Below are 57671 nucleotides of genomic sequence, written 5' to 3'. Positions count from 1 at the left end.
CCAGGTAGAAGTCGGTCAGGCCGAAGTCGCGCAGTACCTTGAGCACGAAGGTGAGCAGGTTGGTCAGCTCGTCCTTCATCTGTTCGCGGGTGCAGTAGATGTGGGAATCATCCTGAGTCAAACCACGAACACGGGTCAAACCATGAACCTCACCGGACTTCTCGTAACGGTACACAGTGCCGAACTCGAACAGTCGCAGCGGCAGCTCACGGTAGGAGCGCTGGCGGGACTTGAAGATCAGGTTGTGCATCGGGCAGTTCATCGGCTTCAGGTAGTAGTCAGCGCCCGGCTTGGTGATGTTGCCTTCTGCGTCCTTTTCCTCATCGAGGTGCATGGGCGGGTACATGCCGTCCTTGTACCAGTGCAGGTGGCCGGAAGTCTCATACAGACCGCCCTTGGTGATGTGCGGGGTCTGCACGAAGCTGTAATGGTACTTGCGGTGCATCTCGCGGGAGTAGTCCTCCATCGCGTTGATCACAGCGGCACCCTTCGGGTGGAACACAGCCAGACCAGGGCCGATCTCATCCGGGAAGGAGAACAAATCCATTTCAGCACCGAGCTTACGGTGATCGCGCTTGGCGGCTTCCTCGAGACGGGTCTGGTATGCCTTCAGATCTTCCTTGGTAGCCCAAGCGGTGCCGTAGATGCGCTGCATGGTCGGGTTCTTTTCGGAGCCACGCCAGTAGGCGGCTGCAGAACGCTCAATCTTGAATGCCTTGATGTAACGGGTGTTCGGCAGGTGAGGTCCGCGGCACAGATCCTTCCACACCACGTTGCCGTCACGGTCGACGTTGTCGTAGAAGCTCAGTTCCTTTTCGGAGATTTCAGTGGCGGCAGCCGGGTCAAGATGAGCTTCCTTGTCTTCGATGAGCTCAATCTTGAATGGCTGGTCAGCCTCTTCCTTCAGGGCTTCCTCTTCGCTTACAGCGCGACGGCGGAAGGACTGGGAGGACTTGATAATGCGCTGCATGCGCTTTTCGATTTCCTTCAGATCTTCCGGAGTGAAGGGCTTATCAACCTGGAAATCGTAGTAGAAGCCATCCTTGATAACCGGACCAACGCCGAGCTTGGCGTTCGGATAGATTTCCTGCACGGCCTGGGCCATGACGTGGGTGGCGGAGTGACGCATGATTGCCAGACCGTCTTCGGAATCAAGGGCGATAGGCATCACGGAGTCGCCGTCTGCAAGCGGCGTGTAGAGATCACGGTTTTCGCCATTGATCTTGACTGCGATGATGTTCTTGTCTTCCGCGAACAGCTCAACGCCAGTGGTGGTTGCTTCCACCTCCTTCGCTTCGCCGTTGACTGTAATGGAGATGGAGCTTAACGCCATGATGTGTCCTTTGCTATCGGGGCCCGCGGTACTATGTGCAGGCCTGGACTGTTAATCAACATGCGACACGATAGGAATGAGTGCCGACATTCTTCATGGCGGTGCTGCAATTCGCATTGATAAGGTCAGCACCGCCTGTATTGTCTTCCATTTAAGCCATGAGTCCGAAGGCTTCAGGAACGAGCACTCCGGCAATAGCGCCAAGAGTAGGCCCAACAAATGGCACCCACGCATAACTCCATTCGGAGCTACCTTTGCCAGCGATTGGCAGCAGTCTGTGCACAAGCCTTGGGCAGAAGTCACGTGCGGGATTAAGTGCCGCTCCGGATACACCACCCAATGCCATAACCAGCACAGTAATAACCAATGCGGTAGCAAGCGGACCGACTTGTGTGGGAGTGCCACCATTGACCATAATCCACGTGACCAGTATCGCCGTGCCGATTGCCTCGCTGACGACATTCCAAACAGGCGAGGCAATCGATGGCTTGGTGCAGAACACGGTCAGCACAGCATCCGGATCGGCGGTTCCGTCAAAGTGCCGGCGCATCGCCACAAATCCTAAAAGAGCACCAATGAATGCACCAAGAAATTGCGCGGTGATATAGATTGCTACGTTGCCGGCTGTTACCGCGATGCCGCCGTTCGTCAGTGAGGCTCCATTAAGAGTCGTATCGCTGTTGAAACAGTGCTGAACAACGCGAGCCAGCGTGACCACTGGATTCAGGTGGCCGCCAGTTGGCCATGCCACGTACACACCAATGAATACTGCCAGTCCCCATCCGAGTGAGACATTGATCCAATCATTACGGTGTGCTCCGGTATTTGGCAGCAATCGGCTGCCGCATACCATCGTGCCTATAGCAATCATCATCATCGTTCCAAGGAATTCAGAACCGAACATCTGCATGATGCTCATCAATGATGCTCCTTATGCTTGTGAATTCTGCTTGTGAATTCTGTCTGATTATGCGCGAGCTGCGTATGCAGCGAGTACGGCTTCACGCAGTCGGCGGCCTTGCGGGCCCATGAACGATGTGATGCTGTTCAGTGGGGCCGCATCGAAGAAGATGCGATTGACTGGGTCATCTGGGAAGACGCGAATGCCTTCCGCTTCCAGCTTTGCAGCCTGACGCATGAAGATGTCATGACCGATTGGGTCGGCCAGCCATTCGCTCATCGTGGCCATATCTCCTAGTGGCATTGCTTTGCCATCGCCGTCAATGGTTACGGTTGTCTCGGTTTGGACGTCACGTGACGAGAAACCGAGTTCGATAGCGTATGCTCCCGCTTCGGCATGCCAGTCATGGTGCCGTTCGGACCAATACGAGAAGTCGCGTTCGGTCAGATTGAAATGAACCGTCTTCGTTTCACCTGGCTCCAACTTGATTTTGGAGAATGCGCGCAACTCATGTGCAGGACGCGCTGCGGCAGATTCATGACGAGGCGCAACATACAGTTGCACAACTTGGGAGCCCGCGCGGTTTCCAGTATTAGTGACGTTCACTTGTACCGTTGCCGATGCGGGGCCAGTAACGTGCGCGGTAACGTCACTGAGCTCGAACGTTGTGTAGCTCAGACCATGACCGAACGGATAGGCGACAGGAATGTTCTGCGTGTCGTAATACCGGTAGCCGACGAATACACCTTCGCCGTAATCGACGTTGCCTTCTCCTCCAGGGAAGTTAATTGTCGACGGATCATCAGCGAGTCGCAACGGAATCGTCTGTGACAGTCTTCCAGTCGCATCCACGTCACCGTAGAGCACATCGGCGGCGGCCGCTCCCCCTGCCTGCCCGAGCAACCATGCCTCGACCAGTACTGCAGCGTCGTCTTGCCAATCAGCGACACCCACGGTTGACCCATTCGAGGCACGACTACAGTGTTCGGGTTCATCGCGCGCACGGCATGCAGCACCTCGATTTGCTTGGCTGGAAGATCGATATCGCTGCGATCATATCCTTCTGATTCAGCCTCATCTGGCAGACCAAGGAACAGCACAACTTTATCGGCATTGGAGGCCACTGCTTGGGCTTCCTTGGTGAGCGCAGCATCCTGCTCGGAGCCGTCAAGGGTGAATCCAGGGGCGAATTCTGCATCAATGCCGCGAGTCTGCAATGCGTCAAGGAATGAAGTGAGATGCGTGGGCGTGATATGCGACGATCCGCCGCCCTGATATCGCGGCGTGCGGGCGAATTCACCGATAACCGCAATATGTTCGTCTGCGGATAATGGCAGAACGTTATTCTCATTTTTGAGCAGCACGATCGATTCGCGTGCAGCACGGCGGGCAAGTTCATCATGCGCAGCGGCATCGTATGTGTAATCGTTACGATTCATGGCCGGTTTGACTTGGTCCAGCAGCTTAAGCATGCCGGCAGCCATGCGATCGAGTTGCGTTTCGTCAAGATGACCATCACGCACGGCAATCACCACATCTCGATCGGTATCAGACGGAGGCATTTCCAAATTCAATCCGGCTGCAATCGATGCGACACGATTGTGCACAGCACCCCAATCACTCATCACGAGGCCTTGATATCCCCATTCGCCGCGCAACACATCGGTGAGCAGCCACTTGTTTTCGGCAGAATATGTGCCGTTGATGCGATTGTACGAGCACATAATCGTCCATGGATTGGCATGCTTGATGACATATTCGAATGCGGCAAGGTAGATTTCACGCAATGCACGTTCGCTGACGCGTACGGAGACACGCATGCGATCGGTTTCCTGATTGTTGGCAGCGAAATGCTTTAACGACGTTCCAATGCCCTGTGATTGGACGCCTTCCACCAGCGCTGCGGCCTGATGCGCAGTTAAGCATGGGTCTTCGCTCCAATATTCAAAGCAACGGCCGCCGAGTGGATTGCGCTTGATGTTAACGCCAGGGCCGAGCAGTACGGCGACCTTCTCTTGCACGCATTCCTCACCCATTGCAGCACCGACTTCCTGCACGAGTTCTGGATTCCATGAGTTGGCGAATCCAGCTGCAGGCGGGAAGCAGGTAGCTGGTACGGTGTCGTACAATCCGGTTGCGTGACGCATTTTGCGCAGACCGTGAGGTCCGTCGGTGATCATGTAGCTGGGAATACCTTGGGATTCAAGGCCTTGAAGATGCCATGCGTCCAATCCGGAGGTGATTGCAGCTTTCTCTTCGAGAGTGAGGTCATTGATGGTGGTCATGATGATGTTCCTTAGACTGTTGCAATTGTCGAATATGTTGAAGAGGGTTTATTGCAGTGTTGAATCACAGCTTTGTTGGGCTGTTACTTGGCTTTTCGAATAAGGCCGATGCACACGCAGGAGCAGACAAGCACAATCGCGCCGATGATGAAGGCGAGACGGTAGCTGCCGAATGCGATCACAATTGCTGATGTGGCAATAGGTCCGATCATCTGGCCAACTGTGTTCGACAGATTGAGAATGCCGAGATCTTTGCCGGCTTCAGCTGGGTCAGGCAATACATCGACGTTGAGCGCTTGATCGCATGCGTTGTACACGCCGCAGCCGAATCCGTGAAGTGCCGCCCACACGTACATGCCCCACACGCTCGGGAAGAATGCCGGAACGAGGAAGCCAGTTGCGATAATCAGTGCACATGCGATGACCAACGGCTTGCGTCGGTGCAGGAAGTCAGACAATGGTCCAGCTATGGCGGAGGCAAGCAACGATGCAATCATGATGATGACGGCGGCGGTTGACAGGGCTGCGGACGCACCAGCCGTATTCAGTCCGATATATTCGCGGAAAATGTACAGCTGGTAGTTGGCAATCATGTAGATGGAAATAGTGATAAACAGGCGGCCGAATAGTGCGAGGTAAAAGTCTCGGCAACTCTTCGTCGGCGGCGTGAACGAGCGAATGATTGAAGCGGCACCATCGCCATGATCCGGTGCAGGCAAGTTTGCCGCAGATGGTTCCTTCGGCCAGATGACCACGACGATGAGACCACATACGCCAAGGCAGATGCCGGAGCACAGGATGCCGAAACCAACATTGGTGAGCAAGGCCGCACTCATTATCTGTCCGACGGACTGGCCAATAGCAACACCGAGGCCATAGGCGGCGGACATACTGGCACGGTTGTTTTCAGGCACACGGTCGGACAGCACAGCGAAGAACGGTGCCAATAACATGTTGAGGAACAGCTGGGCACCACACCAGCACAGAATAATAAGCGGTGCGCTTCCAACCACTGAGGTCAACCACAGAAACAGTCCAGCCAGAGCTGCACCGATAATAATGAATGGACTGCGGCGGCCGAATTTTGAACGCGATCTATCGGATAAGGTGCCCCACAGCAGGTTTGCAAACAGAGCTACGAACGCACCAATGGAGTTGAGCTGTGCCACAAGTGCGGTTGGGTCGGCTACTCCATCGTCAAGGAATCGCTGCGGCAATAGGATGCCGATAACTGCTGCGAATGGCGCATACCACAGTATGCCGCACAGCATGAAGCCCACCAGGAATCGGGCTCGCTGCTTGAATGGCATGGTGATTGTCGATATCGTCGCTGTTTGCTCAGCGGCAAGTTCTTTGGGTTGATTGATTTTCTCTGATTCCGTAGTCATCACGTGTCCTCCTTTGCGGCACGGCGTCGATAGTATTTTACCGTTCGGTAAAACTGACCGATAGGTAAAATATATACCGACCGGTAAAATTCTGCAATGATGAAACGGCGTGTTGCTCAAAATTTTTTACCGAAAGGTCAAAAGGGTTGATAAGGTGGATGAAAACCTACCCATTTGCCACGCCAGATGGGAACGAAAACCGGGAATACCACAAGGAATGGGAGCCTGACTATGGCCAAACGCAACGAGAAAATCGAAACCATACTGGACGCGGCCACTGAGCTTATGGGAACGTATGGCTACTATGGCACTTCTCTTGAACGCATTGGCGAAGCAACGGGCATGAGCAAACAAAATCTCTTGTACTACATCAAAAACAAGCAGACGCTGATGAGCATGCTTATCGAGCAACGCTATGATCATCCGCAGGAATTGCGCGACTATCAGGAACAACTGATGGCCATGTCTGCGGAAGAGCGCGCCAAGCAACCTCCCCTACTTCCTGATTATTATCGACGCAATGTGGCGATTAATGAGCACCGCCCTGACCACGTGCGCATGTTCTCGATGCTATCGGTGGAAAGTCTCAATCCAGACCATCCAGCCCACGACTATTTCAATCGACGCGAAGCTACGATTACGGCAGGTGAGGCAAGTGTGGATTGGTTGTTACCGGCAGGGGTGAATGTAATCGAAACGATTCACACTTGCCATGCGGCAATGGATGGCATACAGCTGCGCTGGTTGCGTGAGCCCGGGTCAAGCCTGGCTGAGCTTTGGCTGGAATGCGAACGCACACTGTTCCCTGAGCCATTGTGGAATGGCTACAAGTGATGCAACAGGTAGGACCGCCGGCGCACGAGCGTTGCCGATAAGCACAGCGCCGGCAGTAGATACGAAAAAACCTCGCCGAAGCGAGGTTTTAATGGAGCGGACAACGGGACTCGAACCCGCGGTCTCAACCTTGGCAAGGTTGCGCTTTACCAACTAAGCTATGTCCGCAAAGAATCTTGCCGTGAGAAGCAAGATTCAGTGGGCGATGTAGGAATCGAACCTACGACCCCTTCGGTGTGAACGAAGTGCGCTAGCCGCTGCGCCAATCGCCCGAAATCATTCGGTATTCAATTATCACGATGAATTACTTCATCTGTGGTGGGCGATACAAGATTCGAACTTGTGACCCCTTCCGTGTCAGGGAAGTGCGCTACCACTGCGCCAACCGCCCGGGCCTGCATGTTCAACAATAAATTTCTTTACTGTCTTCCGAGGTGGGTACGAGAGTCGAACTCGTCTATACGGCTTTGCAGGCCGCTGCCTAACCGCTTGGCTAACCCACCGTAAGGTCTGTCAACTCATCGGACCTAGAGCGGACAACGGGACTCGAACCCGCGGTCTCAACCTTGGCAAGGTTGCGCTTTACCAACTAAGCTATGTCCGCAATGCTCTCTGCAAGTTTCCCTTGCCGAAGCACGAGTGATTACTATACTCACATGCATGTAGTTCGTCCAGTCGCGGCGTGTCGCCTGGAATTCCGTGCATATACGCCTTAGCCGCCTTGCTCGCTTATGGCTAAAGCGCAACCTAGTCGCTACCCGCGCACGTTACTCTAGACAGTATGAGTGGAGAAGCGCATATGCCTCAATCAGTTCTGATTGCAGCGTTCGAAGGATGGAATGACGCCTGCCAAGCGGCCACCAACGTCATTCGATATCTTGTTGGACGGTATGAATCCCGCGAGATTCGGCACATCAGCTGTGACGGCTACTACGACTATCAAGTGGCACGACCGATGATGTGCCATGCCGCAGGTTACGCCAATCTGATTTGGCCTCAAACCACGTTTTATGACATTACTTTGGCTCCTGATCGCCATCTTTATGCGCAAATCGCCCCAGAACCTAATTATCGTTGGCGCAACTATTGCAGTGAAAACCTTGCCATAGCCGAAGAACTCGATGTGAACCAGATTATTACGTTAGGGTCTATGTTCTCGGACTGTCCGCACACTCGCCCGCTACCACTTTCAGTAAGCGATGGGGCTTGTCAATGTGAAGGCGACCGCGAATACAACGGACCGGTAGGCATTCCCACTGTGTTGGACGTGGCTGCCGCCGATCAAGGCTTCGCTCATGCATCGATGTGGGTGTCCATTCCCCAGTACCTTGGCAGTGATGAATGTGCAGCCGGAACCATGCGACTGTTACAGGCGCTGGGCAATCGTATTGGATACTCCTTTGATACAGGCGATTTGCAATCCAAAATCGAGCATTGGAAGGCGCAGGCTTCTATTTTGGTCAGATGCAATGATCAGCTCAGCGATTACGTCAGCCATCTGGAACATGAGTACGATCTGAAACAGAAAGCAGACGAGGAAGCTTCCTTAGGTGCGCCGCAAGCCGAGCAGCTGGTGAAGGAAGCAGAGGATTTCCTACGGAAAATGGGCGAATAAACCAGCGGAATACTATCGAACATATAGAAAAAGGTGCTTACCTTCTTAGCTGAAGAAGGTAAGCACCTTTAGTGTTTCACGAGTGAATCGTTACGCCGCCGCAGCCACCGAAGGATCAATAGCCGGCAGAATGCCCATCAGCAGCAACAGTGCAACCACTACGGCGAGACCGATGCGGTAGATGGCGAATGCCTTGTAGGAGAAGGTGGATACGAACTTCAGGAAGCCGATGATAACGATGTAGCCCAGAATGAAGCATACAATCGTAGCAACGATGGTGGGGCCCCAACCGGGGAACATCGCATCGGTTTTGTAGTTCTTTACAGCCTTGACAGCTTCAAGCAGACCGGAGCCGAACACAGCGGGGATGGCCATCAGGAAGCTCAGACGAACGGCTGCCTCACGCTCATAGCCAAGTGCACGGCCAACGGTGATAGTACCGCCGGAACGCGAAACACCCGGGATGAGCGCCAGCGATTGGCCCAAGCCGAAGAGGAATGCGTCGCGATACGTCATATCGGCCATGGTCTTGGACTGACGGGCTCGAGCATCCACCAGCCACAGCAGAATACCGAAGATGAACAGCACGGTGACGGTAATCCACAGGTTGCGCAGGGTCGTTTCGATAATGTTCTGCAGCGTGAAGCCGAGAATAACAATCGGAATAGATCCAACGATCACATTCCAGCCCATGGTGGCGTAATAATCACCACGGCCCATACGGGACTTCAAATCCTTGCCGTTCTTACCAAACAGGCAGGCGAACCAATGGGTCAGGATGTTGATGATGTCGTGGCGGAAATACAGGATAACGGCAAGCTCAGTGCCGATCTGAATAATAGCGGTGAATGCGGCACCAGGGTCGGAGCCGAGCATCAAATCACCGAAGATACGAATATGGGCGCTGGAGGAAACCGGCAGATACTCGGTCAGCGCCTGAATGATGCCAAGAACAATGGCTTGGAAGAAATTCATAACCCCTCTTAGTTTCCTTAATTCACGTAGTTATGACGATGAACACACTACCGAAGGGGGTGTAGAACAACACTAAGAATTGATGACAACCACGGCTTCTACAATGCATGGTGGAAACAGAACAAGCGAAGGGAACCGTGATGGCAACATATCGCAAAAGTAGGGCTTTCGCGCCGCAAGGATTTTTTGAGTGCGAGGGACGAGGATTGGAATGGCTCGGTGCAGCTCATGCTCAGGGCGGCCCACGCGTGGTTGAGGTATATGGATGGGGCAAGGATTACCTCGATATTGAGCGCGTAAGCAGTTCATCTCCTACTGCTAAGGCTGCGTTTGATTTTGGCGCGGCACTCGCTCATATGCATGACGCTGGCGCTGAATACTTTGGTTCTGCCCCGGATGGCTACGATGGTACATGCTATTTCGGTCCGCTTCAGGACCCGGTGAAAATGGATACCGGCACGTGGAGCGATCCCATCAGCTACTTTGCCGACGGTCGCTTGCGTCCGATGGTTGAGCTCGGTGTGAAGCGTGGAGAGTTGGATAAGCGCGATGTCGATTTGACTGAACATGTGATTGAAGCGCTTCCGGAGCTGATGGGCCGCGCAGCTAACGATAAGCCAGCCCGTATCCATGGTGATTTGTGGAGCGGCAACGTGATGTGGACGGCAGACTCCGGCCATAGTGAGGCTGTGCTTATCGATCCGGCTGCACATGGCGGTCATCGTGAAGAAGATCTTGCCATGCTGCATTTGTTTGGTATGAGCTATCTATCGCAAATCACCGAGGGATATCAGTCAGTTCATCCGTTAAAGGCTGGATGGCAGGAACGTTTGACACTGTGGCAGCTCTACCCCATTGCTGGCCATTGCGTTTTCTTCGGCGGTGGTTACGTAAGCGAGTATCGTTCTATGTGCCGTTCACTGCTCGGCTGATTGGCGGGGTGCGGCAGACACGTCGGCTACGCGCTGGCATTCGATGGAGATTCCCTCTATCATTTCAACGATCCAAAGAACCCTAAGGACGATGAGGAGGCTAAGCAAATGGCCATTGAATGCCTTATCGCCGGCAAGCCGCGCCCATGGGACGAGATTCCCGAAGGCTTAGTCATCTAGAGGCCATAACCATTTTTCTTTTTATAACTCCACCCGCATGGGTGTTTTTATGCCCGAAATGGGCCCCAAACCATAAGGAAAACACCCATGTTCAACATGGAACCAGCCCTGGCATCCATGCCATGAGGACTGCATGCGCCTCATCGTCGTGGGCACTAGGTGCCGCAAGCGGTCAGTGAAGCCGATATGCCATGGTGCAGCCAAACAACTTCGCTGAGACAAGTCAGTGAAGGCATCATGCCAGTTCGTGGCACAATCACTTCACTGAGATGATCTCAGCGAAGTCGACCGGGCAGGAGAGGCATAATCATTTCGCTCATGCCTCCCCATGAAGTCACACAGGCAAGGGCTGGCCGGCTCGCTTCGCTTGAAGACAGGACTGAATGCTCGTCGTTAACATCGACGAAGGGGTTTCTTGTTATTCGACCATATAGTTCGAATCGGTGACTATGTAAGAGTATTCGGATTCTCCCCCGGTTCCGGAGAACAGGTCTCCGACGTCACGGAACGCGAGGGCGACCATCTTCGCATCCAATGGAACCTGGAACGGGTAGGTGACGGTGCTTGTCAGACCTGGTTGGAGTTGAGCGTTGCACTCGGGGTTGCCTTCGATCTTGTAGAGGTCCTTGATGGGTGTGTATTTCTGGTTTTTCGAGTTCAACGCTGCAATTTCGTAGGGGTAGCTGCAGGTGATGTCCATCGGACTGCTGGTGTTGTTCGTGACCTCGACCTTGACTACCCAGTATTTGGTGTTTGCGTCCGGCGCTTGCGGCGCGTAGGAGCCGTTGCTGCACCCGTCGCCGCACGTGTCGAAGCTGATGGTAGGTTGTTCGCCGGCTTCGAGGAGTTTCATTTCGACTCCACCGCTAACCGCGGTAGCTCCGATTCCCGAAGCATTGGTGTTGGAATCAGTATTGTCCGAATCCTCTTCCTGCGGGTTGAGCTGTTCGTTCGCGTCGGCCAGTTGCGCTTTGATGGAATCTAGTGACGTGTTGAGGTCCTGGATAGTTGTTTTCTGCCCGTTAATGATGGGTGTGGTGTACAGGTACATGCCGATGCCACCACCGAGGAGCCCGACGATCAGACTGATGGCGGCCGCGATGGCCGTGACGGCCGCCGCAGAGAGTTTTTTCTTCGCCAGTGGCGGTGCGGCTGCCGGCATGGGCATACCTGGGAGTGGCTGTTGTGGGGCCGGCTGCATGGGTGTGGGTGTCGGCACAGTCATCGGGGTTTCTCCTTCTTCTAGTTGGCTGGACTGTCGTGCAGCCAGTTTTTGTAGTCGTGGATGATTTGGACGTTGAGGCCGAGTTCGCAGGCGATGAGGTACGGGTCTCTCATAGACGTGTTCTGCCGTCGCGTATTTGACCGGGTTCATGAGCCATAACGCAGTTTGAATACGAATCCGGCGTTCGGCTTTCGAATCGTATGGGCTGCATCTTTGGTCACGGTTGTACGTGTGGACGAGCTCGTGGCATAGATGGCAACGTTTCTGAGTGTACAGGAAGATGATGAAATTGTCTGGCTCGTAGTAGAGCCCAAACAGTCCGGCTTCTACGCGAAACGTGACGAACGGCAGAAAAGCTTCGGTGTGAGCCACATGGACGTGCTGCGTCTGTGTGCGTCGGTTGAAGGCCGTATGGATGATGCGCGTGATTTCGATTTGACGCCCATTTGGGAGGACACGGACGTGCGCACCATCAATCAGGCCGTGGACGCGTTGGGCAAGGCCGCGCAGGTGCGGTTGACGATAACCGCTGACAGTCAGGCGAGACGGTTATGGGATTCCACGTTGAATCTCAATGACCTGCGATCCAGTCAGCCGATATGGAAGAACGCGATGCTGGACTTGCTGCAGACCTGGTGGCGGATAAGCGCCGACACCGCTGGCGGCCTACCTGCCGCGTTTCCGTAAGGCGGAGACCGGTGATGAATCGTTCGAAGTGGCCATGCCGCGGTTCGACCGTCGTAATGCCGCCAGTCGGATTGATTGGCTGGGTGCGACGAACGTGCTTTTGTATGGCTCGAATATTCCAGGTAAGACCGAATTTCCGAAAGAATGGGATAGAAACAGGATCCTTGACGCGATTCGGCAGGTCATGGAGTCCCCTCAATGGAAGATGCATCCCGACAACGACCGCGCTTTGCATAGGTTCGGCGGGACCATCAACGGAGTCCAAATCGAAGTCAGGGCGTATCTGACCAACGGTCAATATGTCATCGATCACGCCTATCCGGTCGGCGGCGAAGGCGTAACCAAAAACACGGATACCGGTAAGATTAACGTCAAACCCAGTAAGGCTAAACGGTGGAGGGCATCATCATGACGATGGAGGAACTAATGAAGCTAGCCGAACGTTGCATCTCCATCGTCAGCGGGTTTGACGAAGATCTTGAAGACTGTGCACAGGACGCGCTTACGGCCGGCGAGCCAGCGTCGGCGATCGCCGACGCATTGGATATCGCGTACTCTCATCCGGAACTATATGCAAAGTTCCCGGATGAAGTGTATGAACTGGCCAAAAATCCAGATTCCAGCGGCATGCACGCATTCCTTCCCCAACTGGAAGCAAGCCGAAAATAACAATCGCCGCACTCCATTAATTCAACCCGTCATGAGGTTCATGACGGGTTTTCTTATGCCCGCAGGACGGTGTTTCTGCGTATGCCGTATGGAAGTCAGGCGTGGTCCCTGACCATTGAGACCACATCATGATTAATCCTGCGAATGGTCTCATCGGACAGCATCTCATCGCAGGTCATCCAACGGCAATCCTTGGAATCCACGTGAAAATGCTCGCTCTTCCAAGCGTCGGGCATGTGTTTTATATCCGCCTTGTACAGCGTGTAATCGTATACACGGTTCTCTTCATGTTCGGTCGAATACTTCTCATGCGTCTCATTGGTGACTCGAATGAGCGTGAAATCGTCTTTCGGAATGTCGAAACCAGTTGAAAGATAATCCGAGAGCAGTCGAACATTCTCGGTTTCGTTGTCGGCGGTGGCACGGTTGGGGAAGAAATCACATCCCCACTGCTGGTCATGGTAGAGGAGGTAGCGGTTGCCGTCATTAATGGCGATGATGCTGCTATGCTTCTCCGTCCTGTCCATATCCTTCAACTCCTGATACAATTCCTTGGCGTTGTAGCCTTTTCTCCAAGTAATGATAAGCCCGACAAACGAATACAGGGTCACCATAACGGCAACGAAGCCCAGCGACATGGCAAGCCACGACGGCAATCCAGCCGTAAACGCGGAAAGAATCAGGAAGAATCCCTCCACGAGGGCCACCCCATGAGTAGCCTTCGATCCGAAGCCTATGAATTCCCGACGTTCCTGCAGTTTGGTCTGCAGACGGTCGGAATCGATTCTCAACATCATGTTCGGCAATGGTACGCGGAGCATGGAATATCAGCCGCAATACATTGTTTCCAACCCTTTTTTAGGTACATCCTAGGCATGTCTTTCCAGAAAAACTAGATAAACAAAATAGCCGCTCAGCCTTACTCTCATAAGGCAAAGCGGCTATTTTCCGGCCATCACTCAGCTCAACGCGTCCTTCAGCTTCGAGAAGAAGCCACCCTTCTTCTGGCCGGTCTGCGGGCGTGATGCTTGAGCAACATGCGTGGCATCCGAATCATGCGAATTGGCGAATTGCTCGATAAGACTACGTTCGCTCTCGCTGAGCTTGGTGGGAATCAACACGTTGACGTGTGCGATCAAATCACCGCGCTCGTCATTATTGCGGATATTGGTAACACCCAGTCCTGGAAGCGTCACAGTATCTTCCGGCTGGCAACCGGCCGGAATCGAAACAGTCTGCTTGCCATCAAACGTGTCGATGTCAAGATCATGGCCGAGCACAGCCCAGCTCATTGGCACCTGAATCCAGCAATGCAGGTTATCGCCATCGCGCGTGAACTGCTTATCAGCGCGAATACGGATATCGATGTACAGATCACCGGCAGCACCGCCGCCTTCACCCACCTCACCTTGATTGGCCAGGCGCAGACGAGCATTGTCATTAATACCTGCAGGCACGCTGACACCGACATTGCGTGTAGTGCGCACGCGACCATGACCCATGCAGCTGGGGCACGGGTTCTTGATGATGGTGCCATGGCCTTCGCAACGCTCGCATGGCGCGGATGTCATCATCTGACCAAGCATGGTGCGTACGACCTTCTGCATGAAACCTTGGCCATGGCAATCCGGGCAGGTAACCGGCTGTGCGCCACCCTGCGAACCAGAGCCGCCGCACTCCTGGCACAGCGCAAACGTATTGATTTTCACATGCGCAGTGCCACCAAACACAGCAGTCTTCAAATCAATGGATGCCGAGGCAAGAGCATCGCGACCAGGCTGGGTACGCGGAACCGGACCTTGAGAACCGCCGCCGAATGCAGAACCAAAGAACGAGGAGAACACATCGTTCATATCACCGAAGCCACCGGAGAAACCGCCAGCGCCGCCGTTAGGATCATTGGGATCCACGCCAGAATCATACATACGGCGCTTATCCGGATTGGACAGCACTTCGTATGCATTATTCACCTCCTTGAACTTGTCTTCAAATTCAGGGCCGGCGATGTCAGGATGGTATTTACGGCTCAGCTTGCGGTAAGCCTTCTTAATATCGGCATCGCTGGCGTTACGGTCAACGCCCAGGGTCTCGTAATAATCTGCCACTGAATAATCCTTTGTGTTCGAATAATCTGCCGGTTATTGTGCCACAGCCCGCGGTCAGCGGTATATGCTTCTTGAACCATGCCAATATAAGCTGCACTGTGTTCGATGCATGACGGTCATTGGTCTTCGGTTCCGCTTTCTGAAATATAAGCCGTGAGATATCGGGCCACCGCCCGGACCGCCGCCATAGTGACCGCGTAATCCATATGCGTTGGGCCAATGGAACCGACGAACGCCAATGGTTCACCGTTATTCGAACTCACAGCAGCATCAGTGTGATGCTCAGTATCGCTGGACGTTGTACTGCGACCATATCCGCTGGAAACCACCGAAGCATGCAATAATCCAGGCGTATGGCTTTCGGAACCGATGGCCACGCCCACTCCGGATGCGTTGGATTCTTCGCTGAGGTTGCTCATCAACTTCATAAGCACTACTTGTTCTTCAAGCGCATCGAACAATGGTGCCAAATCAGCCAGCGAGCGAGAATGCGCAAGATGCGAGGCCCCGGACATATACAATTCGTTGGCGCGCTCATCCAACGCCATGGATTCGAAGGCGTCAGCTAAGGCTTGGGCGACTTCTCGCACCTCTTCAAATCCAGCACTCTCGGCAATCGAACGCACCTTCTCCCCCGCCTTCGCCAATGACAAGCCGCCACACTGTTCATTGACTGTTGAGGAAAGCCTATTGACGTCGTCTGCGGCCGGCATGGTAGGCACGGAAAGCCCATGTTGTGCCACGCGGCCGGTATCAGTAATGACCACAGCCAGCAATGTATTCATGGCCACAGGAACCATTTCTACGTGGCGCAATGTGGCCTTTGCCAACGATGGCGAAGCCACTACAGCGACCTGGCCAGTAATCTCCGAAAGTAATCGTGCTGCGCGCTGCAGTGCGTCTTTCAGGCTGACAGAGCCGGACAAAAAACTATTAATGCCCCTGCGCTGTGCCTCACTCAGTGGCACCACCGTGGCCAGTCGGTCGACAAAGTACCGATAGCCTTTTTCTGTGGGCACACGACCAGCTGAAGTATGGGGTTGAATAAGGTACCCTTCGTCTTCAAGCGCTGCCATATCGTTACGAATCGTGGCGGAACTGACGCCAAGATCATGTTGCTTGGTGAGCGACGTGGATCCTACAGGCTCCTGAGAGCGGATGTAATCCTCGACCACGGCGCGCAGCACCAACATGCGTCTGGATTGCGTCATGCGCGCCTCCTTTTATATATGTACCTACTGTTCACGCAGAGTGTTATCTGCGTTCCTTTTGCGTACTCCTTGGCGACACGCTGAACAGGCATGATTACAATGCTCGGCGTGTCTTCTCGCTGTGAGGCGAGACAAAGATTACACAAAAAGCCCAATGTATATTGTATTAGCACTCATTGGTTTCGAGTGCTAATACGTTCGTTGGTAGCGAATGAATGGTAATTGTGAACGCTAACAGAACACAACTTACCAAAACACGCCAAATATGCACCACAAACGTCTTCTTCCGACGTTAACATGGGAAACGCAATGTGAGGGCGTCAAGCGCCCGGCACAAGCCGGATACGCGGCCCGACCAATTGGAAGGAAAGTAAATCCATGACCGAATTCAAGGAGACCGAGCTCGACGAGCGCGCCATCGCAATGGCAAAGGTCCTTTCGGCTGACGCGGTTGAGAAGGCTGGTTCCGGCCACCCCGGTTCCCCTATCTCCCTGGCGCCTGTCGCCTACACCCTGTACCAGCACTTCATCAAGCACGATCCTAACGATCCCAACTGGGAAGGCCGCGATCGCTTCATTCTTTCCGGCGGCCACGCTTCCCTCACCCAGTACGTTCAGCTGTACTTCTCCGGCTACGGCGTGACTCTGGACGATCTCAAGAACTTCCGTGGCGGCGCTGACACCCGCACCCCGGGCCACCCTGAGTACGGTCTGACCCCGGGCATCGAAATGACCACCGGTCCTCTGGGCCAGGGCTTCGCTTCCGCCATCGGCTTTGCTTACGGCGAGCGTTTCCAGCGTGGCCTGCTCGATCCGGAGACCCCGAAGGAAGATTCCCCGTTCTACCACAAGATCTGGGCCATCTGCGGCGAAGGCGATATCGAGGAAGGCATCTCCGGCGAGGCTGCTGCTCTGGCTGCTAACCAGAAGCTCGGCAACCTGACCGTGATCTTCGACGCCAACCGCATCCAGATCGAAGGCGACACCAACCTGGTTCTGGCTGAGGACGTGCTGAAGCGCTTCCAGGCCTACGGCTGGTACACCGATGAGTTCAGCTTCATCCAGCCTGATGGCTCCTACAAGGAGGACATCGAAGGCCTGGCTGACGTGATCGCAAAGGCTGAGGCTGCCGCTCCGGATCAGCCGAAGCTCATCAAGGTTCACTCCCTGATCGCTTGGCCGACCCCGGGCAAGACCAACGATCCGTCTTCTCACGGCTCCAAGCTCGGTGCCGAGGCCGTTGCCGGCCTGAAGAAGGTTCTCGGTTACGATCCGGAAGAGTCCTTCCACATCGACGAAGAAGCCCTGGCTCACGCTCGCAAGGTCGCCGATCGCGGTCTCGAAGCACACAAGGCTTGGGATGAGAAGTTCGACGCTTGGCGCAAGGCCAACCCGGACAAGGCTGCCCTGTACGACCGTCTGAAGGCCGGCGAACTGCCGGAAGGCTTCGACAAGGCCATTGATGACCTTGAGGCCACCTTCGAAGTCGGCAAGGGTGTTGCCACCCGTGGCGCTTCCGGCTCCGTGCTGAACGCCATCGCTGCTGTTATGCCGGAACTCTGGGGCGGCTCCGCCGACCTCGGTGGCTCCAACAAGACCGACCTCAAGGGTGCTGCTACCTTCGCTCCGGCTGAGTGCGCTACCGTTCAGTGGCCGAACTGCAACGAGTTCGGTCGTCAGCTGCACTTCGGCGTGCGCGAGTTCACCATGGGCTGCATCACCAACGGCATCCTGCTGGGCTCCCACACCCGTCCGTTCGGCGGCACCTTCTTCATGTTCTCCGACTACGAGCGTTCCGCCGTTCGTCTGGCCGCCCTCATGGAGATTCCGAACCTCTACGTCTGGACCCACGATTCCGTGGCTGTCGGAGAAGATGGTCCGACTCACCAGCCGGTTGAGCACCTCGCTTCCTTCCGCGCTATCCCGCAGCTCGAGGTCATCCGTCCTGCCGACGCCTTCGAAACCGCTGAAGCCTACCGTTACTTCTTCGAGAAGAAGAACACTCTGCCGGGCGCCATGGTGCTGACCCGTCAGGGCGTGCCGACTCTGGCTGAGACCGCTGCCAAGGCTAAGGACGGCGTCAAGAAGGGCGCTTACGTGCTCGTCGACACCGAAGGCACTCCGGATGTCATCATCATGGCTTCCGGCTCCGAAGTCCAGTGGGCTGTCGCTGCTGCCAAGACCCTGGCTGAGAAGGGTGTCAAGGCTCGCGTGGTCTCCTTCCCGTCCATGGAATGGTTCGAGGAGCAGGACGCCGAGTACAAGGAGGCCGTGCTTCCGGCTTCCGTCAAGGCCCGTGTCTCCGTCGAGGCCGGCGTCGCCATGCCGTGGTACAAGTACCTCGGCTCCTACGGCAAGCCTGTCTCCATCGAGCAGTTCGGCCTGCAGGGTGACGGCGCTCAGAACATGATCGACCTTGGCATCACCGCCGAGCACGTGGTCGAGGCTGCTGAAGCTTCCATCGCCGAGGCTAACGCCTGATATCAAGCTCTACCGAGCTTGACCCAATAAATATTTCGGCTCCCCTCTTATGGGAGGGGAGCCAATAACAAGGAGAAACAATATGACTGAAGCAACTCAGCGTACGTCCGATTCCGGCGTTTCCATCTGGCTGGACGATCTGTCCCGCTCCCGCATCGAGTCTGGCTCCCTGCAGGACCTCATCGCCAACAAGAACGTGGTCGGCGTTACCACCAACCCGTCCATCTTCCAGAAGGCTCTGAGCCAGGTCGGCCCGTACGATGCTCAGCTCAAGGAGCTCGGCAAGGTTGACGTTGAGACCGCTATCCGTGAGCTCACCACCACCGACGTGCGCAACGCCACCGATATCTTCCGCGAGATCGCTGAGAAGACCGATTTCGTCGACGGTCGCGTCTCCATCGAGGTCGATCCTCGTCTGGCTCACGACACCGAGAACACCGAGAAGCAGGCTGTTGAGCTGTGGGAGAAGGTCAACCGTCCGAACGCCATGATCAAGATCCCGGCAACCCTCGAAGGCCTGCCGGCCATCACCGCCACCCTGGCTAAGGGCATCTCCGTCAACGTCACCCTGATCTTCTCTCTCGAGCGCTACGAGCAGGTCATCGACGCCTTCATCGAGGGCATCGCTCAGGCTGACGCCAACGGCCACGACCTGAAGCACATCGGCTCCGTCGCTTCCTTCTTCGTCTCCCGCGTGGATACCGCTGTCGACAAGCAGCTCGAAGAGATCGGCACCGACGAGGCCAAGGCTCTCGAAGGCAAGGCTGCTATCGCCAACGCTCGCATCGCTTACGAACTGTTCGAGAACAAGTTCGCCAACGATCCGCGCTGGGCTGCTCTGGAAGCCAAGGGCGCCAAGAAGCAGCGTCCGCTGTGGGCCTCCACCGGTACCAAGAACCCGAACTACTCCGATTGCGTCTACGTCGACGAGCTCGTTGCTCCGTTCGTCGTGAACACCATGCCGGAGAAGACCCTGAACGCTCTGGCCGACCACGGCAATGGCGCTCCGACCATCCCGGGCACCTACGAGGAGTCCCACGCCGTCATGGCCAAGCTGGCTGATCTCGGCATCGACTTCAAGGCTGTCACCGACAAGCTCGAAGCTGACGGTGTTGCCGCCTTCATCAAGTCTTGGGATTCCGTGATCGCCGACGTTCAGTCCGGCATCGATCGCGTGAACGGCTGAGACATTACCAACTGTGTTTGATACGCAATAACGTATAGCGTATCGCCAGTTACGAGTTGGGCCCTGACCTGTGCATTCGCATTGGTCAGGGCCCAACTATTTATCGCATGCAATCAAATTATTGATGCGTGTACATACTACCGTTACAACGACTCAAGCCATACCTGCATACGATGCAAACCCTCAGCGGTATCTTCCGCCGAACCGACATAGGACAGCCTCACAAATCCTTGACCTCGCGAGCCAAAGCCGGAAGCCGGCGTTACCACCACCTTGGCTTCATTCAATAATCGCACGGCAAAATCATGATCACTCATGCCAGTGTTCTTCACATTGATCAGCACATAGAAGGCTCCATCAGGAGTATTGCAGCTCACCAGCGGCATGCGAGACACAGCATCGACGACCATATCTCTATTGGCGCGGTAGGCGGTTTTCATCGTGGAGAGAATGTCCGCAGAACCTTCCAAAGCCGCCACAGCACCCATCTGCAGCGAACCCGGCACGCAAGAGACCACATTTTCCTGCATAATCATCATCTGATCGATGACCTGCTGAGGGCCGAACGCGCATCCGATACGCCAACCGGTCATCGCAAAGGTCTTGGAGAACGAATCAACAATAATCGTGCGTTCTTTCATACCAGGCATGGCCGCGATGGACAGGCACTGGATATGGTCGTCGTACACAAATGCCCGATACACCTCGTCACTGATCACCCACAAATCATGCTGTTTTGTTACCTCGGCAATAGCAGCCAACTCATCGGGCTCGATGATGGCACCCGTAGGGTTTGACGGAGAATTCAGCAACAACGCCTTGGTCTTCGGCGTAATAGCCTGTTCAACATCGGCCGCACGCATACGGAACCCATTGCTTTCATGCAACGGCACCGGAACCACGTTCGCATGCACCATCTGAACTTGACCGAAGTAATTCGCATACCCGGGATCGGGAATCAGAATGTCATCGTCTTCATCCAGCGTAGCAATCATGGCCAAATACATGGCTTCCATACCACCTGCTGTGATGATGATATTGTCTTCAGGCTCATAATCAATGCCATCATGGTCACGCCGGTAACGGCACCATGCGTTGCGCAGTGCAGCTGTGCCACGGTTAGGCGTGTAATGCGTATCGCCATGAACCGCTGCCTGATAGGCGGCATCAATCATCGACCGCGGCGTATCGAATCCAGGCTCCCCTATCGCAAACGAAATGGCATCCGGCACATGAGCCGCCAATTCAAACATCTCCCGCACGCTGGGATACATGGCATGCTGAGCACGAAGTGAGATATCAGGCATCCCCTACCTCCTGATGAGTATTGCGAAGAGTTCTCATACCAATTTGTATTGGCAAGAACCAGCGATAATGCATCGCATTGTACCCATGTCATTGTTTCGAAGACCCGAATGATTCCTGTGCCCGAAACGTGAGCGCACGCATGGTATGCGAGCTCAATGGTCTTGCCGCAGCCATACATGACTGGTAAGTTCACGAATTGAGAGATTGTGCTTGTTTTTTGATATATGGCACTGTGTTGAGCAATCCGCCGCTGAGCACGCGGTTTTTTACTGAGAGGATATTCATTGCATTCCCTGAACAGCCGTCAGCGCGTGGTGATGACGTTTACCTTCTTTTCGATGTTCTTTGGTGCAGGCAATCTTATTTTCCCGCCATTCGTAGGCGCACAAGCAGGTGCTGCCACAGTACCGGCAGCTATCGGATTCATTGTCTCCGCAGTAGGTTTGCCGATTCTCGGCGTGCTGGCAGTAACGTTCGCGGGCGGCTTCGATAAGCTCGCAGGTCGAGTCTCCCCCAAGTTCGCCATGCTGCTGGGCATCGCCATTATTTTGACGATTGGCCCATGCTTCGCCATTCCGCGCACAGCGACAACCTCGTTCGAAATGATGGTGTCACCGTTTGTGCCGACCGGATTCAGATGGATTGCGCAGCTGGCCTATTCGATGGTGTTCTTCATCTTATCGTTCCTCTTCGCACAGCATCCGGAAAAACTGTCCAAAGTACTCGGTCGATTCATGGGACCTTTGCTGCTGGTGCTGATTGCTGTTCTATTTGCGGCATGCCTGGTGCATGGCATTGGCTCTGCTGCGGCTCCTAACGGTAATTATCAGTCCAATCAGATGGCTCGCGGTTTCCTCGACGGCTATCAAACGATGGATCTGCTTGCCGCCTTGTACTTCGGCATTGTGATTTCCGCGAACGTTCGAGCACTCGACATTACCGATGAAATGCAAGTGCAGCGCGAAACCGCTGTTGCCGGCCTCGGCACCGGCGTATTGCTGATTCTGATTTATGGAGCATTGAGCTATGTGGGCGTGGTATCCAGTGCTATCGCTTCCATTGATGCCGATTCGGACACGGGCGCCACTGTCTTGACGAATCTCACTTCTTCGCTATTTGGTCATACTGGTACTGCGTTCCTGGGCGTAGTATTCGTTATCGCGTGCCTGAACGTGTGCACTGGTTTGATCTGCACGTGCGCCACCTATTTCCACACCAAGTTCCCGACCGTTGCCGGACACACGCTGAGTTACCGCACATGGCAGGCGCTCTTCACCGTGTTTAGTTTCGTAGTGTCCAATGCCGGTCTGAGCCTGATTATCAAAGTGTCGGTACCGGTATTGTCTGCACTATATCCGATGGCAATTGTGCTGGTACTGCTTGCTCTGACGCATAAGGTATTTGCCGCGCGTTTCTCCCGCGTGTATTTCTGGACGATTCTGCTGGTAGGTATTGTGGCCTTTGCCGGATGCGTGGCTTCACTGGTCCAAGTGTTTGGCGGCTCACTGCCGTGGCTTGACTATGCGCTGAATCTGCTGCCATTGCAGGCTCAGCAACTGGGGTGGCTTATTCCCGCACTTATCGGCATGGTAATTGGTGTGATTGATTCTTTAGTGCGCGTACGCCAGCAGTGAGTCTGCTGATGATTGCTATGGTATGCCCGCGATTCGTGAGACGTTCGCGGGCATTATTGTTGCTTCGCTGCTAACGTACTTGGCGTATGCGTTTGTTGCAGACTCACAATGATTGCGTGGCTGCAACAAACGAAGGAATCATTATTACGGCAATACTATTGCTGCATCGCGTACTGGTTTCGATCAACGCGTGGAGCAGATAAGGAGCAGATTCATGACGTATCAGCATAATGCACCATTCCGCGCAGACGTGGTCGGCAGCTATCTTCGCCCAGCCGAGCTGAAGGCAGCTCGCGCTGATTTCGAGGCCGGTCGTATTGATGCCGCGGCTCTGAAGGCTGTGGAAGACAAGGCCATTACCGAACTGGTTGTCAAGCAGAAGGCTGCTGGCCTGCACGTGATTACTGACGGCGAATTCCGCCGCGCCTACTGGCATCTCGATTTCATGTGGGGCTTGAACGGTGTGAAGCGTGGCACTGCTCCGATTCTGTTCAAGGGTTCCGATGGCACTCCTGTGACCGAGGCCGCTGGCGTTGATGGCGAGCTGAATGGCGAAAACCACCCGTTCGTGGAGCATTACAAGTTCGTCAAGGCATTGGAAGATGAAAACACCATTGCCAAGCAGACTGTGCCCTCCCCTGCTCAAACGTTGTTTGTTTTGCAGCAGGGTATTGCTGAGGAATCCAATAATCCGTACAAGGATAATGATGCTCTGGCTGAAGCTATCGCCAAGGCATACATTCAGGTGGCACATGACTTGTATGAAGCTGGTTGCCGTACGCTGCAATTCGATGACTGTACGTGGGGCGCGTTCGTCGGCGAAGACTTCAAGGATTCCGTGTTCGGCGTAGACGCCAAGGTTGTGCAACGTCAGTTCGCCGCAGTGAACAATGAGGTGATTGCCGCTGTGCCATCTGACATGGTGGTGACCACGCACATCTGCCGCGGCAACTACCAGTCTCAGTGGTTCTCCGCTGGTGGTTATGGCCAGGTGGCCGATGTGCTCTTCGGTGAAGAGAATGTTGCCGCCTACTACCTTGAGTTCGACGATGATCGTTCCGGCGATTTCGAGCCGTTGGCTAAGGTTTCTGGCGACAAGAAGGTGGTGCTTGGCCTGATTACTTCCAAGAAGCCTGAACTTGAAGATCCGGAAGCAATTAAGGCTCGCATTGCCGAGGCCGCACAGTATGTGCCGCTGGATCGTCTGTGCCTGTCTACGCAGTGCGGTTTCGCCTCCACCGAGGAAGGCAACCATCTGACCGAGGACCAGCAATGGGCCAAGATCGCCCTGGTTCGCTCCATTGCAGAAGAAGTATGGCAATAATAGTGTGTTGACGCTGTGGGGCTGAGGGATATAATGCTGGACACACTCAAGGCCGTTCGGCCAAGCTTACGGTCCCGCATCATATCCCTCAGCCCCACAGCTACGTAATGCTTTGCCCGAGAAGCCACAATATATGCAACATGGAGGCGGAGGGGTTGGCGGTCAGCAGACAGCCTCAGTTCTGCCAGTAATAACTGAAGAAGTTGGAGATTTTGTTGGTGGCGTCTTTGAGCACTTCGATACGTGGCAAGTACACGATGCGGAAGTGATCGGGTTCACCCCAGTTGAAGCCGCCGCCGCGCGTAATCAGAATACGTTCATCATGGAGCAGATCAAGGGCGAACTGCTCGTCATCATGAATATTGAACTTCTTCACATCAATCTTCGGGAAGATATAGAACGCGGCCTTCGGCTTCACCGCAGTCAAACCAGGAATGGCATTGATTGCATTGTAGATGTATTCGCGCTGTTCATAGAGTCGGCCGCCTGGCACAATGTAATCGTTCACGCTTTGGTGGCCACCGAGTGCGGTCTGCACAATGGATTGCGCGGGCACATTCGAGCAAATACGCATGTTCGCCAGCATGTTAATGCCTTCAATGTAATCCTTGGCAAGACGCTTATTGCCGGAAAGTACCATCCAGCCCACACGGTAACCGGCAATCATATGCGACTTGGACAGGCCGGAGAACGTGACGCAGAACAAATCTGGAGCCAGAGATGCAATAGACGTGTGCTTGAGCCCATCCATAACCAAGCGATCGTAGATCTCATCGGAGAAGATGATGAGCTGATGTTCACGAGCGATTTCCACAATCTGCTGGAGTACTTCAGTCGGATACAGTGCGCCAGTTGGATTATTCGGGTTAATCAACACGATGGCCACAGTACGGTCCGTGATCTTGGAGCGAATATCGTCGATATCCGGATACCATTCGGACTGCTCATCGCACACGTAATGCACTGCGGTGCCACCGGCAAGGTTCACGCAGGCGGTCCACAATGGGTAGTCAGGGCTTGGAATCAGTACTTCATCGCCATCATCCAGCAAGGCGGACATGCACAGGTTAATCAGCTCGCTCACGCCGTTGCCGGTGTAGATATCATCGATGGTCACATTCGGCAGATTCTTGAGCTGTGCGTACTGCATGATGGCCTTACGCGCTGAGAACAGACCCTTGGACGGCGAATAGCCTTCTGTCTCGGTCAGCTGGTGGGCCATATCGTACACGACTTCATCTGGCGTGCGGAAACCGAATGGAGCTGGATTGCCGATATTCAGTTTGAGAATATGCGTGCCATCGGCTTCCATGCGTGCGGCTTCATCGACCACCGGGCCGCGCACATCGTACAGCACATTATCAAGCTTGTGCGATTTGCCGAATGCCCTGCGACGGCCTACTGGGATTTCAGTTTCAATGCTGGTTTCCAAACCAGACGTATGTGTTTCGAGATGCGCGTCACCAGGCTCGTCATTGTTGTTGGTGATGTCGGGCTGTGCAGTGACGTCTGCAGTACCTCTGAGCCAGTCAGTGTTGACGTCAAGTTCGTCAGCGAGGAATTCGAGCACATCTTCTCGCGGCATGGTTTTGCCGGAGACATATTGGCTGATGTGGCTCTTTCCCATTTTCACGCCACGGCGTTCGGCCGCATGCACTAAATCGACTTGCTTTAATCCTCTGCTGCTCATCGCGTTGCGCAAACGCTGGGCGAACACTGCGACGGTCATAGTCCCTCCAAACAGAAGTTCAATTTCATGTTGAACAACGGTTCAAAGACTACACCTAGTTCAATTCAAGTTCAATTTACAAAGTGGAAATCTGGAATCGCCCTTGTGCTCAGAGAACACCTAACTGCTCAAGTTCCGCACGTGCGGGGCATGTGGCGGGTCCTCGACGCGTTACGGAAATAGCGGCGGCCACATTGGCGATGCGCACTGCCTCTTGCAAACTGGCGCCTCGAATCAACTCTGCACTCATCACACCTACGTGGCAGTCACCTGCGCCGTTCGTATCCACAGCGTGAACGTGATATGACGGAATCAATTCAGCGCTCTCACCTGGATTCGCGCAAAGCCAAGCGCCTGCAGCTCCAGAACGGAGGATGACCGGCGCTTTGACATACACGCTCAGTGCGGCACATGTGCCGGCCGCATCGTCAAGCGCGCTGCTTGCCAAGCCCAGTCTGCGGCCTAGAGCCAATGCTTCCTCATAGTTGCATGACCAGATGGGTTTATGCGCAATAATCGCGGAGAGTAGACGGTCCTCGGCTCCAGAAGTCACTGATGACGGATCGAATACCGTGGTGAAGCGATGCGATTGGTAGCGTTCAAGAAACGCCAGTAATCCACGCGAGGTTGGATGAGCGAATGTGTATCCGTTGATATGCACGATATCGTCATCGTCGGGTTCTAGCTGTTCAAAACAGTGCGCATCTCCCTGAGTCTCAGCACCGCGAACAGTAACGAATGTACGTTCGGCTCGCGCATCAGTCATGGCAATGCAAATGCCGGAGTCACGGGAGAAATCCGTCAAACCAATATGTTCAATGCCGTCGCCGGCCAAAGCTTCACGAATTTGCGTGGCCCAAGGTCCTGTGCCAATGATGCCGCCATGTGCCGCAGGAACACCCATTTGCCGCACTGCGTGCAGAATATTGAAGCTGGAACCAACTCGGGCCACAGCTTCATCTGCGAACGCGTCACCGCCCGGCTCCGGTACACGATCGATACGCATGGTCAAATCGACCAGCATTTGCCCCAGCGAAATAACCTTGCGCATTATTGGTTGCTCCTTGAAATGGCAAGCAGTTGGAGAGCCACCTGCTTAAAATCAATGCCGTTGACTTCCTGCACCATGCGAACCATATTCTCAGGGAACGCTTCGGCACCATGCACTGCACCGAGCATGGCGCCGACCATCGCTCCGATAGTGTCAGTATCGCCGCCGATATTCGCGGCCACGCACAGCGCGTCATACGGACGCTGCGCATAGCGGGTGGCGATAGCGAATGCGGCGGGAACAGATTCGTTGGCTTCAACGCTGGTACCGATAAGCGCACGAAGTTGGTCACCGAACATGTCGTGATCGTAAATGTCACCGGACTGCGAATCCGCGTGCTCGTGCGCCCAACTGATGGCCCAGCGGGTTCGTGCAATCACGGATGCTTTAGGCGACCAGTGCCCCACTGCCATGCCTTCGAAGCGGTTCATAGCAAGATATGCGGTTACGTAATTCAATGCCAGCATCATCGCTTCGCCGGGTTCCGCGCCCTCCAGACCGTAGCTGACGGTTGCGGCAATCAGCATGGTGGATTCAATGCCTTGCGTGGTGTTGTGAGTCACGATGGAGGAACGTCGCGCGATATCCGCCAAATGGGTGTCCGGCCGGTTGGCGATGCCAATCGGGCATGAACGCATGGCGCCACCATTGGTGGTGCCATGAATACCGGTGAGATTCACATCCATGCCGGCTTTGAACTGTTCCAGAGCAAACTTGGTGGAAGGCCCGAGCAGGTCAAGTGAACCTTTGGCTTTCATGCCATCTTCCCAGTTGAGCAATGACTGCGCATACTGGTGAATATCCAATTCGCCATTATTGACAATCAGCTGGTTGGCTAGCACCAAAGCCTGCTCAGTGTCGTCAGTGATGGAACCAGCCTTCATATTTGGCGCAATAGGCTGCTTCGATGATGCGTTCACAAAGTCATGAATTGGCTTAGGACCATATTCCTCATGAATTTGCTCGGCTGACATGCTTTGCGTCGGCATGCCCAAGGCATCACCAATTGCCAGACCAACGAGTGCGCCATAGGCGCGGCTTTCCAACACGCTTCTCTTCATAGTTCCTACTGTAGCCGCGCCTCAATCCATTGGGCCACGCCGTCTTCATTGTTTGCTGGGCAGATTTCGTCAGCAATCTCAAGCACTTTGGGATTCGCGTTGGCTACGGCAACTCCCCTGCCTGCGGCGCGCATCATATTGATGTCGATAAGATCGTCGCCGAAGGCCACTGTGTTCGCCATTGGTATGCCTAATCGTTCGCACAGAATGCTGAGTGCATGTTCTTTGCTGGCTTGAGGATTCATCAACATCCACATCACGCCTTCGCTGATGGAGATGGCGAAATCATCGGGAATCAACGTGCGCAAAGCATCCCATTGATCCTGTTCAGGGAAAATCGTGATTTTATCCGCGGTACCGCAAGGCACGTTGCCATTGGGATCGATTTGGAAGTTCGTGTATTGGAAAGCTTGGGTTTTCCAATACCTGCTCACATCGAAGTTGGTGTAACGCACATCGTTCATTACGATGCCTAACTGCAAGCCTGGCATCGCATCAAGCAATTGCAGGCATACTTCGCAAGCTCGTTCGGCAGGAAAACCGATTTTCACCAGATTTGGATTATCGTCCGTTGAGTCGGCCGTCAGGGAATCAAAATCCGAATGCGCCGGGTCGAAGTCGATCAATGCTCCATTGAGGTAGATGACGGCGTCAACGGGAAGCATCTGCGCAAATCGAAGGCCTGTACTCACTGGGCGAGCAGTGGCGATAGCGAACTTGTAACCAGCGTTATGCGCCTGCTCGATGATATCGATGCTGCGCTGGGTGATGGAGCGGTTTTCGAACACTTCTGCATCATGTAGCAGTGTGCCATCCAAATCGGCTACCAGCAGTTGAGAATTGTCGGCAATCGTATTGGTCACAGCAGTCCTTTGCAATGCTCGCGGACAAGTTCTGCGGAATGATGGAGCTTCTCACGCTCTTCGTCATTGAGTTCAAGTTCCACGATTTCGTTGGCACCGTTGGCACGCAGCTCGGTGGGAACGCCGAGGAATACGTCATATTCGCCGTATTCACCGTCCAGCAATGTAGACACCGGTACAATGCGGCGTTCATCCCACAGAATCGTCTGTACAATGCCGGCAACCGTTGATGCAATGCCGTAGTTGGTGCCATGCTTTGCAGCTACGATTTCATTGCCACGGGTGCGTGTTTTCTCTTCGATTTCAGCGGTTGAAACCGAAGAGAAACGATCTTGATTATCGGCGAGGAAGCGGCCGAATGGCTTACCGCCGAGAGATACCGTGGACCATGCGGTGAACTGAGAATTACCGTGCTCACCCATAACAAAGCCGCCGACGTTACGCGGATCCAGTCCAGTTTCCTCTCCGATGATGGTCTTCAGGCGAGAGGTATCCAACGCAGTACCAGTGCCCAGCACTTGGGTGCGAGGCAGACCGGAACGCTTCCACGCATACCAAGCCATAACGTCAACCGGGTTAGACACCATGACGATAACGCCATTGAAGCCAGAGGCCATAACATGGTCGATGACGTCTCCCACCAGACCAACCGTGAATCCAAGTTCGGCCATGCGAGTGGAGTTTGCCGGCGGTTTGCGGCCGACCGTAATCACCACGATATCCGCGTCTTTGCATTCCGAATAATCGCCGGCATGCACTTTGACATGACGATCCTGGAACTCACTGCCATCGTCAAGATCATGCGCTTCTGCAACGGCTTTCTCTGTGAAATGGTCGATAAGTACCAGCTCATTGCACAGGCCATGCGTAACGATGGCATATGCGGCGGTGGAACCGACCTGACCAGTACCAACGATAACAACTTTATTGCGGTTCATCGTAACCATAATGTTCTCCTCACTCACGTGCGCCGCACATGCTCATGGAACATAATCAAACGCACTGTTCAACGAAACGAATACGACCCATGACCGAGCAAACGGTCATGGGTCGTAGCAAGCATCTGTAACTAATCAGCCGAGGTTGAACTTGGTCATCATATCCAGACCAATAATCAAAGCAACCCAAATCAGGGCGATGATAACAGTCCAACGGTTCAGGTTCTTCTCAGCAACGCCAGAAGTACCAGCATTCTGAGTCAGACCGCCACCAAACATATCGGAAAGGCCGCCGCCCTTACCCTTATGCATAAGGATGAGCAGGGTCAGCAAGCAGCTGAGCACGACGACAATGACTTCGAGCGTGATCTTAAGAGCGGTCACAGGGTACCTCCGGGTTGAAATTACTGTTGAATAGCATAGCGCACATATCGGAAAACCGTGACATTATGCTCGAGTTTTTGTGGTTTTTAATGCTAAACGTGCGATTTTAGCGAGTTCTTCTGCATCGAGTGAGGCTCCCCCGATAAGGAATCCATCCACATCCTGTTGAGAAATCAGTTCGGCGGCATTCTTCGACGTCACTGATCCGCCGTATAGGATACGAGCCTGATCTGCCACATCCTGATTGAACGTCGTCTTCAAATCATTGCGAATCGCGTTCGCTGCTTCCTGAGCAGTCTGCGGGGTTGCCACCATACCGGTGCCAATGGCCCAAACCGGCTCGTACGCCACGATAAGTTTGGCGGCCTCTTCGGTGTTGAGGTCGCGAGTCACGTCATGGACCTGGCCGACTGCGAAATCCAGTTCGATGCCCTGACGGCGTTCCTCAAAGCTTTCACCTACGCATAGAATCGGCTGCATGCCAGCTGCAAGTACTGCACGAACCTGATCGACGATGTTCGCATCATCTTCAGGATGGTATTTGCGGCGCTCGGAGTGACCGACAATCACGTACTTGCATCCGAGGCTGGCGATCATGTCTGCGGAAACATCGCCGGTGAACGCTCCCTGAGTGGTGACGGATACGGATTGGGCGCCATAGTTGATGTGCATCCTATCCGCTTCCACCAGCACTTGAACGCTGCGTAGCGAGGTAAACGAGGGGAACAAGGCTACTTCACAGCGTTTGAAGTCGAAATGCGCGTCACGCAGCAGCCATACCAGCTTCTGTACGAAATACGTGGCTTCCAGGTGATTGAAATTCATCTTCCAATTACCGGCCACAAGCGGAATGCGCTTTGACGCCATTACAACATCCTTTCCCAATACAAAAAGCTCCCCTCATTGAAAGGAGGCCTTGGGTGTGCTGGATTCCATACCTATCCAGCACACCCTATAAAGCCTCGTTCAACGCGGGGAGTCAGAGCGTTAACTACTCCAGAACCTTCAGGCCCGGCAGTTCCTTGCCCTCAAGGAACTCGAGGGAAGCGCCACCACCGGTGGAGATGTGGGAGAAGCCATCCTCCGGGAAGCCGAGGTTACGCACTGCGGAAGCGGAATCGCCGCCGCCCACGATGGTGAAGGCGCCAGCTGCGGTAGCGTCGACGAGGCCCTGAGCAACGGCCTTGGTGCCAGCTGCGAACTCAGGAATCTCGAACACACCCATCGGGCCGTTCCACACCACGGTCTTGGAGTCCACGATCTTATCGTGGAACAGCTTCTGGGATTCCGGACCAATGTCCAGACCCATCTTGTCAGCCGGGATAGCGTCAGCGGCAACAACTTCCGGAGCAACCGGGGTATCACCTGCCGGGAAGCCAGGGTTCACCACGATATCGGTCGGCAGAACGAGCTCAACGCCGTTCTTCTCAGCGGTCTCGATGTAGCCCTTAACCTTATCCAGCTGATCCTCTTCGAGCAGGGAGGTGCCGACCTCATAGCCCTTGGCCTTGAGGAAGGTGAACACCATGCCGCCGCCGATGACCAGACGGTTAGCCTTGTCGAGCAGGTTCTCAATCACACCGAGCTTGTCGGAAACCTTGGAACCGCCGAGCACCACGGTGAACGGACGCTCCGGGTTCTCGGTAGCCTTGGACAGAGCCTTGACTTCCTTCTCGACGAGAAGGCCAGCAGCAGCCGGCAGATCGGCAGCCACATCGTAGTCAGAGCCCTGAGCGCGGTGCACAACACCGAAGCCATCGGAGACGAAGACTTCGCCGAGAGCAGCGATCTTCTTGGCGTACGGAGCACGCACGGCCGGATCCTTGCTGGTCTCTTCCGGGTTGAAGCGAACGTTCTCAAGCAGCACAACATCGCCGTCGTTCATGGCGGCAACCTTGGCCTGAGCATCCTCGCCGTAGGTGTCCTTAGCCAGCGGCACGGTGATGCCAAGCAGCTCGCCGAGGCGGGCGGCAACCGGAGCCAGGCTCAGCTCAGGAACGACCTTGCCCTTCGGGCGGCCGAGGTGAGCCATCAGAATGACCTTTGCGCCTTCTTCGCGCAGAGCCTTGATGGTCGGCAGGGCGGCCTTGATACGACCGTCATCGGTGATCGTGGTGCCGTCCAGCGGGACGTTGAAATCAGCACGCATCAGAACGCGCTTGCCCTTGAGATCTCCAAGATCCTTGAGTGTCTTCATGAATATCCTTTCCTTGACGTTCGACGCCAAAGTGGCCAGTTTTGCCAATTTGCATATTACAGGCATTGAAGAACAAAACACCGCATTGCCTCACAAGGCGAATGCGGTGTTGCAAATTCGTTATAGGGTCGCTAATGAACAGCCGAGAACGTTACTTTCCTTCGGCAGCACGCTGCTTTTCCGTCTTTTCAGCAAGCTGCAGCAGTCGGCGAATACGTCCGGCAATAGCATCCTTGGTGATCTGCGGTTCGGCGATCTTGCCAAGCTCTTCAAGGCTCTTATCCACGTGATCGATACGCAGCTGGCCTGCCTGGCGGAGATTCTCCGGAATATTATCGCCCAAGACTTCGAAAGCGTGCTGCACCTTTTCACTGGCCTCGGCAGCCGCTTTGGCGCTACGACGCATATTCGCATCATCGAAGTTCGCCAAACGGTTCGCCTTGCCTCGGGTTTCGCCATCGGAACGCTTGCCGGTCCATTCGCGAGCAGAACGGGATGCGCCCATAAGCTTGAGCATGCGTTCGATTGCATCCGGATCCTTCAGGGTCACGCGCTCGGAGCTACGCAGCGTACGATGCTTGGCCTGAATGCCCAGACGACGAGCTACGCCGCACAGCGCCATAGCCGCTTCTTCCGACGGGCATGCAATTTCAAGGAAGCTTGCCTTGCCCGGCTCGGACAGGAAGCCGCGAGCCATGAACGCACCACGCCAAGCTGCCTTAATCTGGGCGATCGAACCGTTCACCACTTCGGCGGGAAGCCCATGAACCTGCTGCTTACGGCGATCCACCAAGCCGGTTTGCAGTGCCAACGCAACCACATTACGGGTCACGAGTACCACATAGGTCTCTACAGGACCATTGGGGGTCTGGCGAGTCAGGTGCTTCACCTCGGCCTCATGGCCGAACACGTTGCGCAACGTATCGCGCAGCCATTCTGCCGCGTCAAGCGAAGTGTATACGGACTGGATCACGTATGAGTTCTGTACGGGGCGAAGTCCGCCGCCGAAACGAATCATGGCCGCCGCCTGGGCCTTGATCGCGGCTGGCGAATCACCCTCAAAAGCTGCCAATTCGCTTTTGACATCGTCCAGAAGAGCCAAGATCCAACCTCCTACAGTCTCGTTCTTCCCAATGCTTCAGCCGCTTCGTGCCGTTGCACGCCGGAAGCCATCGGCTTACTGTGATACCTAATCTCGTGGACAAGCGAACCCGTTCGATACGGTTTTCGGGCACCGCTTTCTCGCAGTGTGGTCACTCAGGATGAGTGATGCTTGTGTTGTTCCCTCGCGGAAACAGTGACGTTCAGCCCATGTGCGCGCAATCTGCGGGCCAGTTCCTCGCTCATGGCAACCGATCGATGCTGACCGCCAGTACAACCGATGGCGATGGTCACGAAGTGCTTGTCCTCGTTCGCATACCCTTCCAATGCGGTTTCGATGGCTTTCTCATAGGCATCGAGGAACTCGGTGGCGCCTTTGCTGGACAGCACATAGTCAGCAACGGGTTTGTCATGCCCGGTAAGTTCTCGCAGACTCGGCACCCAGAACGGGTTGGGCAGGAAGCGAACATCAGCAACAAAGTCGGCGTCAATAGGCGTGCCATATTTGAATCCGAAGCTGAAAATATGCACGGCCACAGTCGTCGGACCGGAGCCAAGCATCGTCTCATACAGCTTGGTCGACAACTGATGAATACTCAGCGAACTGGTATCGATAACCCAGTCGGCGCGCTCCTTAAGATTGCTCAGCAGATGGCGCTCCTCAAGAATGCCATCAATCAGACGATTGCCATGCTGCAACGGATGCGGGCGGCGCACGGATTCGTAGCGCTTGATCAACACATCATTACTAGCGTCGAGGAACAGGATACGGGTTTTAACGCCAAGATCATCCAAATGGCTCAGTACAGCGGCCAAATCGTCGAAGTAGCTACGGGAACGTACGTCGATGACTGCAGCAAGCTTGTGGATACTGCTATCTGAGCCAGAGGTCATCATATCGACCAGCGGCACCAGCAGTTTGGGTGGCAGATTGTCCACTACATACCAGCCCATATCTTCCACAGTGCCGGCGGCACGCGATCTGCCGGCACCGGACATACCGGTAATCAGCAGTACTTCGAAAGCATCAGCGGGGCTTGGCGTATTGTTGCCGTTCGATGCGGACGCAGGTGCCGCATATGAGGTGCCTGGTGAAATCTGATCGATCACAATGCCTCCTCTAGTGCGTTGCGCATGGCGATTTCCAATTGATCGTCTTCCGTGGTGGTATCTTGCAGACGCTTATCCGCATCGCTTGGCGGATCATTATCCCAAATGCCAGTCATTAGGAGCACTTGTACAAGAGCTTGGTACAGGAGCATCTCCTCACCGCCAATAGCGTTGCCATTATGGGCTCGCCAGGCCTGAATCAGCTTGGTCGGGCGTGGGTCATAGACCACATCAAGAAGCAATCCCGGCAATGTCAGATTGTTGTCATTGTTCAATTCATCGGCGATACCATCTGCTGCGTGGCCGGGAATCGTATTGATAACATAGGTGGCTTCTTTAGCTACAGTGATCAGTGCTGATTCATCATCCAGACTGATTTCACTGTACGGAGCGTGAACGTTGATATATCGTTCAGCTAATGGCTGCAACGCCGTGTTCTTTCCAGGGTGCCGAGCTGCCACAGTGATGTGACCAATTTCCGGCATCATGCTTAATGCCGCTAACGCTGAAGTCGCGGTATTGCCGTTACCAATGATCAACGCCTTACCGGTGTGATCAGGATTGTGATACAGGCCAAGTTCTCGGTTGGCATGGTCGAAGGCCAGCTGGATGCCGATCACATCAGTGTTGTACAGCTTGATGCTTGGTTTACCGTGTGGCCATGCCGGATCATCAGAGACATCTGACCAATCGAAAATCGCTGTATTCGCAACCTTCAGTTCTCGCGCCCAAAGATTCGTGGGAACACCGTACGGCTGAATCGTTTTTTTCAGTGGCATGGTGAGGCTTAAGCCCACCCATGAGGGGTCAAGGGACTTCAGGAATGAGTCCAGATCATCTTCGCCGACCTCGTGCTTGTCGTAGAACCAATCGTTCAGATGCAGTGCTTCATATGCTGCGTTATGAAGCACAGGCGACAGCGAATGCGCAATCGGTTTGCCAAGTACCGCGCAACGATGGTTGATCATAACCCCTCCTTCAACTGTTCCCATGCTAACCGAAGTTATGGGCAGATCAGGTTAATGATTATTATGCAATGCCTGATACAGTGCCTCAGCCTTGGCCTGACCGACGCCTTTCACCTGCATAAAGTCCTCAACACTGGCCTCGCGCATGGCTTTGACTGACCCGAAATGATTCAGCAATCGTTTCTGATAGCTCTCGCCGATGCCCGGAATTTCATCCAAAGCGCTGCGCAAAGCTCCCTTGCGCCGCTGCTGACGATGATATGTGATGGCGAATCGATGGGATTCGTCACGCACTCGTTGCAATAGATACATGCCTTCCGATTGACGTTTCAGAATAATCGGATAATCATCATCCGGTACCCAAACTTCTTCTAATCGTTTGGCCAGACCGCAGACGGCCACGTCGGTAACGCCGCAATCTTCCAAGGCTTTCGCCGCAGCCATGACTTGAGGCTTACCGCCATCGACCACAACCAGATTCGGTTTGTATGCAAAATGATGACGATCAGTATTCTGCTGCACGATCGTTTCATCATCGCCAGAGCGAGCAGCATCAGTCTGTTCGGTATTGACTGCCGAATCTGTGGCTTGGGCCTTTGCCGCGCGCTGCTCAGCATCCATGCTTTCGCCGGAATCGCCAGCGATATTGCCATGCTTGAACCGACGGGTCAGCGTTTCGTACAATGCCGACAAATCGTCAACCGCTCCCTTGCCGTCCTTGCCACGAATGGCGAAGCGACGGTATTCGGATTTCTTCGCAATGGCATCCTCGAAGACAACCATGGATGCCACCTGAAAGGCACCACCCACGGTGTTGGAAATGTCGTAGCACTCGATGCGCAATGGAGCTTCGGAAAGATACAGGGCTTTAGCCACATCATTCATGGCCTGCGTGCGCGCACCCATATCCGAAATGCGGCTCATCTTGCTGCGCTGCAGTGCCTGATTGGCGTTCTCATTCGCGCGGTCCATAAGCTGTTTTTTATCACCGCGTGAGGCAACGCGAATGCTTACCGCTCCCCCACGCAATCCAGTCAGCCAGGTTTCGAGTTCCTCACGGCGACTTGGTTCGATGGGTACGATAATCTCACGCGGAACTGGTGCGATCGGCGCTAAGAAGTCGGCTCGACCGGTTACCTCTTGGCGACTATTGCGTTCACGTGTTGCTTTGGCTCGAGCAAGGGCATCAGTAGCGGTCACGGTCTGTGTGGATCCGATGGCTTCACGTTGCTCTTGGATGGCGGAGGCGTTGCTGCCAGTGCCGGTGATAACCGACTCTCCGCCGGCTGCGTCTGAATACACTTGCACAATCAGGTCGGCCATCAGATCGGCGTCGGCAATATCTTCGACGCGTTCCACACTCCAATTGCGTTCACCACGGATTGCGCCGGCACGCACATAGAACGCGTGTACGGAGGCTTCCAGTTCGTCACTGGCAAAACCGAATACATCCGCATCAACGTCTTGATCGAAAACAACAGCATTCTGCTGCACCACGGTTTCCAACATCTGAATCTGGTCACGCAAGCGAGCCGCTTTCTCGAATTCGAGTTCGGCGCTGGCTTCCTTCATCTCGCGTGTGAGTTGTGCGATATAGGAGCGCCCAAGACGCCCAGTCATGACTCCGACCAGCTGTTCGGCAAGACGACAATGCTCTTGCGGAGTGATACGCCCTACGCAGGGTGCTGAGCATTTGCCGATGGACGCGAACAGGCAAGGCCGGCCGGTCATCTGTGCTTTGTGGAATACGTTCGGCGTACAGGTGCGCACCGGGAATGTTCGCAGCAAACGATCCAGACTGTGACGCAATTCCCAAACTTTGGCATAAGGGCCGAAATATCTAGTGTCGCGACGTTTGCGCGACCGTGTGACCCATACACGAGGAAATCGTTCCCCTGTGCTGACTGCCAGATACGGGTAGGTTTTATCGTCACGGAACTGCACGTTGAATCGTGGGTCGAATTCCTTGATCCACGTGTACTCCAACGTCAACGACTCCAGCTCGGTACCCACTACGGTCCACTCAAGACTGCGGGCGGTGAGCACCATAGTCTGCGTACGCGGGTGCAGCAGATACAGCGGCTGGAAATAATTGGTCAGGCGATTGCGCAGGTTCTTCGCCTTGCCCACGTAAATGACGCGGCCCTCGCCGTCGCGCCATTTATACACGCCCGGCTTCGCCGGGATATCCGAAGTTTTTGGACGGAACAGATCACGTGAATCACCCAGCAGCGGGGCACCGTTCTTATTGACGTTCGTTTCCATCTCAGTAATGGACGCTGCGCTGCCGGGTGTATGTTCTGCCATTAATGCCGATGCGGTCTTCCGCCACTCTTCCGGACTATGTCGTTCAATATCGTTCGTCATAATCCTACTTTCCGTGAAAAACTAATACGGGATGTGGGGTTGAGGGGTGTGCTTTCCGACCGTAAAGACTTGGCCTGAGCGGCCCGGAGCGTGTCGGGAAGCACACCCCTCAACCCCACAGCGGTCAACTTAAAACTAAGGATTACAGCATCGGTTTGAGGAACTTACCGGTCCAGGAGGCTTCACATTCAGCTACTTGTTCCGGTGTACCTTGCGTGACGATAGTGCCACCGCCATCGCCGCCTTCGGGACCCAAATCAATCAGCCAATCCGCTTCCTTAATCACATCGAGATTGTGTTCGATGACGATTACCGTATTGCCCTTGTCGACCAATGATTGCAATACTTTCAGCAATTTGTTGACGTCCTCGAAATGCAGACCGGTGGTTGGCTCATCGAGAATGTACACGGTTTTGCCATCTGAACGACGCTGCAATTCGGTAGCGAGTTTCACACGCTGCGATTCACCACCGGAAAGCGTAGGTGCCGGCTGGCCGAGACGGATGTAGCCAAGGCCCACATCCACCAAGGTTTTCAGATAGCGGGAAATGCCGGTGTATGCCTTGAAGAAGTCGGCGGCTTCCTCGATGGGCATATCGAGAATGTCGGAAACGGTTTTGCCATTGTATTTGACTTCCAAGGTTTCGCGATTGTACCGCTTACCATGGCAGGTTTCGCATTCCACGTACACGTCCGGCAGGAAGTTCATCTCAATTTTGAGCGTACCGTCGCCATGGCAGGCTTCGCAGCGGCCGCCTTTGACGTTGAAGCTGAATCGTCCCGGGCCGTAGCCGCGCACTTGCGCTTCGGGGGTCTTGGCGAATAGGGCGCGAATCTTATCCCATACACCCGTGTATGTGGCGGGGTTGGAACGCGGTGTGCGGCCAATCGGATTCTGATCCACGTGAATCACCTTGCGCACCTGATCGACGCCTTCAACGCGCGTATGTTTGCCGGGCACGATGCGTGCGCCATTGAGCTTGTCGGCAAGCACTGGGTAGAGAATCGTGTTGACCAGCGATGACTTGCCGGAGCCGGAAACGCCAGTGACCACAGTGAATACGCCGAGCGGGAAGCTCACATCGATATTCTTCAGGTTATTCTCTCGCGCACCAACCACTTTGAGCATCTTGGTCTTATGCACCTTGCGTCGATGTGCAGGCACGGCAATTTCACGGCGATGAGCAATGTAATCGCCAGTGATGGATCGCTTGGCTTCAATCAGATGTTTCGCCGGGCCGGAGTAGATGACTTCGCCACCGTGCTCGCCAGCGCCAGGGCCGATGTCCACAACCCAGTCGGACTGGCGTATCGTGTCTTCGTCATGTTCGACCACAATCAGCGTATTGCCGAGATCACGCAGATGATGCAGCGTCTCAATCAGCCGCTCATTGTCTCGCTGATGTAAGCCGATGGACGGTTCGTCAAGCACGTACATCACGCCTACCAATCCGGAGCCGATCTGCGTGGCCAAGCGGATTCGCTGCGCCTCTCCACCGGACAATGTGGCTGCCGCACGTGAGAGCGTCAGGTAATCAAGTCCAACGTCATTGAGGAATCCCAGGCGGGCCTTGATTTCCTTGAGCACTTCGCCGGCAATCATCTGGGCGGAGCCTTCGAGTTTCAGACCGTTCACCCATTGGAGTTCACGGACCACCGGCATATCGCACACGTCGAAAATGGATTTACCATCAACGGTGACCGCCAGCACCTCCGGCTTGAGCCTGCGGCCATGGCAGACCTGACATGGCACTTCGCGCATATAGGATTCGTAGTATTCGCGCATGGACTGCGAATCGGTTTCGTCATGGCGGCGCATCAATGTGCGCACCACGCCTTCGAAACCGGTGGAGTATTCACGCAGACGCCCCCAACGGTTGCGGTAGGACACGTCCACTTTGAAGTCATGACCGTACAGAATGTCATGCTTCACATCATCCGGCAGATCCTTCCACGGCGTCTTCATGGAGAAGCCCATTTCGCGGGCCAGACCTTCCAGCACATGACCGTAATACTGGGAGGTCATCTTCGAGCTGCTCCACGGTTCGATGACGCCTTCGGCCAAGGATTTCTCCGGATCGGAAATAACCAGTTCCGGATCGATCTCCAGCTTGAAGCCCAAACCGGTGCATGAGGGGCAGGCGCCATACGGGGCATTGAAGGAGAAAGTGCGCGGCTCGATTTCGTCGAGTTCCAACGTATGACCGTTCGGGCAGCTGCGATGCTCGGAAAACGGTTGGCGTCGGGCTGGCGAGCCCTCCTCCTCGTCCACGAAATCAATGACGATGCTGCCATTGGCAAGCTTCAGCGCGGTTTCCACGGAATCGGTCAGACGCTGGCGAATGCCGTCTTTCACCACCAATCGGTCCACCACTACTTCGATGGTGTGCTTCTTTTGCTTGGTGAGCTTGATGTCTTCAGACAGCTGCTTCATTTCGCCGTCGATCAATGCGCGAGCGTAACCATCGGAGCGTAGCAGTTCGAGCATGTCGACGAACTCACCTTTACGTCCTTTGACTACTGGTGCCAGAATCTGGAATCGTGTGCGTTCCGGGTAATTCAGCAGCGTATCCACGATCTGCTGCGGAGTTTGGGAGGCTACAGGTTCGCCGCACTCGGGGCAGTGCGGGATGCCGGTTCGTGCGAACAGTAGTCGCAGATAGTCATAGATTTCGGTAATGGTGCCGACCGTGGAGCGCGGGTTGCGGTTGGTGGTTTTCTGATCGATGGATACGGCAGGGCTCAAGCCTTCGATGAAATCTACATCCGGCTTATCCATCTGACCAAGGAATTGGCGGGCGTATGCGGACAAGGATTCCACATATCGGCGCTGGCCTTCCGCGAACAATGTATCGAAAGCAAGCGAGGACTTGCCGGAACCAGACAATCCGGTGAACACGACCATACGATTGCGCGGAATGGACAAATCAACGTTTTTCAGGTTGTGTTCGCGCGCACCTTGAATGGTGATTTTCAAGTCATTGGGAATATGTGAAATATCAGCTACCAGCGAACCATCATGCTCGATAAGCGGCGCCTTTCTGATTTCGCGGCTCAGGAAGGAATCGCTGGTCATCACTTTTTCGACAATAACCTCACCGTTCCTGCCTTTGCTAGCTTTAGCCGTACGCTTTTCGCCAGTTTGCGTTGTTGCCACCGCAATCCCGCCTTCCATACAGGTTCATTCGCTGTTATTCAATCCGCCCTAAGAATACCCGAACGCCAGACTATAGTCGAACACTTGTTCGATGGCGTGTTTGGCGTCCGTTCGTATGCTCATCTAAACAAAAAGCCTCGGATGATGTGTCCGAGGCTTTCCGATGCATCGCATAATTACGCGTACCGCTTACTCGAGTGCGACGCCTTTCTTCTCCGGAATGAAGAACATCGTGATGAACGCGATGATGTAGATGGACGCAATGGCAGCCAACGCAAAGCCGAAACCGTGGCCGGTGGCGATGGCTGCGATAACGACTGGGCCGAGGCCGCCACCGATGAAGCGGCCGGTGTTATACAGTGCAGTCTGTGCGGTGGCGCGCAGCTCGGTCGGGAACAGCTCGGAAATGAGTGCGCCATAGCCGCCGATCATGCCATTGGCAAACATGCCCATGAAGAAGCCGCCGATAAGCAAGGCGTTCGGATCCTTGAGCTGGCTGTACACCACCACCATGATGGCGGCACCAATCTGGAAGATCCAGAATGCAGGGCGGCGACCCAGGTGGTCGGCAAGGAATCCGAATACGGAGATGCCGAGCATCATGCCGAGCACGGTGACAGCGGTCCAGATGCCGGTGGTGTTCAGGGATAGGTTGAGTTCGGTATTGAGATAGCTGGGCAGCCAAGTCATGATGCCGAAGTAGCCGCAGTTCTGCACGGTGCACAGGATGATGATGGCGATGGAGAAACGCACGCGTTCCGGGGTGGAGAACAGCTGACGAATCGAGCCGTGCTCCTTGGCGGTTTCGCGATGCTTCAAATACAGCGGCGGTTCAGGCACGAACACACGAATGAGGATGGCGATGATGGCTGGAACGATGCCGATGGCGAACAGGCCACGCCAGCCGAAGGCGGTGATGATCGGGGCGCTCAGCAGGGATGCCAGCAGCACGCCCACCTGGAAGCCCAGGCCCACGCCGGAGGTGGCCTTGGCGCGGTTTTCGGGGCTGGAAGCTTCGGCGGCGATGGCCATGCCGATGCCGAATTCAGCGCCGATGCCTACGCCGGCCAGGAAGCGGAACAGGGCCATGAAGAAGAAGTTCGGCGCGAAGGCGGAGAACAGTGTGAATACGCCAAAGAAAAACACCGAATAAGTCAGCACGCGGATGCGGCCGTACTTGTCTGCCAGGCGGCCGAACACCAAGCCGCCGAGGAATGCGCCGGCCAGGGTGATGGTGGTCAGCGTGCTCGCTGTGGTTTTGTCGATGTTGAAGCTGGCCATGATGCCGGTCATCGCAAAACCAAGAATCATCAGGTCGAGGCCGTCGAGCGCATGCCCGACCGCCGAGGAGAACACTGCCAGACCGGCGTAATGCTTCATGCCGCTGGCCTTGTCCGTCGTTTCCTTATCTGCCATAAACATGGCTACTCCTCCGCTCTTCTCGTTACGGTTCGGCGGAAGATTGTAATAGATAAGGTGAACAGATAATGAACACGGTATGTTGGGCGCTGTAATTCATTATGTAACAGCGCTCAACTTACCTATCGTTTACTCTTCTTTCATGGTTTCCGCGGTTATATCGTCTTCATCGATGCCGTCCAGGCTGGCTTCGCGTAGGGAGGTGAGGCCGGTGTCGGGGTCTTTGTAGGTCACGTAGGCTTTGGTGGAAACCTCGAGGATTTCACCGGTTTTGCTTTCCGGTGCGGAGACGATAACCTGGAAGCCAAGTCGAGGCAATACGCTCAAGGCGCGCTGCGTGTAGCGGCCGTCCGCCTTAATCAGTGCCTCATCGAGGAACAGGGTGGTGTAGCTCGGCTTCAAACGGTTCTCCATGCCACCACCCAGCAGGTAGATGAGGGCGGCTCCATAGACGAACGAGGTGAGCTCCTGCAATGCGCCGCCTGAACGACCGCCGGTGGAGGTGATGCGCTCGTCCGGACCGTCCGCATGATGCACGATGGCATAGAACGAGGAGCGGCATCGCGGATCCAAGTTGCGGGCACCATACTGTTTGATGCCATTGGCGTCCTTGACCTGCGCGAGTTCGTTCTTCAGCAGAGCGATCATTGGCGCGCACGCTGCGAACGTGTGGCGAGCATGCTCAATCTGCAAGGAGGAGCCGGCTTCCGTGCCATCCGAGGATTTCCAATCGTTCAACGCGCCAATGGCTCTCATAAGCTGGTTGGAGAATACGCGTTCGGGCCTGCGCACGTCCGCCTGCAGGGACAGGCTGCCATGCTTCGGGCCGAATTGCTGGCCTTTGAGCATGGCGTTGATGCGGTCGAGCTGGTCGTGAATATCAGTGGCGTCCGTATCGATAGCTCGTTTAATGGTCAGGAAGCTCATCAGCAGTTGTTCGAGGCACCGCTGGTATTCCGCATTCGTGGCTGTAGTGGTAGCCAACTGCGTAAGGCTTTCGAGCTCGTCGAGATAATAGCGGTAATCCTCCACGCTGGCAGTGAGTGCATCATCTCCGGCAGCCCAGATGCTGATATAGGCGCTCATCTTTGCTTCGACTGCGGTTCGCGCAGCGTTTGCCTGCGTCTGCAGCATGGCGATGCGAGCGTTGATATCCTCCACCATGCCGGTGATAACACGTTTGGCGAAGCTTGATTGAGCAGCGTTGGCATTGCCTGCTGCGCTGTTTGTGCCAGCTTGTGCCATGCCAGCGCCGATAATCATATGTGCACGCAATGCCGCATCATCGATGCCTGCAAAGCGGTTGTTGTACGCTTCGGCGAGCGCGGCTGCCACGTCATCCGGCAGCTGTTGTGCGTTTGCGCCATGGGATTCGCTGGCGGCTTCGGTATCGTGTGCTGCATTATTGTTCAGCCATACGAGTGCCGCTTCGACTGCTTGCGAGGCAGCGGCGGCGGTCTGTTCGGCTTTCAGGCGGCGATGGTCTAACTGTTCGAGTTCGGTGGTCAATTCGTCTTTGCGCGCTGCGAGTTCGGCGAGTTTGGGATCGTTTTTGATTGAGTCTATGGAATCTTCGATATTCTCAATGGCTTTGCGCGCACCATCTATATCGATGCGCTCCCAGGATGTGTAGGCGAGCTGGTTGGCGAGTTCGAGTTCGCGATGTAGTTTGTCGGAAGTCTGTTTGGCTGCCGTGTATTCGTCGTTCGCCTGCTGCAGGGCGCTTTGTGCGAGATTAATCTGCTGTTGGAGATTGTGCAGATATGTTTCGTTGACGAATCCGATGACTTGTGCGCGGTCTTTGATACCGTGCTGGCCGCGTGCACCGGATTTGATTTGGCCGTCTGTTTGGACTTGTCGGGTGTTGCGGTCGGTGTCATCGATGGCGTCCACGCAGAGGGCGTCGTATCGCTCGGATTGGGTTTGCGAGCGCAGCCATCCGGTGAATGGTGAATCTTCCTGGTAGCGAAGTTTGCTGGAGAGCCAGTCGTTTTCGGCCTGTGCGGATTCATCAGTATCGATGGTGTTTGAGTAATCGCGTGTGGTGTCTACGAATTGCCAGGTGCGTCGGCTCATGGCGTGTGGGTCGATGGTGCTGACCTTGGCTGCGAATCCTTGTTCGTGGCGTTTGTCGACGAGAATGGTTTGCGCGATGGGCGCGTAGGCCACGTTCATGGCGATGCGCCAGCATTCGTCGGTTTCTTTGACATCCATCAGTTCGGCCACGTATGGCAGATCCGCTGGAGTGAGTCCGGTGGCGCGTGCCAGCATTGCACGGGTTTCGTCCATATGCTGGGTGATACGGGTGCGCTGTGATTTCTGGCGATTGTAGTCGCGTTCCAGTCGTTCGAGGTCGGCACGGGCTTCGGCTCGCGCGTTCATGGCTGTGGCGAGTTGTTCTTCGCATTCGCTGGAACGTTCGTCGTATGTGCGTTTGAAGTTCACCGCATTGATACGACGTTCATCCCAAGCTTGTTCGCCAGCTGGCAACTGCTCATCAATAGATGCGAACGTTTGTTCGATTCTTGTGCGTGTGGCTTCAGTCTCCCCTAATGCGCGCTTGGCTTGGTCGAGTTCCATCTCGAGGCGGGTCAGGTTACCGCCGTCGAGTCCTTGCATTTGGCCGCGAATCATATCGATGCGGCTGCGCAGGGTTTCAGCATTGCGGCGTGCGTTGCGCGCTTCGGATTCATAGGCTTGTGCTTCGCTGCGGTCCAGGGGCAGTTGTGCGCTGACTTCGGCTGCCATATGGCGCATGGCCCAGTCATGCAGCGGGGTCGATGCAGGGTCGTTGTTTGACGACACACCATCGAACATATGTACGCACTGATTGGCTTTCGCGTATTCGCCGTAGGCGTCTTGGATGCCACGCAGCGCGTTCATGCGTTTGGTTTTTTCCTCCATCGCATGGAAGTTCGCGTCGTATCGTTCGTAGTCTTCAACCGTGGTGCGGGCAAGCTCCAAAGCTTCCGGCACACCGAGCACGCCCTGCTTGAAGATGTCGTCCAAACGCGATGGCGCGTCCGCGGATTGGATTTTATGCAGGAGACGGCAGGCGTCTTCGCTTAGGCCCATAACCGTCCAGATGTGGCTGTGGAAGGCTTCCGCACTGGGGAACGTCAGGCAATCGGGATAGGCTGCGCGCAATTGGCCTGGCGTGAACGGGGATTCACGGTACTGGTCCATGAGTCTGGGGTCGATGGGCTTGCCCCAAACCGCGTATTGACGGCGAACATCCGCACGGCCGTCGCCGGGCATCAGGTACAGGAATTTCGCGCACGACAATACCTGGCCTGAGGTCTGGTTGCGATACGTGTCCACAATCGCGCCCCATACCGCTTGCGGCGCTCCGGTAACCGCATCTTTACCGCGCAGGTAGATCGGTTCGTCGCCATGCTCGGTGCTGCCGACGCCGATCATGCCCCTGAGATATGTGTAGTCGCTACGCTCCGAGCGGCCGGAGTTCGAAGCCTTGTTGAATGGCGTTCCAGTCGGGTACAGTAGGGAAATCTGTGCATCCACCAGCGTGGATTTGCCGGATTCGCTGGCGCCTGCAAGCAGGGTCACGGGCAGGCTGGAATCTGTGGAGGGACGGAACTCGTGATAGCCCTCATAGGAGCCCCAGTTGACGAGTCTGCGGCTGACCATCATCCAACGGTCAGCGATCATTTGCAGTTCGGCGGATGCCATCGTCACTCCCCTTCCTTCATTGCAGTCTCATTATTGGCCGCAGCAGCACTTGAATCATCTGAGTCATCTGAGTCATCCGTGTCATCCGTGTCATCCGTGTCATCTGCGGAATCGAACAACAGTTCGGTGAACAGGGATTCATCAGGCGTATCGTCCGCCGAATCGGATTGCTGCAAGTCACTGCCCGCAGAATTGGTATCAGCATCAACGGCAGCATTGATGTCGGCCATATCATCAGTACCATCCAGATTCTTTGCCGCAGTATCCAGCCAAGTGTCGGCCAGCTCGCGGTCCAGCACCACGGGAACCAGCGGTGTGATGAGATACATGGCTTCATCATCCAACCGGTTCAGATACCCATAGGTGATCATTGAGGAAACGATGGCGCTGATCTGCTTTAAAACGCCTTCCTCATCATTGCGGGATGCCAGATAGCCGGCACCCGATGCGAGCGCCGCGCGAATCTCCTCGAAACTGACCAACCATTCGCCTTGATCGGTTCGCGTGTTCTCGTATTCGAGCACGCGAATGCGCAGGAATGCGAGCAGTGCGGCTTCCTCGCGTTTGAGACTGGCTCGGGTTTTCAGCGCGCGCAATGCCACATTGTCGTTGGCTACTGGCGTGGCGTACATGATGCGATAGCGTTCGTTAACTACCAGGTCAAGCAGATCGTTGTTGAGTGAGCGTTCCACTGCATCGCGATTGTCGTTGACCAGATCGTAGAGCGCACCGGAAATATATCGTTCGCGTTTTAATGCGATGGCGGCCATACGCGCGTCCGCGCTCATATCTCCTCGATCGCCTTCGAACAGGGCGTAAGGGTTGGCAACCGGTTCGTTCATGCTCATCCTTCCTCCGCGATGCTGTCAAGTTCCTCCAACGTGGACCACACCGGACTGGTAATCCAATCCCTAGGTGTGCCGTCCAACGCTATGCAATGCCAGATCACACCGTCCATCTGGATTGCGTTCGCTGAATTCTGTGGTTGCATCTCCGGCGCACGCACGGACGGTAGGCTTCCCAGGAAGCCGACGATCTCGCTTTCGCGGCGCTCTCGTTCAGGCAGTCGGTTGAAGCTGGCGGCAACATTCACTTGCCCGTGTTCGATGACCGGGTTACGCCGGATGAGCTCCACCATGCGTTTGAGTCGTGGGCCTCCACCTTCAACCATGCTTTTAAGATCAACAGCCGGAGCGTTGCCTGCAGTGGTTATGGATTCCAGTCCGGGGGTTTCGGTGTAGGTCATTGAACGTGCCGGGCGCATCGGCAGTGGCGCGAACAGGGCGCTTGCCGTATCGGTGTTATATGGTCGGGATGCGTCACCGGCATGGTTTTTCGCGTCGGCGTTGAGACTGACGTAGAGTCTGTTGAGTCGGCTCATCATTGTGCGGTAGCGCGTATCGGTCTGCTGGCGCACCAGTCGGCTGATGGCTTCGTCGGAGACGCGCATCTGATGGCGGACCGCTTCGATACCGTCGTAAATACGGGAGAGCTCGTCTCGAATCTGGCCGAGCAGAGCGGCTGATTCACCGGCCAAGTATGGGGTTTTGGCGATATCGCGCAATGCGGAGTCGATCTGCTGGCGGCCTTCATCGGTGATAATCACTTGGAATGCGTCTTCGAAGCGACGGCCGGAATCGGATTCGCTGAACGAACGCCGATACTCCTCGTGATACCGGCTCAAGGTTTCGTCCACGCTCATATCGCCGGCTTGCATGCGGCGGCGTAACGCATCACCGTTATCTCGTTCGGTGAGCACCAGTTCACGCAAGTCGATGGGCACGCCGCGCAACGTGTTATGAATCACGGCGATGACATCCTCCACCTGGGCTTGGCTCAACGTGGCATGTTGCTGACCCTGCTGGATGCGTTTGATTTCGTGCTTACGTTCCTTGATTTCACTGTTGAGCAGTTTCACGCGCTCGCCGGGATCGGCGGTCAACTGCATGCGCGCATGCTCAATTTCCATGATGATGCTGTTGGCTTGCGCGCCGGACAATGCACGGGATTCGTCTTCCAAACGGCTCAATGCTTCGATGGCACGGTGAGCGCGGGCGGTCAGACGGTAGAGGAAACGATGGGATGCGGCGTCATGGGAGTTGGCAAGCCACGCGTAATCCCCTTCGCCTTCGCGCGTCAGATCGGCGAGAATACGATGCGCGGCATCACCATAGGATTGGTCTTTCAGCGTGTAATCGCCGGTTGCGGCCAACAGTTCCAGACTGTGCGCGAATCGTTCCTCCACGGTTTCGCGCGGCAGTTCGCCGGTCAACGGGTCGAAGGCGGCGCGCAATAACGCCACATACAACATGGCATTCTGACGCAGTAGCAGGCGAAGCACTCCGGTCTCGTAAATCGGCCGCAGACGTTCCATTTCCCGTCTGATATCGCCCATGCGTCTCCTTTTGCCTCATGCCGCAAATGACGTATCGACGCTAGCACACACGTGGGAGACTACTCGCCGCGCAACGCCTCGGTCGGCGTCAATCGCGCCGCACGGGAAGCCGGGTATAGCCCGGCAATAATGCCCACTAGCACGGCAGCACCCCATGCAGCCGGCAGTCCAGCCCAATCCAAAGTCAATGGTTGGCCTGCATTCGCCGCCACACCCATAGCCGCTCCGGCACCGATGAGTATGCCCGCCAGTCCACCGATAGCCGACAGCAATGCGGCTTCAGCTACGAATTGCATGCGAATATTGCCCGGAGTAGCACCCAGTGCACGACGCAATCCGATTTCACCGCGTCGCTCCATCACGGTCACAATCATCATATTCGCAATACTCATGCCACCCACTGCGAGCGCGATTACGCCAATCATGAGACCTAGCGTGGTAAGGGAATCATTGGTGGCGTTGCGGGCTTGGGAAAGATTCGCTGAAGCGGTAACCGTCACATTGCCTCCGGAGAGGTTTGCCGCATGCGCGATGATGCGGCGCAAGTATTCAGCATCACCTGGTTTGGTGCGCACATAGATTTGGCTGATGGCTCCTATTGATTCCTCTTGATCCGGGTAGTGGCTGAGGGCCCAGTCGGCACCGATAATGACGGATGAGTTGATGGACTGTGCTTGTGGAGCGGGATTGAGAATGCCGATGACGCCATACCATTCATTGTCGATGAGAATGCGATCACCTGGCTGATTGACGCCGAGCCGATACGCCGCTTCGGAACCGAGCACTGCGACTGGCAGATCTTCATTGTGCGCATTGATGCCATGCCCTTGGCTGAATGCGGCGTCGACGGCTGTGAGCGCGCCTGGTTTCATTACGGATACGGCCAATGCGTTGCCATTGGTTTTCGGCACAAGTTCGTTTTTAAAGACTTGGACGTTCTTCGGTGGGGTCAGGAATACGCCGACTTGTTCGACGTCGGGTTGGCGGGCGATGGTTTCGGGCGCATAGGCGGGCAATGGCACGGACTGTCCTGCGGCATCCTGCCCGGGGCTTACGACTTGCAGGTTTGCGCCAAGTGCGTCGAGTTGGGCAAGGAGGGCGGCTTGGTTTGATGCGGCGATTCCAGATAACGCCACATATGCAGCGACGCCTAATGCGATGCCGAGTGAAGCGAGGACAGTGCGCGATACGCGGCCGGTGGCGCCAATCCATGCTGTGTGCAGAAGGTCGGCGATGCGTGCGCCAAGTGATTTACGCATGGCTGCCTCCTTCCATAAGTTCCGTAGTCACACCGTCCTGAATATGCAGACGGCGAGGGAATTGCGCGGCGATGCTGGGATCATGGGTGACGACCACGAGACTCGCTCCTTGATCGGCAGCGCCTAGAAGCAGTTCGATAATGGCATGCCCGGTGTCGGTGTCAAGTGCACCGGTTGGTTCGTCTGCGAAAATAATGTCGGGCTTTTTGGCCAAGGCTCGAGCGATGGCGACGCGCTGCTGTTCGCCGCCGGAAAGCTGCGAAGGCTTGTGGAAGATTCGTTCGCCAAGACCGACCTGTTCGAGTGCTTCCGTGGCTCGTTCTCGCCGGGCTGCGCGCGGTAATGCGGTGTATTGCAGTCCGGTTATCACATTCTCCAAGGCGGAAATGGTGGAGATGAGATGGAACTGTTGAAATACGAATCCGATGCGCGCCGCTCTGAGCACGCTGCGCCGCCGCTCCCCCATTTCGGCTACGTTTTCACCGTCATAAGCCAGCGTGCCCGAGGTAGGCATGTCCAATGTGCCAAGCAAGGAAAGCAGTGTGGATTTGCCGGAGCCGGATGGTCCCACGATGGCGATGCGTTCACCATGGTCGATGGTCAATGTTGTGCTGTGCAGAATCTCCAGCGGTTTGCCATCCTTACCCGGAAATGCTTTAGTGACGTGGTCGAGACTCAGTAACGCAGTCATGAGACCACCACCTTGTCGCCCTCCTTCAATCCGTTGGCTTTGGTGATCTGCGCCTGGGCATTTGCCACCAGCCCGATTTCGACGGCGATGCGTTTGATGGTGTCTCCGCGAATCACCTCAACCGCATATGAATTACCGCTGCCGGCAATCAGTGCGGTGACCGGCACGATAAGCGTTTCCTCACTGGATGCGTTCGCATTCGGCACGATGATTTGGACGGCAGCGGGGCCGAACTGTGCCACCTGCGTTTGGTCGGGGAAATCAATGCGTACGGAGGGTGAGGTGACCTGCCCATCTTTGCCGGTGGATTGGCCGCCCTGATCGACGGCGGCGAGTGTGGTATCGATGGTGGTGCTGTCCGGAAGAATCACCTGTGCTGTATCGCCGGCTTTGAATGTGGCGGCTTGGCTGGCGGTGATTGTGGATTGCGCATGTAAGGTTACGCCTGTATAACTGGCCGGACTCACATTGGTCTCTCCCAGTTTGGCATTCACGGTTTTAATGCGAATCGGAGCCGAAGGAGCCAAAGCCACGGAACCAGGGGTAAACACTCCGTTGACTGAGTCGCCGGTGAGGCCGAGAGATCGTTGCCATTGTTTGATGGCTTCACGGGTCAACCAATTGTAGTGTGGTCCGACTTCGCCGGAATAAAAGCCAAGTTCCTTGAGATTCTGTTCCAATTGGGTTACGTCTGGACCGTCCGAAATGCCCTCTTCGATGGTTCGCCAGAACGGGCGTTCCCCATGGAACAGTGGTACGGATACACCGTCCATCTCATACACCTGTTCGCCGGTGTTGATTTGCTTGCCGGCAACAGGTAGTTGGGTGATGATGCCGGTGACGGCGGAGAAGTCGGAGGCATCATCGTATTGCAGAGTTGCACCGAGCCTGGTTTCGGCATTGAGCACACCTCTGGTGACTGGTTGCGCACGCAAGGTAGTTACATCGACTTTCTGCGTGGATGACTGACCTGCGGCTGTCATATGGCCGATAAGCGTCCATGGTCGGGTGACCACGCATGCGGCGGCGAGACCTATTACCGCAATGAGCACGATGATAATGGTGATGATTCTGCGGCGTTTGGAGAATCGTCGGGCTTCCGTTCGCGTCATGATGTCCGCTCCTATGAGTTCGCCGGCTGTTGTACGGCGAAGGTGTCGTATGGGTAGTCACCTTCCCAGCCGATGACCACGGGCACATCGGCCATAGGGCATTCTTGGAAGAAACGTCGTACTTCCTCTTCGGGTATGGTGTTCGGAATCACAATGGTCAGCGGACGCTCGCCGCTTGGATCGGCCACCCAGCTGAAGCCTTTGGCGCGCGCGTTTTGCGCATATGCGAGCACAGCTGCTTTGTCTTCTTCCGAGGCGTTGGCATCTTGCGGCATAGTATTGAACGTGGCTTGGGCAAACTGTGGGTTCTCAGTCTCACAGGTCGCATAATCCGTTTGCTTGGATGCATATGGAGTTCCCGCCATGTCAGCGGCGGTGCGGAAGATCACGTAGTTCCAGTTTTCATTGGTGATGGAGTTGCCGACGCTGCCCGACATCACCACGTTGGGGTAAAGCTCGGGTGGTGTCATGTGTGAGTATTCGATTGTGCCATCCTCACGATGGGTGACGGTGGATTGCGCCGGATTGCCGGCCGCATCGAGTTCCACAACACCCACCTGATCGTTACTCCAACCGACAGATCGCGCGTCGAATCCCTTGCCGGTCAAGCATGCAACGAACCGTTTAACTGCTTTGCTGGGCTCGACCGGACCATCATTGTTATTTGAATCCGAAGTGTTTGTACTGGATGAATCAATATCAGCGTCCGCCGTATCAGCTCCATTATTCATAGTGAAAGGCGACGAACATGCTGCCAGCATAATCAGGCAGAGCGCAGAGGCCACAGTACAGGCTGTGCCCTGAGTAATTTTGCGGTAACTGCCTTGTTCTTCGATATGGTGATGCGATTTCATGAGGCCCCCCAATGTTCTCTTTCTGATTCACCGGCGAATCAAATACCAATACGGCATATATTTCGTATGCAAGTGTTTCTGGCTCCATTGCCAGACAGTGCAGTCAGGAGACCGCACCCATAGCTTCATCCATAATTCTAGTGTAGTCGTATCCGAAATCATCGGTTGTGCCATCGAATCCAAACGTGATGCGCGCGTCGCCGACTGGGCATTCCTTGAAGAAGCGGCGCAGCTCCTCTTCGCTCACGGTTTTCGGGATGAGGATAGTGGTCGGCTCTGCTCCAGTCGGATCGGCTACCCAGCTAAAGCCTTTCTTACGGGCTTTCGCAGCGTAATCGAGTGCCGCCTGTTTGTCCGCATCGGAGTACGTAGGCGTCTGGTTCAGCTCCTGCGCAGGTTGAGCGAAGTTTGGGTTCTCAGCCTCGCACTTCGCGTAATCCTGCTGTTTCGACTCGTATGGGCTGCCGGCCAACGCGGAGGAATCCTTGAATGCCACCCACACTGTGCCGTAGTCGATGGAAGTGAACATGGAATTGGCATACATCTGCTGCATGGCGGAATCAGTGTTCACGCTCATACCGTTCTCATCGGATTCGACCGGTTGACCACTCGCATCGAGCATGCGCAGCATAACCATATTCTTGGTGGTCGGAGTCTTCGCTTTGCCGGATGAATCCGGCACTCTGGGAGCGGCAGCGGCCTGTGCGTCGAATCCCTTACCGGTTAGGCAGGAGACGAATTTCTTGGCGTTGGCATCAGTTGCGAGAGTATTCGCGAATGCGGAATTGCTGCCGGTATCGCTAGTGCCCGTCGCCTGGTTGGTGAATGGCATGGAGCAGCCGGCGAGCGCGATCAAGCATAACGCTGATGCGGAAACGATTGTCAATGTGCGCTGCAGAGGCTGATTGGGAAGTCGATTGAGGTTGATGGCCATGTCGGTTCCTTTCGCTTAACGATTTGTGTGTGTTGACTTCATCAAACTCGGTTCGCAGTGGCGCGACGGTGAGAAATTGATTTACCTTCGCCTCACTGAAGTTGGCGGCTATTGTTCGTTGAGAACCTGGTTATACGCAGCACAAGTTCCACTGCACGAGGTGCCGAACGGAATACCATCATGGTTGGGCCATTGATCGCCGGAGTAGGTGGCGAAGAATCGTTTCAGTTCCTCATAAGACACGTCGGATGGAATCTCAACAGCCTGATTCTCGCCGGGCGCGGGATCGGCCATCCAATCGAATCCGTCTGCACGAGCCTTGCGAGCGAAATCAATCAGAATCTGCTGATTCTTGGTATTCGAGGAAGTCGAACCGGACGAACCGTTGCCTGAAGTACTGCCACTCGCATAATTCGGTTGCGCAAAATCAGGGTTTGCTGCTTCGCATGCCGCGTAATCAGCCTGCTTGTCTGCGTAAATGGAGCCGGCGAGCGCTGTGGAATTTTTGAATCCCACCCATGCGCCTTCTTCAGCGGAAACGACTGTGTACATAACATCCGGATACAGTGGATCGGAGTCCGCGCTGATCACTACACCTGGGCCGGGCACAATCGGAGTGCCGTCCGCTCCCAGTCTGCGAACCACTACGGTGGTTTGTGGAGCCTCTTCCGCCGATGAACCGGTGGACAGCAAGCTATAGCTTCCGGTGACTGTGGCATCGAACCCTTTTTCAACCAGGCATGCTGCGAATCGTTTGGCAATCGTTTCCAATTCAACGGTGCTGAAGTTGGCTGATGGATTATTGCCGGAATCATTCGTTGTATTGGTTATGTTGCCGGCATGATTGCTTCCGGAGTTCGTACTGTTGCTCCCGGCATCGGCATTCGTGGCTTCGGATGAGCACGAGGCCATACCGATGAGGCATGCCAGTACCGTCAGGCTCATTATGGTGTTGTGGATTATTGTTCGGGCACATGTTCTGCCATGCTGTACATCTGCCATGATGTCCTCGTCTCCGCTGGTTCTCTGCCGCTTCGTTGCGGTTACTTCCATTCAATTCCTGTTCCGGTACTCCGACAGTGAGAAAAAGGATTACTTTCGCCTTACCTTGAGCGCTGAACAATGAACGTATAACGCCAGGATGGGCGGATAATTGGGTGTACCGGATATGGCGAGGGGCATGACATGAGGATTTTGATTGTTGAGGACGACCGCGAACTGGCGGCCGCATTGGATGATGCCCTGCGCTATGAGGGGTATGCCACAAGCATGGCCGCAACCGGCGTGGAAGCGTTGCGCATACTCGCCGAGCAGAACGTAGACATCGTGCTGTTGGATCGTGACCTGCCAGTGCTCTCCGGAGATGCCGTGATGGCCACCATCGCAGCAAACCGCATTCCCGTAGCGGTGATTATGCTTACAGCGGCAGCTGAGGTAAGCGACAGGGTAAGCGGTCTTGATCTGGGTGCGGATGATTATCTCACCAAACCGTTCGCCTACCCTGAACTCTTAGCTCGCATCCGCGCATTGCAGCGCAGATCCGGCAAAAGTACGGCCGCGGCTGCGGTTCTCGCACACGGCGATCTGACACTGGATACCACGCGGCGTCTGGTCTTCCGCGATCACGGTCGCACGCTTGTCAAGCTCACGCCCAAGGAATACGGTGTGCTTTTGGAACTCATGCGCGCAGATGGCGGATACGTGAGCGTAAACGAACTGTATGAGACCGTTTGGGATGATGCCACTGCTGCCGAACCGGCCGATGTAATCAAAACCACTGTCTACTCGTTGCGGCGTAAACTCGGCGATCCCAAAACCATTGAATCCACGCGCGGGGAAGGATACCGGCTCGCATGAAACATCTTTCCTTCACCGCCCTTGCCGGGAGCCACACACAGGCATTCCAATCATTGCGCGCCAGAATCACCACCATCGTCAGCAAGCTCACACCGAAATCATTCCGCGCGAAAATCACACTGGCCATTGCGCTCATCATCATCGTCATGATGACGGCTCTCATCGTCACACAGAACATTATCGTGGCGCGCACTACTGCGGAAGCAAGCCAAACGATGACCATGTGCGCGAATTCGGACGGCACCATTTCCGTTACCGCAAACGCAGACGGTGAAAACGGTCCCGCGGCCGACGGTACCGGAGATGATGCACTGGCCTGCTTTACCGGCACCAAGCGCAACCTTGACGGCATGAAAATGTATGTGCCCTTCAACTCCAAAGAATGGGATACGGCGAGGGAACAAACCCAAAACGGCAGCCCGTGGATTCTTGACGAATACAACGGTGTGATGATCAACACAGCGAACGCCATCTCCAACACACTGACCACCACCATGCGCACCGTCTCAATCATCGCGCTCGCAGTATTCGGCGTGTTCGCTGTGTTGGCTGCATGGCTTATCGGTACGATGCTGTCACGACGAGTAACCGAAGTAGATAAACAGGTAGCCGCTCTGCAACCGAACGATTTGACCGCACGACTGGACGTAAAAGCGGGTAATGATGATATCGACCGACTTGTCGACTCAATCAATGGCATGCTCGACCGTGTGGAAGCCAGCGCGGAAGCCGAACGCCGATTCGTATCCAATGCCTCGCACGAGCTGCGCACGCCCATTGCCGCCGTGGAAACGAATCTTGACGCGCCCCTAGCTCAAGGTCGCTTCCCAGCCGACGTGGAGCCATCGGTTCGTCGCGCGCTCGCAGCCAACCGGCGTGGTGCCGAACTCGTGCAGGCATTGCTCACCTTGTCTCGTATTCAAAGCGGCACGATCGGTGGTGACAGTGCCCAGATTGCAGATAATGTCCAACTACGCGAATGCGTCGAAACGTCACTGACTGATATTGATGATGTGATTGAAAAGGCCAATATTGCCGTCAATATCGAGGGTGACGCCGAGGTATCCGCAAACCCAGCGTTATTAGGACTTGCTGTGAGCAATCTGCTGCGCAATGCCGCAATACACAACACAGAGAACGGGTCAATTGACGTCGTAATGCACAGCGCAACAGATGCTGACAATATCAGCGATGACAATACGTCTGCGTCTGGAGCATCACTGACTGTAACCAACTCCACTGATGAGACACTGCCAGATGACTTGAGCGAGCTCACTCAGCCATTCCATCGAGGCAGCAATTCACGTATCAGCGCCACCCCTGGCGTAGGTCTCGGACTTTCCATCGTGAGCGCAGCCTGCGAAGCCATGTACGCCACACTCACACTAGCCCAACCCAACCCAAACCAATTCCAAGCAACCATCCAATTTGAATAGCCTCCCTCTGAAGAGGGAGGTGGCATCGCGTTAGCGATGACGGAGGGAGAGAAGCTCAGACGCCAGTCTGCAAAAACAGCATCGGCTGTAAGCCGATTCCACAAAAAGTATTGCTTTTCCTATCAATCACCGATACATTGGCGAGAGGTATTTTGTTCCTCGCATGAAACGGAAAAGATTGTGACCGCTTCCAACCAGCCATCAAATGCATCCGCCAAACCACGCAAGCTCGAAGTCGCCGATCTGATCACCATCGGCGTATTCGCAGCCCTGTACTTCGTCATGGTGTGCGTGGCCACGCTGGTCAGCACCCTATTCACCGGTGGCTTCGGTTCCATCTTCCTTCCGGCTATCGCCGCACTGATTTCCGGCTGCGTGTACATGCTGCTGGCAGCACGTCTCGGCAAATTCGGCGGCATCACCGTCATGGGCGTGGTCATCGGTTTGTTCCTGTTCATCTCCGGTCACTTCGTGCTTTCGTTCATCGCCAGCATCGTCTTCCCCGTGGCCGCCGACCTCATCGCCCGCGCTGGCAAGTACAAGAGCAAGGCACTGCTGCTGGTTAGCTACGTGGTCTTCTCATACGGTCTCACCGGCCCGATTCTGCCGCTATGGTTCATGAAGGATGCCTATGTGGCCAGCCTTCAAGCTCGTGGCAAGGATGCGGCTTACATTGATGGCGTATTCGCCAACATCAATACCGGCACGTTCTTCATCTCCATGGCGGCGATTCTGGTCTGCGCGCTGATTGGCGGCTGGTTCGGCCAGAAGATGATGAAGAAGCACTTCATCAAGGCCGGCATCGCCTAATGCCATCAATGCCAT

Annotated in this window: 46 protein-coding genes, 5 tRNA genes and 2 pseudogenes (2 of these 53 cut by a window edge); 15 read left to right on the top strand and 38 right to left on the bottom strand. The window is 55.2% G+C overall.

All coding sequences use genetic code 11. The features are described 5' to 3' along the window. From thrS to AC1AY0_RS04960, 4 genes and pseudogenes are all read right to left on the bottom strand, one after another. Window positions 1–1333 carry the 5' portion of a threonine--tRNA ligase gene (gene thrS / locus AC1AY0_RS04975; RefSeq protein ID WP_476524102.1) on the bottom strand. Its footprint begins 701 nt before the window's first position, so only the first 1333 of its 2034 coding nucleotides appear in the window; the start codon lies at window positions 1331–1333; its stop codon lies beyond the left edge, outside the window. A 151-nt stretch (window positions 1334–1484) separates the two neighbouring features. Continuing rightward, a complete protein-coding gene (locus tag AC1AY0_RS04970) occupies window positions 1485–2252 on the bottom strand; it encodes an MIP/aquaporin family protein (protein WP_476524103.1) in 768 nt (255 codons plus the stop codon). Between the two features lie 48 nt (window positions 2253–2300). Further along, window positions 2301–4519, bottom strand: a pseudogene (locus AC1AY0_RS04965) (glycoside hydrolase family 3 C-terminal domain-containing protein). An 83-nt stretch (window positions 4520–4602) separates the two neighbouring features. Further along, window positions 4603–5907: an MFS transporter gene (locus tag AC1AY0_RS04960; protein WP_476524105.1), complete on the bottom strand. Its 1305-nt coding sequence runs from the start codon at window positions 5905–5907 to the stop codon at window positions 4603–4605. A 231-nt stretch (window positions 5908–6138) separates the two neighbouring features. Here AC1AY0_RS04960 and AC1AY0_RS04955 point away from each other — a divergent pair, with 231 nt between their 5' ends. Further along, window positions 6139–6741 carry a TetR/AcrR family transcriptional regulator gene (locus AC1AY0_RS04955; RefSeq protein ID WP_476524107.1) on the top strand — a complete coding sequence of 201 codons (603 nt, stop codon included), beginning with the start codon at window positions 6139–6141 and terminating at the stop codon, window positions 6739–6741. Between the two features lie 92 nt (window positions 6742–6833). Here AC1AY0_RS04955 and AC1AY0_RS04950 read toward each other — a convergent pair. The 5 genes from AC1AY0_RS04950 to AC1AY0_RS04930 all read right to left on the bottom strand — a co-directional run bounded on the left by AC1AY0_RS04950 (window position 6834) and on the right by AC1AY0_RS04930 (window position 7345). Then, window positions 6834–6909: transfer RNA gene (locus tag AC1AY0_RS04950), tRNA-Gly, on the bottom strand. A gap of 31 nt (window positions 6910–6940) precedes the next feature. After that, window positions 6941–7013 (bottom strand) — tRNA-Val (locus tag AC1AY0_RS04945). A gap of 44 nt (window positions 7014–7057) precedes the next feature. Then, window positions 7058–7132 (bottom strand) — tRNA-Val (locus tag AC1AY0_RS04940). 41 nt (window positions 7133–7173) lie between these two features. Beyond that, a tRNA-Cys gene (locus AC1AY0_RS04935) sits at window positions 7174–7244 on the bottom strand. 28 nt (window positions 7245–7272) lie between these two features. Further along, window positions 7273–7345: transfer RNA gene (locus tag AC1AY0_RS04930), tRNA-Gly, on the bottom strand. 177 nt (window positions 7346–7522) lie between these two features. Between AC1AY0_RS04930 and AC1AY0_RS04925 the strand changes: the two genes are divergently transcribed. Further along, window positions 7523–8356: a PAC2 family protein gene (locus tag AC1AY0_RS04925; RefSeq protein ID WP_476525991.1), complete on the top strand. Its 834-nt coding sequence runs from the start codon at window positions 7523–7525 to the stop codon at window positions 8354–8356. A 90-nt stretch (window positions 8357–8446) separates the two neighbouring features. Here the strand turns inward: AC1AY0_RS04925 and AC1AY0_RS04920 are convergent, their stop codons facing one another. Further along, window positions 8447–9331, bottom strand: coding sequence for an undecaprenyl-diphosphate phosphatase (locus AC1AY0_RS04920; protein ID WP_476524110.1), 885 nt, complete (start codon window positions 9329–9331; stop codon window positions 8447–8449). A gap of 140 nt (window positions 9332–9471) precedes the next feature. On the opposite strand from AC1AY0_RS04920, the gene AC1AY0_RS04915 reads away from it, so the two are divergent. Continuing rightward, a complete protein-coding gene (locus AC1AY0_RS04915) occupies window positions 9472–10263 on the top strand; it encodes a fructosamine kinase family protein (protein ID WP_476524111.1) in 792 nt (263 codons plus the stop codon). Further along, window positions 10264–10443 (top strand): hypothetical protein, encoded by a 180-nt coding sequence (locus AC1AY0_RS04910; protein WP_476524112.1) that lies wholly within the window; start codon window positions 10264–10266, stop codon window positions 10441–10443. Between the two features lie 418 nt (window positions 10444–10861). Here AC1AY0_RS04910 and AC1AY0_RS04905 read toward each other — a convergent pair whose 3' ends face one another. Further along, window positions 10862–11668 (bottom strand): hypothetical protein, encoded by an 807-nt coding sequence (locus AC1AY0_RS04905; protein ID WP_476524113.1) that lies wholly within the window; start codon window positions 11666–11668, stop codon window positions 10862–10864. A 252-nt stretch (window positions 11669–11920) separates the two neighbouring features. Between AC1AY0_RS04905 and AC1AY0_RS04900 the strand changes: the two genes are divergently transcribed. Genes AC1AY0_RS04900 through AC1AY0_RS04890 form a run of 3 tightly spaced genes read left to right on the top strand, consistent with a single transcriptional unit; the run spans window position 11921 to window position 13024 of the window. Next, window positions 11921–12355 carry a hypothetical protein gene (locus tag AC1AY0_RS04900; RefSeq protein ID WP_476524115.1) on the top strand — a complete coding sequence of 145 codons (435 nt, stop codon included), beginning with the start codon at window positions 11921–11923 and terminating at the stop codon, window positions 12353–12355. 34 nt (window positions 12356–12389) lie between these two features. After that, window positions 12390–12767, top strand: a complete 378-nt coding sequence (locus tag AC1AY0_RS04895; protein ID WP_476524117.1) for an EndoU domain-containing protein — start codon at window positions 12390–12392, stop codon at window positions 12765–12767. Window positions 12768–12781: 14 nt separating this feature from the next. Further along, window positions 12782–13024 (top strand): hypothetical protein, encoded by a 243-nt coding sequence (locus AC1AY0_RS04890; protein WP_476524119.1) that lies wholly within the window; start codon window positions 12782–12784, stop codon window positions 13022–13024. Window positions 13025–13119: 95 nt separating this feature from the next. Here the strand turns inward: AC1AY0_RS04890 and AC1AY0_RS04885 are convergent, their stop codons facing one another. From AC1AY0_RS04885 to hrcA, 3 genes are all read right to left on the bottom strand, one after another. Then, window positions 13120–13821 (bottom strand): DUF1206 domain-containing protein, encoded by a 702-nt coding sequence (locus AC1AY0_RS04885; RefSeq protein ID WP_476524120.1) that lies wholly within the window; start codon window positions 13819–13821, stop codon window positions 13120–13122. A 162-nt stretch (window positions 13822–13983) separates the two neighbouring features. Continuing rightward, complete coding sequence (dnaJ, locus tag AC1AY0_RS04880; RefSeq protein ID WP_476524122.1) at window positions 13984–15129, bottom strand: molecular chaperone DnaJ; 1146 nt, start codon at window positions 15127–15129, stop codon at window positions 13984–13986. A 116-nt stretch (window positions 15130–15245) separates the two neighbouring features. After that, the gene (gene hrcA / locus AC1AY0_RS04875; protein WP_476524123.1) at window positions 15246–16340 is read right to left on the bottom strand and encodes a heat-inducible transcriptional repressor HrcA; all 1095 of its coding nucleotides are present in this window, start codon (window positions 16338–16340) and stop codon (window positions 15246–15248) included. A gap of 378 nt (window positions 16341–16718) precedes the next feature. Here hrcA and tkt point away from each other — a divergent pair, with 378 nt between their 5' ends. Together tkt and tal are read left to right on the top strand one after the other, a co-directional pair. Further along, window positions 16719–18821, top strand: a complete 2103-nt coding sequence (gene tkt / locus AC1AY0_RS04870; protein ID WP_101625915.1) for a transketolase — start codon at window positions 16719–16721, stop codon at window positions 18819–18821. A gap of 82 nt (window positions 18822–18903) precedes the next feature. Next, a complete protein-coding gene (gene tal, locus AC1AY0_RS04865; RefSeq protein ID WP_476524125.1) occupies window positions 18904–20007 on the top strand; it encodes a transaldolase in 1104 nt (367 codons plus the stop codon). Window positions 20008–20150: 143 nt separating this feature from the next. Here the strand turns inward: tal and AC1AY0_RS04860 are convergent, their stop codons facing one another. Beyond that, entirely contained in the window at window positions 20151–21314 is a 1164-nt protein-coding gene (locus tag AC1AY0_RS04860) for a pyridoxal phosphate-dependent aminotransferase (protein WP_476524127.1), read from the bottom strand. Window positions 21315–21632: 318 nt separating this feature from the next. Between AC1AY0_RS04860 and brnQ the strand changes: the two genes are divergently transcribed. Together brnQ and AC1AY0_RS04850 are read left to right on the top strand one after the other, a co-directional pair. After that, window positions 21633–22949 carry a branched-chain amino acid transport system II carrier protein gene (gene brnQ, locus AC1AY0_RS04855; RefSeq protein WP_476526111.1) on the top strand — a complete coding sequence of 439 codons (1317 nt, stop codon included), beginning with the start codon at window positions 21633–21635 and terminating at the stop codon, window positions 22947–22949. A gap of 214 nt (window positions 22950–23163) precedes the next feature. Then, complete coding sequence (locus AC1AY0_RS04850) at window positions 23164–24273, top strand: 5-methyltetrahydropteroyltriglutamate--homocysteine S-methyltransferase (protein ID WP_476525990.1); 1110 nt, start codon at window positions 23164–23166, stop codon at window positions 24271–24273. A 175-nt stretch (window positions 24274–24448) separates the two neighbouring features. Here AC1AY0_RS04850 and AC1AY0_RS04845 read toward each other — a convergent pair whose 3' ends face one another. From AC1AY0_RS04845 to AC1AY0_RS04735, 23 genes and pseudogenes are all read right to left on the bottom strand, one after another. Further along, window positions 24449–26002 carry an aminotransferase class I/II-fold pyridoxal phosphate-dependent enzyme gene (locus AC1AY0_RS04845; protein WP_476525989.1) on the bottom strand — a complete coding sequence of 518 codons (1554 nt, stop codon included), beginning with the start codon at window positions 26000–26002 and terminating at the stop codon, window positions 24449–24451. Window positions 26003–26111: 109 nt separating this feature from the next. Beyond that, window positions 26112–27053 (bottom strand): PfkB family carbohydrate kinase, encoded by a 942-nt coding sequence (locus tag AC1AY0_RS04840; RefSeq protein WP_476525987.1) that lies wholly within the window; start codon window positions 27051–27053, stop codon window positions 26112–26114. Next, window positions 27053–28114 (bottom strand): ADP-ribosylglycohydrolase family protein, encoded by a 1062-nt coding sequence (locus tag AC1AY0_RS04835; protein WP_476525985.1) that lies wholly within the window; start codon window positions 28112–28114, stop codon window positions 27053–27055. Before AC1AY0_RS04835 ends, AC1AY0_RS04840 begins: the two co-directional genes overlap by 1 nt. A 5-nt stretch (window positions 28115–28119) precedes the next feature. Then, window positions 28120–28977, bottom strand: coding sequence for an HAD family hydrolase (locus AC1AY0_RS04830; protein ID WP_476525984.1), 858 nt, complete (start codon window positions 28975–28977; stop codon window positions 28120–28122). Continuing rightward, complete coding sequence (locus AC1AY0_RS04825) at window positions 28974–29924, bottom strand: L-lactate dehydrogenase (protein ID WP_476525982.1); 951 nt, start codon at window positions 29922–29924, stop codon at window positions 28974–28976. The genes AC1AY0_RS04830 and AC1AY0_RS04825 overlap by 4 nt, the downstream gene beginning before the upstream one ends. A 126-nt stretch (window positions 29925–30050) precedes the next feature. Further along, window positions 30051–30299, bottom strand: a complete 249-nt coding sequence (gene secG, locus AC1AY0_RS04820; RefSeq protein ID WP_033890868.1) for a preprotein translocase subunit SecG — start codon at window positions 30297–30299, stop codon at window positions 30051–30053. 63 nt (window positions 30300–30362) lie between these two features. Continuing rightward, window positions 30363–31166 (bottom strand): triose-phosphate isomerase, encoded by an 804-nt coding sequence (gene tpiA, locus AC1AY0_RS04815; RefSeq protein WP_476525980.1) that lies wholly within the window; start codon window positions 31164–31166, stop codon window positions 30363–30365. Window positions 31167–31290: 124 nt separating this feature from the next. Continuing rightward, the gene (locus AC1AY0_RS04810; RefSeq protein ID WP_100493997.1) at window positions 31291–32496 is read right to left on the bottom strand and encodes a phosphoglycerate kinase; all 1206 of its coding nucleotides are present in this window, start codon (window positions 32494–32496) and stop codon (window positions 31291–31293) included. Between the two features lie 151 nt (window positions 32497–32647). Next, a complete protein-coding gene (gene whiA / locus AC1AY0_RS04805; RefSeq protein ID WP_033890870.1) occupies window positions 32648–33598 on the bottom strand; it encodes a DNA-binding protein WhiA in 951 nt (316 codons plus the stop codon). Between the two features lie 155 nt (window positions 33599–33753). Next, window positions 33754–34695 carry an RNase adapter RapZ gene (gene rapZ / locus AC1AY0_RS04800; protein WP_476526109.1) on the bottom strand — a complete coding sequence of 314 codons (942 nt, stop codon included), beginning with the start codon at window positions 34693–34695 and terminating at the stop codon, window positions 33754–33756. 8 nt (window positions 34696–34703) lie between these two features. Continuing rightward, a complete protein-coding gene (locus tag AC1AY0_RS04795; protein WP_476524139.1) occupies window positions 34704–35675 on the bottom strand; it encodes a shikimate dehydrogenase family protein in 972 nt (323 codons plus the stop codon). A 51-nt stretch (window positions 35676–35726) separates the two neighbouring features. Further along, a complete protein-coding gene (gene uvrC / locus AC1AY0_RS04790) occupies window positions 35727–38042 on the bottom strand; it encodes an excinuclease ABC subunit UvrC (protein WP_476524141.1) in 2316 nt (771 codons plus the stop codon). Between the two features lie 142 nt (window positions 38043–38184). Next, on the bottom strand, window positions 38185–41217 hold the full coding sequence (uvrA, locus tag AC1AY0_RS04785) for an excinuclease ABC subunit UvrA (protein WP_476524142.1): 3033 nt from the start codon (window positions 41215–41217) through the stop codon (window positions 38185–38187). A gap of 171 nt (window positions 41218–41388) precedes the next feature. After that, on the bottom strand, window positions 41389–42615 hold the full coding sequence (locus tag AC1AY0_RS04780; protein ID WP_476524143.1) for an MFS transporter: 1227 nt from the start codon (window positions 42613–42615) through the stop codon (window positions 41389–41391). 132 nt (window positions 42616–42747) lie between these two features. Further along, window positions 42748–46308, bottom strand: a complete 3561-nt coding sequence (locus tag AC1AY0_RS04775; RefSeq protein WP_476524186.1) for an ATP-binding protein — start codon at window positions 46306–46308, stop codon at window positions 42748–42750. Window positions 46309–46529: 221 nt separating this feature from the next. Beyond that, a pseudogene (locus AC1AY0_RS04770) lies at window positions 46530–47156 on the bottom strand (DUF4194 domain-containing protein); the annotation flags it as partial. Beyond that, window positions 47153–48703 (bottom strand): DUF3375 domain-containing protein, encoded by a 1551-nt coding sequence (locus tag AC1AY0_RS04765; RefSeq protein WP_476524145.1) that lies wholly within the window; start codon window positions 48701–48703, stop codon window positions 47153–47155. The pseudogene AC1AY0_RS04770 and the gene AC1AY0_RS04765, both read right to left, overlap by 4 nt. A 59-nt stretch (window positions 48704–48762) precedes the next feature. Then, complete coding sequence (locus tag AC1AY0_RS04760) at window positions 48763–49962, bottom strand: ABC transporter permease (protein ID WP_476525978.1); 1200 nt, start codon at window positions 49960–49962, stop codon at window positions 48763–48765. Continuing rightward, window positions 49955–50653: an ABC transporter ATP-binding protein gene (locus tag AC1AY0_RS04755; RefSeq protein ID WP_476524148.1), complete on the bottom strand. Its 699-nt coding sequence runs from the start codon at window positions 50651–50653 to the stop codon at window positions 49955–49957. Before AC1AY0_RS04755 ends, AC1AY0_RS04760 begins: the two co-directional genes overlap by 8 nt. After that, on the bottom strand, window positions 50650–51765 hold the full coding sequence (locus AC1AY0_RS04750) for a peptidoglycan-binding protein (RefSeq protein ID WP_476524150.1): 1116 nt from the start codon (window positions 51763–51765) through the stop codon (window positions 50650–50652). Before AC1AY0_RS04750 ends, AC1AY0_RS04755 begins: the two co-directional genes overlap by 4 nt. An 11-nt stretch (window positions 51766–51776) precedes the next feature. Further along, the gene (locus AC1AY0_RS04745) at window positions 51777–52496 is read right to left on the bottom strand and encodes a hypothetical protein (RefSeq protein WP_476525976.1); all 720 of its coding nucleotides are present in this window, start codon (window positions 52494–52496) and stop codon (window positions 51777–51779) included. A gap of 226 nt (window positions 52497–52722) precedes the next feature. Next, a complete protein-coding gene (locus tag AC1AY0_RS04740) occupies window positions 52723–53553 on the bottom strand; it encodes an RNA-binding protein (RefSeq protein WP_476524154.1) in 831 nt (276 codons plus the stop codon). 108 nt (window positions 53554–53661) lie between these two features. Then, window positions 53662–54498: a hypothetical protein gene (locus AC1AY0_RS04735; RefSeq protein WP_476525975.1), complete on the bottom strand. Its 837-nt coding sequence runs from the start codon at window positions 54496–54498 to the stop codon at window positions 53662–53664. A 240-nt stretch (window positions 54499–54738) separates the two neighbouring features. Here AC1AY0_RS04735 and AC1AY0_RS04730 point away from each other — a divergent pair, with 240 nt between their 5' ends. From AC1AY0_RS04730 to AC1AY0_RS04715, 4 genes are all read left to right on the top strand, one after another. Then, on the top strand, window positions 54739–55410 hold the full coding sequence (locus AC1AY0_RS04730; protein ID WP_476524158.1) for a response regulator transcription factor: 672 nt from the start codon (window positions 54739–54741) through the stop codon (window positions 55408–55410). Next, window positions 55407–56846, top strand: coding sequence for a sensor histidine kinase (locus tag AC1AY0_RS04725; RefSeq protein ID WP_476524159.1), 1440 nt, complete (start codon window positions 55407–55409; stop codon window positions 56844–56846). Before AC1AY0_RS04730 ends, AC1AY0_RS04725 begins: the two co-directional genes overlap by 4 nt. Before the next feature lie 180 nt (window positions 56847–57026). After that, a complete protein-coding gene (locus AC1AY0_RS04720; RefSeq protein WP_476524161.1) occupies window positions 57027–57656 on the top strand; it encodes an MptD family putative ECF transporter S component in 630 nt (209 codons plus the stop codon). A gap of 8 nt (window positions 57657–57664) precedes the next feature. Further along, window positions 57665–57671, top strand: the beginning of a protein-coding gene (locus tag AC1AY0_RS04715; RefSeq protein ID WP_476524163.1) for an energy-coupling factor transporter transmembrane component T. It continues 785 nt past the right edge of the window; 7 of the gene's 792 nt are visible here — the first part of the coding sequence; its start codon is at window positions 57665–57667; its stop codon lies beyond the right edge, outside the window.

The organism is Bifidobacterium sp. LH_416, assembly GCF_056357055.1.
This window is presented reverse-complemented; position numbering and strand designations above follow the sequence as displayed.

Coding starts and splice junctions, on each gene's coding strand:
- AC1AY0_RS04970 (WP_476524103.1), bottom strand. CDS start 2,252: ATGAGCATCATGCAGATGTTCGGTTCTGAATTCCTTGGAACGATGATG.
- AC1AY0_RS04960 (WP_476524105.1), bottom strand. CDS start 5,907: ATGACTACGGAATCAGAGAAAATCAATCAACCCAAAGAACTTGCCGCT.
- AC1AY0_RS04955 (WP_476524107.1), top strand. CDS start 6,139: ATGGCCAAACGCAACGAGAAAATCGAAACCATACTGGACGCGGCCACT.
- AC1AY0_RS04925 (WP_476525991.1), top strand. CDS start 7,523: ATGAGTGGAGAAGCGCATATGCCTCAATCAGTTCTGATTGCAGCGTTC.
- AC1AY0_RS04920 (WP_476524110.1), bottom strand. CDS start 9,331: ATGAATTTCTTCCAAGCCATTGTTCTTGGCATCATTCAGGCGCTGACC.
- AC1AY0_RS04915 (WP_476524111.1), top strand. CDS start 9,472: ATGGCAACATATCGCAAAAGTAGGGCTTTCGCGCCGCAAGGATTTTTT.
- AC1AY0_RS04905 (WP_476524113.1), bottom strand. CDS start 11,668: ATGACTGTGCCGACACCCACACCCATGCAGCCGGCCCCACAACAGCCA.
- AC1AY0_RS04900 (WP_476524115.1), top strand. CDS start 11,921: ATGGCAACGTTTCTGAGTGTACAGGAAGATGATGAAATTGTCTGGCTC.
- AC1AY0_RS04895 (WP_476524117.1), top strand. CDS start 12,390: ATGCCGCGGTTCGACCGTCGTAATGCCGCCAGTCGGATTGATTGGCTG.
- AC1AY0_RS04890 (WP_476524119.1), top strand. CDS start 12,782: ATGAAGCTAGCCGAACGTTGCATCTCCATCGTCAGCGGGTTTGACGAA.
- AC1AY0_RS04885 (WP_476524120.1), bottom strand. CDS start 13,821: ATGATGTTGAGAATCGATTCCGACCGTCTGCAGACCAAACTGCAGGAA.
- hrcA (WP_476524123.1), bottom strand. CDS start 16,340: ATGACGCAATCCAGACGCATGTTGGTGCTGCGCGCCGTGGTCGAGGAT.
- tkt (WP_101625915.1), top strand. CDS start 16,719: ATGACCGAATTCAAGGAGACCGAGCTCGACGAGCGCGCCATCGCAATG.
- tal (WP_476524125.1), top strand. CDS start 18,904: ATGACTGAAGCAACTCAGCGTACGTCCGATTCCGGCGTTTCCATCTGG.
- AC1AY0_RS04860 (WP_476524127.1), bottom strand. CDS start 21,314: ATGCCTGATATCTCACTTCGTGCTCAGCATGCCATGTATCCCAGCGTG.
- brnQ (WP_476526111.1), top strand. CDS start 21,633: ATGACGTTTACCTTCTTTTCGATGTTCTTTGGTGCAGGCAATCTTATT.
- AC1AY0_RS04850 (WP_476525990.1), top strand. CDS start 23,164: ATGACGTATCAGCATAATGCACCATTCCGCGCAGACGTGGTCGGCAGC.
- AC1AY0_RS04845 (WP_476525989.1), bottom strand. CDS start 26,002: ATGACCGTCGCAGTGTTCGCCCAGCGTTTGCGCAACGCGATGAGCAGC.
- AC1AY0_RS04840 (WP_476525987.1), bottom strand. CDS start 27,053: ATGCGCAAGGTTATTTCGCTGGGGCAAATGCTGGTCGATTTGACCATG.
- AC1AY0_RS04835 (WP_476525985.1), bottom strand. CDS start 28,114: ATGAAGAGAAGCGTGTTGGAAAGCCGCGCCTATGGCGCACTCGTTGGT.
- AC1AY0_RS04825 (WP_476525982.1), bottom strand. CDS start 29,924: ATGGTTACGATGAACCGCAATAAAGTTGTTATCGTTGGTACTGGTCAG.
- tpiA (WP_476525980.1), bottom strand. CDS start 31,166: ATGGCGTCAAAGCGCATTCCGCTTGTGGCCGGTAATTGGAAGATGAAT.
- AC1AY0_RS04810 (WP_100493997.1), bottom strand. CDS start 32,496: ATGAAGACACTCAAGGATCTTGGAGATCTCAAGGGCAAGCGCGTTCTG.
- AC1AY0_RS04795 (WP_476524139.1), bottom strand. CDS start 35,675: ATGATCAACCATCGTTGCGCGGTACTTGGCAAACCGATTGCGCATTCG.
- uvrC (WP_476524141.1), bottom strand. CDS start 38,042: ATGACGAACGATATTGAACGACATAGTCCGGAAGAGTGGCGGAAGACC.
- uvrA (WP_476524142.1), bottom strand. CDS start 41,217: ATGGAAGGCGGGATTGCGGTGGCAACAACGCAAACTGGCGAAAAGCGT.
- AC1AY0_RS04780 (WP_476524143.1), bottom strand. CDS start 42,615: ATGGCAGATAAGGAAACGACGGACAAGGCCAGCGGCATGAAGCATTAC.
- AC1AY0_RS04775 (WP_476524186.1), bottom strand. CDS start 46,308: ATGGCATCCGCCGAACTGCAAATGATCGCTGACCGTTGGATGATGGTC.
- AC1AY0_RS04765 (WP_476524145.1), bottom strand. CDS start 48,703: ATGGGCGATATCAGACGGGAAATGGAACGTCTGCGGCCGATTTACGAG.
- AC1AY0_RS04760 (WP_476525978.1), bottom strand. CDS start 49,962: ATGCGTAAATCACTTGGCGCACGCATCGCCGACCTTCTGCACACAGCA.
- AC1AY0_RS04755 (WP_476524148.1), bottom strand. CDS start 50,653: ATGACTGCGTTACTGAGTCTCGACCACGTCACTAAAGCATTTCCGGGT.
- AC1AY0_RS04750 (WP_476524150.1), bottom strand. CDS start 51,765: ATGACGCGAACGGAAGCCCGACGATTCTCCAAACGCCGCAGAATCATC.
- AC1AY0_RS04745 (WP_476525976.1), bottom strand. CDS start 52,496: ATGAATAATGGAGCTGATACGGCGGACGCTGATATTGATTCATCCAGT.
- AC1AY0_RS04740 (WP_476524154.1), bottom strand. CDS start 53,553: ATGGCCATCAACCTCAATCGACTTCCCAATCAGCCTCTGCAGCGCACA.
- AC1AY0_RS04735 (WP_476525975.1), bottom strand. CDS start 54,498: ATGAGCCTGACGGTACTGGCATGCCTCATCGGTATGGCCTCGTGCTCA.
- AC1AY0_RS04730 (WP_476524158.1), top strand. CDS start 54,739: ATGAGGATTTTGATTGTTGAGGACGACCGCGAACTGGCGGCCGCATTG.
- AC1AY0_RS04725 (WP_476524159.1), top strand. CDS start 55,407: ATGAAACATCTTTCCTTCACCGCCCTTGCCGGGAGCCACACACAGGCA.